The following is a 57,671-nucleotide window of genomic DNA, read 5'->3' as shown; positions in this document are numbered from 1 at the left end:
TCACTTTGCTTTTCAGAAATCTCTTGTTTGATTTCTCTAAGCTCGTCTTCATTCTCACGCTGCACCTGACGGTAAGCAAGTTTTGATGCAAATAATTCATTATCTGTATCCACAACTTCCCTTTGCAATTCTTCCAAGCGCTCAGTTTCTTTGGCAACTTTGTATTCCATAACCGACAAATCATGATTCCGTCCCTGCTTTTTCTCAGCAAGTTCTTCCTTCACATTGAACCTGAAACACGAACCTGCTTCTTCCCTTAATTTATCCTGTAATATTACAGATAAACTTTCTGGCGTGAAGACATTACGCTTGGAGACCTTCTTTGACAGGCCCTTTTTTGCACCTTCCCATACCGGAACTCCTACCACATGCATATGAGGACTTGCTTCGTCAAAGTGTATTACTGCATTTGCTACTTTGAAATTCGGAAGAAGTCTTTCCATTGTGGATAACAGATAAGCATACACATTGTACATCTTTTCCTTTTTATCCATATGTTCTTCCCAGAATTTCTTATCTCCGCATTGAAAAATAATCTCAACTGCCATATCCTGTTCCAGATTGGCTACATGTTCAAAATAATCCTCTATCCGTCTGTCAGCTCGCTTATGCTTTTGATTATATTGTTGTACCACTTCATCAAATTCCTGATGATAGACATTCTTCACATCCTGATACAAATCTTCCGTTCCTCTCAAAAGCAAAATATTATCGGAACTGTATTCCGGCGATTTATATTTCCGCAAATTGTGTTTTGCTACTCCAAGCAATTTACTCTTACTTGTTATGGCACTCTTTCCATTGCTAATGTGTGCCGAGTAAGAAACATTACCCATAGGCACCTCTCCTTCCTTCTTAAATCAGATTTCCCGCTCGCTTATCATCTCGGCTCTGCCGAAGATGATAACCCCCTAGCAGATTTGTCACATCCAATGTGCCATTGTCTGCGCCAAATCTGCGGGGGCTCTCCGAGGGTTACACCGACAAGAAGTAAACTTCGTCGGTGTATATTAGCTACCTTCCATACTGATATATCTATCCATCGCGACCACATCCTTTCCTAACCTAATCTATACCACTTCCGATACATCTCTGAAGTAACCTGTCTCTTCCCAAACCTTCTTATCCGGACAATAGTAGCTGAACTCATTTGAGTTACCTACTTTAATTGCAGATCCGAATTTGAGAATCCCCTGTTGAAGTCCAACCCTTACATACTGTGCATCCTTCCCCATTGCCTGTGCAATTTCTTTGATTGGTACATTCCGTCCTGTAAAAGCTGGTAAATCAACCTTGTATTGTACCTCTGGCATCTCTACCACCTCCTGTCTATAGAGCATTTCTTGCTCTGTTTGTGTTTTGTATTATACAGACCTTTATTTGCTCTGTCAATAGCGTTAATAATAATGTTGACAATTCATTTTTGATATGTTAGATTGACTATACAGGAGGTTGGTAAGATGAATACAGGTAAAAAGATTAAGCTAATCCGTACATTTCGAGGATTAACGCAAAAAGAACTTGGAGAAGCGTGTGGCATCCACGAAGTTGCCATCCGCAAGTATGAATTAGGCAAGAATATTCCAAAACCTGAACAACTTAGGAAAATTGCCGAAGCACTTAATGTCAATGTAAACTCATTAGTTGAGTTCGACATTCAGGCTGATGGTGATGTACTCCCTCTCCTCTTTGCCATTGATGAAGCATTCAATGTATCAATTAAAGAGGTAGATGGTGAACCGGGAATATTTTTTGACAACAAGAGTCTTGTACAATTTTTAAAAGACTGGCAGGCAATGAAAGAATTACTTTCATCCGGCAGTCAGACGGAAGATAATTATGAGATTTGGAAAACCATACGCCCAAGTGTAACAAAAACAATCCACGAGGATTAGCAACTACTCTGTTTCGCTTATCAGCTTGCTGAATTTAAAGCGAAAGGAATGGTGCTTATGAAGTTACCCAACGGATACGGAAGCGTTGTAAAACTTTCCGGAAAAAGAAGAAAGCCTTATCAGGTCAGAAAGACAACAGGCTGGCACTACGATAAGGAAAAGGACAGACAGGTTCAGGATATGATTACAGTTGGATACGCTGCTACAAGAGCTGAAGGCTTACAGATGCTTGCAGAGTACAACAATAATCCATTCGATACCAAAGCTGCCAAGATGACCTTCTCTGATGTATATGAAGAATGGTCCAAGCGTAAGTATCCTACTGTATCCGAATCCAATGTCAAAGGATATACCGCATCCTATAAAGCCTGCGGTACCCTCTACAACAGAGTTTTTAAGGATATTCGATTAGTGGATTTGCAAAATGTCATTGATACCTGTGGTAAGAATTATCCTACTCTCAGGAAAATCAAAGTGCTTTTCAATCAACTTTACGATTATGCATTGAAAAACGATATTTGCAACAAAGATTATTCAAGTTTTGTGGATGTAGCACAGTACAAAGACCGCAACCCGAATAAGTATGACAGAAACAAATTTGAAAAGGATGAAATTGAGAGAATCTGGGAACAGAAAGATGATAAGTATTATCAGATTGTTCTGATGCTTCTCTACAACGGAGTCAGAATTTCAGAATTGCTTGATTTGAAAAAGGAACATGTTCACCTCGATGAACAGTACTTTGATGTAATCAGCAGTAAAACAGAAAACGGCATCCGAAAAGTACCCATTGCAGATAAGGTTCTTCCATTCTACAAAAGTTGGTACGAATCCAACCACGACTGTGCATACTTGCTGCATACGGAAGACGGTAAGCATTTTACCTACAGAAACTATTATGACAGCTACTTCCACCCATTAATGGAACAGTTAAAGATTAATCGCACACCTCACTGTTGCAGACACACATGCGTGTCCATGTTGGCAGAAGCTGGTGTAGATCAGACGATTATTAAGAAGATCGTGGGGCACTCCGGAGCTATGACACTTACAGAAAAGGTATATACCCACTTTGATATTAAGGAGTTAGTAGATGCGATTAATAAGATTTAACAGAAAAGGACATTCCCAGATTGCTCTGAAAATGTCCTATACATATCATTGATATATTTGTTGCATACCTGCTGCATATGTGTTGCATACGATGTAATTTCCAACCCATCTGACAACATTCCACAACTTCTGTAACCCTTGTAAATCGGGCTTTTCTTGATATTCTCGTTTCGAGAAAATTATCTCTTTGAAAACTGTGGTGCACGACGAGCTGCTTTCAAGCCGTACTTCTTTCTTTCCTTCATACGAGGATCTCTTGTAAGGTATCCTGCCTTCTTGAGTGCTGGTCTGTACTCAGCGTCTGCCTCGAGGAGTGCTCTGGAGATACCATGTCTGATAGCACCAGCCTGACCTGTAAATCCGCCACCCTTAACATTTACAAGTACATCGAACTTTCCTTCTGTACCTGTTGCTGCAAATGGCTGCTTAACGATGAGCTTCAATGTATCAAGACCGAAATACTCATCCATGTCTTTCTTATTAATAGTTACCTTACCAGTTCCTGGTACAAGGTAAACTCTTGCGATACTGCTTTTTCTTCTACCTGTTCCGTAAAATCTATTACTATTCTTAGCCACGAACGTTTCCTCCCTTATTAATACTTAATCTCTAATACTTCTGGCTTCTGAGCCTGCTGCTTGTGCTCTGGTCCAGCGTAAACATAAAGCTTCTTGATCATCTGTCTTCCGAGAGGTCCCTTTGGAAGCATGCCCTTAACTGCAAGGTAGATAACATCCTCTGGCTTCTTAGCCATCTTCTCTTTGAGAGTCTGCTCTTTCATACCGCCAACGTAATCAGAATGGTGATAGTAAACCTTCTGATCCATCTTCTTACCTGTTACTTTGATCTTATCAGCATTTACAACTACGATATAGTCACCTGTATCGATGTGTGGTGTAAATGTCGGCTTGTTCTTTCCTCTTAAAATGCTTGCGATCTCTGATGATAAACGACCTAATGTATGTCCTGTAGCATCTACTACATACCACTTTCTTTCAATGTTTGATGGGCTTGCCATAAAGCTCTTCATTGTGGTGTTCCTCCTTAAAATTATTCGAATTGTCCTGCATCATACCCATGCCTTCAAGCCGAAATGTCCGAAACAGCCTGTCCGCACAGTGCCGAATGCGTACTGTACATTGCTTCAAAAGAGTATTCCATGAATCCCGGGGCTATTGGGACGCACTTCACCTGTCTTTTGTCACATTTAGGTATTATATTATACGTGTCCGCGTGTGTCAACGTTTTTTTCAAGAAATGCGTAAATTTTCTACAAATATTCAATTCCAACCAACTGCAGTCCACACGCTTCCGCTTTCGGACCTGCTGCCGCGCGGTCCTTCGCATCGAGAATCTCCTTCACATGCTCCGGCGGATACATGTTCATCCCGCATTTAAGCAATGTACCCATGATGATCCGCACCATATTATATAGGAAACCGGTTCCGCGGATCGTCATGATGATCATCTTGCCCTCTGTGCGGAAGGAGATCTCTGTGACCATGCGCACCGTGGATTCCACCTGTGTCCGCGGCGTGCAGAATGATTTGAAATCATGTTCGCCAACCAGATATGCCGCTGCCTGCTCCATCTTCGCTACATCGACATGGAAATAACAAAACTTCGAGTAAAGCCGCACAAGCGGATTCGGGAACTTGTCATTCCAGATGCGATACTCATACGTCTTAATCGTATCGCAGAACCGCGGATGAAAATCATCCGCCACCTGGCACGATTCCTGAATCCGGATATCGTCCGGCAGCCGCTGGTTCAACGCGAAGCTGATCTTCTCCGGCGGAATCCGTGTCTGCGTATCAAAGACTGCCACATTTCCAAGCGCATGCACTCCGGAATCTGTCCGGCTTGCGCCAATGATCTTGATATCCTCCTGCAACAGCTTCGACAGTTCCCGGTTCAGGACTTCCTCGATTGTAATTCCATTGTCCTGAATCTGCCAGCCACAATAATTTGTCCCGTCATACGCAACGGTTAATTTGATTCGTTTCATGGAGCGAATCTCCTTTCTCTTATATTGTGAAATACACTATTCTATCTCACCACTATATATCATTCAGTAACTATCATCTACTTATCTATCCTACGTTTTAGAACTTCACAATCAACACCACCGACGCAATAACCATCGCCAGCATGCACACATACGCGACCATATCGCGTCTCTCATACACGAGTGGATGCAGCTTCGTCCGTCCTTTGCCGCCCGTATAGCAGCGGCTGTCCATCGCATCGCCCAGATGTCCGGCACGCGAGATTGCATTCTGGAACAGCGGCAAGATCACTGTCCGAAGCTTCTTTAAACGCACGACCGGATTTCCCTTCTTGAAGTCCGCGCCACGCGCCATCTGCGCCTTCATGATCCGTTCTAACTCTCCAAATAATATCGGTACAAATCGTAGCGCGATCGTGATTCCCATTGCCACACCGCCGCTTAAATGCATGCACTTCTCCATACCGTCCGTCAGTCTCGTCGGTGTCGTCGTATACATCAACAGGCTTGACATCAGAATCAACAACAACATCCGCCAGAACACGAATCCGGCTTTGATCAGTCCCTCCTTCGTGATCGTGAGCACGCCAAGCTTTACCAACGTCGTTCCATGCATGGTAAATGCATTTAATATACTGCAAATTAAGATGAAAATGAACACGCCCTTCGTTCCGCGTATCATCTTGCGCATCGGCACCCGGCTGCACGCCCACACACCGGCAAATACTGTCGTAAGAAACAAAAACAACGGCAGATTCCGATCCAGCAACAGCAGGATAATATATATAATTGTAAATCGAATTTTGACACGGGGATCTATCCGGTGGATCATCGAATCCACGCTATGGTACTGTCCCCATGTGATATCCTTCATCATGTTCCTACCTCTTTTAGACATTCTTATACTACAATATCTATATACGAAATCATCTTCCAACCGCATCCACGATTGCCTGCACCGTCTCCGCAAGCTGCGTATGCTTACATGATACCGGAAGTCCCATGATGCGCAGGCGGATCAACAACTGCATGCAGCCCGGAAGCTCGCAGATTGCTTCTGCCAGCGTATCTTCGGATAAACGTCCAGTGCTTCTGTCTCTCATCTGTTCGCCATTCATTTTCGAATGCTTATCCCTCGTCATATGCTCCATCTCGCGCAGCCACATCCGGTAAAATACATCCGACGGTGCTCCCTGCTCCAAGATTTTCCCATCCCTCAGATACAATACCTGCTCCGCGTCCTCCACAACTGCGTCTGCATCGTGACTGACTACAACCACTGTAATTCCCGCATCCCGGTGTAACGCACGCAGGATCTGCAGCATCTTTTTCTTTCCAACCGGATCAAGCCCTGCCAACGGTTCATCTAAGATCAGGTAATCCGGTTGCATTGCAATCACGCCCGCCAATGCAACACGCCGCTTCTGCCCACCCGACAGCTTATCCATCGGCAGATCATAGACATCCTGCGGCAACCCGACAAACTGAATCGCCTCATACGCACGTTTCTCCGCTTCAACCTCGCTGATGCCGACATTCCGCGGTCCAAATACTACATCCTCATAAACATTTTTCGCAAACAACTGCTGCTCTGGATATTGGAAGATGAATCCGATTTTCTTACGCAATGTTGCAATATCCGCAGAAGTATCCGTCACTTCCATTCCATCCACATAAATGCTTCCATCCGTCGGTGAAATGAGCGCCGGAATCATCTGCAAAAGCGTCGATTTTCCAGCCCCCGAAGGTCCAATGATTGCCGTATAGCTGCCTTTCTCGATAGAACAACATACATCATTCAAAATCGATTTCTTTCCATATGATAGGTTCACATGTTGAAATACAATCGCCTGCGACAACACTTTCGTTTTCTTATCCACGGATGCAGGCTCCATTGTCTTTTCCTTCAGAAATGCATACGGATGTTCCTTGTATATGCGTTCCGCAATCGCTTCCACGGAAAATAAATCCTTCGTCCGCACGCACCCACGCTCCGCAAGAGCATGTGCAAGCAGCACGGTCATCGGCAGCTCCAATCCAAACTCACGCAGCCTCTCCGGTTGCGCGAAAAGCGCTTCCCGGCTGCCCTTCATAGCAAGCCTTCCCTGATGCATCACGTAAATCCAATCTGCCAGCAGAAGTTCCTCCATCAGATGTGTAATGAGAATAATCGTGATTCCCTGCTTCTGCAGCTCTTTCATCAGCTGCAGCACATCCCGTCTGGATTTTGGATCCAGCATACTGGTTGCCTCATCAAGCACGATACACCGTGGCTTCATTGCAAGCACGCCTGCAATCGCAACCTTCTGTTTTCCACCTCCGGATAGCTCTTCGATGCGCATGGACGCCGAAAGTCCGACCTGGGCAAGCGCATCCTCCACACGTTTCACCAGTTCTTTATGTGGCACGCCGATATTCTCCGCGCCAAAGGCAACATCCTCTTCCACTACACTACCAATCAGCTGATCATCAGGATTCTGGAACACCATGCCAACCATCTTCCGGATCGGAATGATATTTTCCTCCTGCATTGCATCGAGTCCGCCGATGAGAACCGTACCTTCAATCGGAAGCAACAGGCGGTTTAAGATCTTTGCAAATGTGCTTTTTCCGCTTCCATTCACCCCTGCCACAACGATAAATTCACCTTCTCCTGCATCAAAATTGATTCCGCGGATGGCGTTTACCATCTCCGTCAGATTTCCTTCGTCATCCCGGTCAAAATATTCAAATGTGAGATCTCTGATTTTTATCATGATATCCTATATTCCTGATTGTTTTTCATATTCGCAATAACTATCTTATAACATATCCATTACTATACCATTTTTTCTATGTATGTCGCAATTTTTTCTCAAAAGAATAAAGAAATTTTCACATATTAACACGGAAACATCCATACAATATTTTTTCGTTAAATAAAAATGATTTTTCAGCTTTTCTATGTTATAATTTGTATGAATCTGCTATTATTGTACGAAATGTATGGAATATAGCATTTTCAAACTATTTGTCAGTTATATCTGACATTTATTTTACACACATTGGGAGGGTACATATGGATTTTACAAATTTTACAAACATCAACGCACGGATCACTGCCTGGGGCGGTATCAAGCAAACAGCATTTAATAAGAAAAAATACGCAGCCGCAGAGGCCTCATGGAATCTGCTTTCTCCACAGGAGATTGCAATGCTTGACCAGCAGATTCCATACGGTGTGGAAGCGTTCTCATTCGTAGCAACACCGACAGCAATTCTCGTCTATGAGGCGAAGACGGTGCGCGTAATTCCGATTCGCGATATCATGTGGATCTATGGAAATGTAGTTAAACAGACGATGAATTTTATTCCGACAAGCAAATTTCATACCTTATATCTGCTCGCACGAGATGGTGGAACTTATTCACTTGGCCAGATCACAACCGGTGGTTTCTCCAAGAAAGCGCCGCTTGATGAAGCAGTCGCCCAACTGCAGAACCTGTTATTCCCTTACAGAAAGGGAATTGTATATGGATATTCCGATGAAATCGCGAACTATTTCCAGGGGAACTTCGCCGGAGCTGTCCAGATGGTTGACGCGAAATCTATGGAGCCTTAGACCCACGTCAGGTATTCCATATGCCGGTCTGATTGACAGTCAATGCAATCTCACACAACAGATAAAAAAGGATTAGCTGTATCTATACAGTCAATCCTTTTTCTTTTATATTCATATATTCTCATCAATTATTGCATCGTCTGTATCGGCAGATTCGAGCAAATCACACTAATGAATCGTCGTACTTCCGACGAATTCCGTCGTATCATCCAGATAGGTATAGCCTTCGCCCGCCTCATACTGAATCAGGCAACCAGAGTTATAATACTGCGCAAACAGCACCTTTCCTTCCCCACCATACACAACAATCACGCCCGGACAACCAAATTGTCCGTAGAACGAATCACAATTCATTCCAAGCGGCTCATCCTCGTCGCCCGTAAAATTCAGGAAACGATAGTCGCTTCCATTCTCCGCATTCAATTCTTCCAACACCTTTTGTGCAAAATAATACTCCAACGCATTTGCATCGGTAATGCCATTTGCACTTTTATTCTGTGCTCGGCTAATCATATAATTCGTGAGCACGCCACATCGCTGTGCATTCCCTTCGTCATCCGTATATGTCTTATCTAGATTCATCTCATGATCTTCCGCATAACTGGAAACCATGCCTGTCTCAACCGCCGAGACAATCGTCCGAAGTTCCTCCATCGCATTTGATGCTCTGGCTTTCCTAATGTAACGAATAACCGCCAGACCGATTGCACCCGCGAGCACCGCCATGATTGCAATTGCAATAATCAATTCTACCAGTGTGAAACCTGCATTGTCTGAATTATTTCTCCAATTTTTCATACCCTTACCCCGCATATATCAAACTTTTCATAACTAAAGCCATCATATCATCATATGCACGGCAAGGCAAACGTATTTCCATAAAATGCTTGACGAAAAATTACAATTCTCCGCCTATTACAATCCCTTTGGCATCTGTCCCATGTCCGATCTGCTTCGTGACCGCAATCGGCATTGTTTTTCTCACATACTTCTTCACAAGTTGCACAATATCCGGCATGCACTGCTTTGCTTCCATCTCCGTAAATGTTCCAAGCAGGATACCCGCGATCTGCTCAAATGCACCAATCTGCTGCAACTGGCTCAGATAGGTTTCCATTCGTGCTACTGTTCCGGACCGACTCTCAAGAAGAAGAATCTTCCCATTCAGATCTGGCATATACGCCGTCCCAGACAGCTTTAAGAAACAACGGATATTTCCTCCGACAATGATTCCATGCATCTCCGTCCCCTGTACATAATGATAATCGATCCGGTACAACGCATCACCACCCTCACACAGGACATCTCGCACATCCGTCATCTGCTGCTTGCGCTCCTTGTAGAGCACATTTCGTATCTGATACAACACACCTGTCCGTCCAGCCTTCGCGTAAATTGCATTTAATACCGTCGTCAGGTCACTGTATCCCCAGAACTGCTTATCCATCTTTGCAATCACGCTATAATCCAGATACGGCAGGATTCCATTCGCGATATCTCCACCGGATATGTCACAGATTGCGTCAATCGTATCATCCAAGTAAAAATCCATTACTGCCTTCGCACGTTCTTCTGCCGTTCCACCCGCCACACCATCACGCGCATACAGGAACGGGCTGAGCACACTCTCAATCCCCATGTCTGCCAGTATCCGATGCAATTCCTCAATCTCACCTTCGTATGCCCGATTGAATCCATCTGAACAGCACACAATTCCGATTTTTCTCGTCATAATTATTCTCCATGAAAAAATAAACGGGCTGCCTTTCGACAACCCGTCTGGTTTTATATAGATTAAACTAACTCAAGAATAACCTTCATAGCACCGTCACCACGACGCTCGCCAATCTTAACGATACGTGTGTAACCACCCTTGCGGCTAGCATACTTTGCAGCATACTCGTCGAAGAGCTTAGCTGTAAGGTCTACCTTCTTTGTAGCAGCTTTCTTTCCTGCAGCATCTGTAGGAACTTCAACTACCGGGTAGAGAACCTTAAGCATCTGACGTCTAGCGTGCAGTCTGGAAGGCTGATCCTTCTTAACTGTCTTCTCAACTTCGTCGTACTGTGTAACCTTCTTACCATCTACAACTTCCTTGATACGCTTGCCATCTTTGTCCTTCTTAGCAACCTTAGCAGTTACCTTGATCTCGTCGAAGTTATCCTTCTCCTTAACAGCAAGTGTGATAAGGTGCTCAGCGATCTTACGAACTTCCTTCGCTCTAGCCTCTGTTGTCTCAATCTTTCCATGATAGAGAAGCTGTGTTACCTGATTACGAAGTAATGCGATTCTCTGATCAGACTTTTTACCAAGTTTTCTATACATTGCCATTTTAATTTTCCTCCTTACCCTTTCGGGTCTTCACTTTGCTTACTAATCCTTCGGCTTAAGTGGATATTATTCATCACCAGTACGAAGCGACAAACCAAGTTCTTTTAATTTAGCATAAACTTCATCGAGAGACTTACGACCAAGGTTACGAACCTTCATCATATCGTCCGGAGTCTTATTTGTCAATTCTTCAACTGTATTAATGCCTGCTCTCTTCAAGCAGTTATAAGAACGAACGGAAAGCTCCAGTTCGTCGATACTCATCTCAAGTACCTTTTCCTTCTGATCGTCTTCCTTCTCTACCATAACGTCAACAGACTTAGCATTCTCTGAAAGATCGATGAAGAGATTCAAATGCTCACTGAGCACCTTTGCTGCAAGGCTGACTGCCTCATCTGGTGCCAATGTACCATTTGTAAATACATCAAGTGTAAGCTTGTCATAATCTGTAACCTGTCCGACACGTGTGTTCTGAACTGTCAGATTTACACGCTCCACAGGTGTATAGATAGAATCAACAGCGATTGCATCAATAGATGAATCAAGACCTTTGTTCTTGTCAGATCCAACGTAACCTCTGCCGTTTGTGATCAGAAGCTCCATCTCCAACTTTGCCTCCGGACCGCTCAAATTTGCGATTACCAAATCCGGATTCAAAATCTCAAGATCTGCATCTACCTGAATATCACCAGCCGTCACAACCTTATCACCTGAAGCATCAATATATGCAACCTTAGGCTCATTTGTTGTAGAATTGTTCTTGATGCAGAGATCCTTGATATTCATCACGATCTCTGTCACATCTTCCTTTACACCTGGAAGAGATGAGAACTCATGCAGAACGCCCTTAATCTTAACCTGACTAACTGCAGTTCCCGGAAGAGATGATAACATAATTCTACGAAGAGAATTACCAAGTGTAATACCATAGCCTCTTTCCAATGGCTCTACTACAAACTTACCATATTTGTTATCGTCTGAAATCTCTGCGATTTCAATTCTAGGTTTTTCAAATTCAAACACTACTGACCCTCCTTCTGGATAACTGGTGTTACTTAGCTACAAACCCTTTACTTACGCGAATTACTTAGAGTACAACTCGACGATAAGTGTATCGTTTACAGGTACGTCAATCTGCTCTCTGAGTGGAAGCTCCTTAACAGTTCCTGTCAATGTCTCAACGTCTGACTCCATCCAAGCTGGAGTAACAACGCCTGCGTTTGCCTCTACGATATTCTTAAATCCCTGAAGAGACTTGCTCTTCTCTTTGATTTCAATCTTATCACCAGCACTGATTCTGTATGAAGGAATATTTACGCACTTGCCATTAACCAATACATGCTTGTGATCAACGATCTGTCTGGCCTCACGTCTTGTTCTTGCAAATCCCATACGGAAAACTACGTTATCCAGTCTGGACTCAAGAAGGATCATAAGGTTTGGTCCTGTAAGACCTGGCATACGCTCTGCCTTTACATACAAGTTACGGAAAGGCTTCTCAAGCATACCATAAATAAACTTAGCCTTCTGCTTCTCACGAAGCTGTAATCCGTACTCACTTACTTTTCTGTTTGCTCTAGTCAATTTTCTTCTTGACTTCTTATTTACACCGAGAACGACTGGATCCATATCTAAGGATCTACATCTCTTGAGAATAGGTGTTCTATCTACTGCCATTATCATGTACCTCCTTATTATTAGACTCTTCTTCTCTTTGGTGGACGACATCCGTTATGTGGAACTGGAGTTACGTCTCTGATACTTAATACTTCCAAACCGCAGGCTGCGAGTGCACGGATAGCTGCCTCTCTACCTGAACCTGGTCCCTTAACCATAACATCTACTGACTTCAATCCATAAGGAAGAGCTGCCTTTGTAGCTGTCTCTGCTGCCATCTGTGCAGCATATGGTGTAGACTTTCTGGAACCTCTGAATCCAAGTCCACCTGCACTTGCCCAAGATAATGCATTACCTTCGGCATCTGTCAATGTAACGATTGTATTGTTAAAAGATGACTGAATATGAGCCTGTCCACGATCAACATTCTTTCTAACACGCTTCTTAGCCACTTTCTTAGTAGTAACTTTCTTAGCCATTAACCTGAACCTCCATTACTTCTTCTTATTTGCTACTGTTTTCTTAGGACCCTTACGAGTTCTTGCATTTGTCTTTGTCTTCTGTCCACGAACAGGTAATCCTCTTCTGTGACGGATACCACGGTAGCAACCGATTTCCTGTAAACGCTTAATGTTAAGAGCTACTTCTCTACGCAGATCACCTTCTACGACCTGAGTTTCGTTGATAACTTCGCTGAGTCTCTTAACCTCATCGTCAGTCAGATCACGAACTCTAGTGTCCGGATTTACGTTTGCTTCTTTCAGAATTCTTGTAGCTGATGTTCTTCCTATACCATAGATATAGGTAAGTCCGATTTCGATTCGCTTTTCTCTTGGTAAATCAACACCTGAAATACGAGCCATTCTTGTTATACCTCCGTAAAATAACTTAATGAAACAATTTTTGACACATGCTATGTGTCCAGCCGCTTTTATCAACTCCAGCCAAGAGCTGATGTCCGTTGTCGTCCACCCGAATACCGGCGTGGCGTCAATCGAAGTTGGTATGTAATGTGGAATACCATTACACGCACAAATACAAGGCATAGTTATAGATGGGCTATCATCCTACATACCTTGTTCCAACTGTCCTGTCAGATTGTAAGACCTAATGTCTAACAATGACCCATGTTCTATCATAAATGGCATTTATGACATACGCGAACATGAATTAACCCTGACGCTGTTTGTGCTTTGGATTTTCGCAGATTATACGAATACTGCCTTTTCTTTTAATGACTTTGCACTTATCGCAAATTGGTTTAACTGATGCTCTAACCTTCATTAAAATACTCTCCTTTCCAAAAAGTCCGCTACGAAAACCTATGATACCATTTTCCATAGCGAAATGCAAGTGAAAATGTAAATTTATTTTGCTCTCCAGGTGATTCTTCCTTTTGTAAGATCATATGGAGATAAAACCACGGTTACTTTGTCGCCCGGAAGGATTTTAATGTAATTCATTCTGAGCTTTCCACTGATATGGGCAAGTACCTTCAACCCATTCTCTAATTCTACCTGAAACATTGCGTTTGGAAGCTTCTCCAATACGGTTCCTTCCATTTCGATTTCGTCTGCCTTTGGCATATCATATCCTCCTTAATTTATTGATCTATATTATAATTCCAATCCCTCTGCACGTGATAAGATCTCTGGATCTCCCTCAGTTATCAGTACTGTATTTTCATAATGTGCGGAACGTGAGCCATCCATGGTAACGACTGTCCAGTCATCATTCAGCCAGCCAACCTGATAGCTTCCAATGTTGATCATCGGTTCAATCGCTATGACCATCCCCGGTTTTAACTTCGGGCCTTTGAACAGCTTCGGGTAATTCGGCACATTTGGTTCCTCATGGAGATGTGCGCCGACACCGTGTCCAACCAGATCACGGACAGCAGAATACCCTCTTTTCGTAACATACCCAAAAACCGCTTTGGATATATCATTTATATGATTGCCCGCCCGGCACTGTGCAAGCCCTTCAAAAAAGCTTTGCTTCGTTACCTCGATCAATTGCACCGATTCGGAATCGATCGTTCCGACACCATACGTTCTTGCAGCATCCGAGTGATATCCTTTGTATATAACTCCGGCATCGAGGCTTACGATATCGCCTTCCTGCAAAATCCGTTCTTTAGACGGTATGCCGTGTACAACCTCATCATTGACTGAGACACAGATGGACGCCGGATAGCCCTGATAATTCAGGAACGATGGTTCGCATCCGCAGCTTCGGATAAAATCCTCACCGCACTTGTCTATCTCATATGTGGATATGCCCGGTTTTATAATTTTCTTCAATTCCTCATGCGTTTTGGCGAGAATCTCTCCCGCCTTACGCATAAGCTCTATCTCATGTTCTGTTTTGATTATGATCGCCATTTTGAACTCCGATACAGATATTAACCTAAAATAGCTACAATCGCATCAAATACGTCCTTCATATCCTTTGTTCCGTCTACCTCTGCGATGACGCCCTTCTTTGTATAGAAGTCGATCAGTGGCTGTGTCTGCTCATGGTAAACCTTCAAACGGTTCAGGACTGTCTCCGGCTTGTCGTCGTCACGAAGGATCAGGTCTGCACCACAAGTATCGCACTTACCCTCAACCTTAGTTGGGTTGTATACGATATGATAGGTTGCACCACATCCTACACATGCGCGTCTGCCGGACATTCTATTTACAATGTTTTCATCTGGGACTTCCACGTTGACTGCATAGTCGATCTTCTCGCCATTTGCAGCAAGAGCAGCGTCAAGTGCCTCTGCCTGCGGAATGGTTCTTGGGAATCCGTCAAGGATGTAACCGTTCTTGCAGTCATCTGCCTTGAAACGATCCATGATCAGGTCTACAACCAGCTCATCTGGAACAAGTAATCCCTTGTCCATGTATTCCTTTGCCTTTGCGCCAAGCTCTGTACCGTTCTTGATATTGGCACGGAAGATATCTCCAGTCGAAATGTGTGGAATTCCGTACTTCTCAGCTAACATCTTTGCCTGCGTTCCCTTACCTGCACCAGGTGCGCCTAACATAATAATCTTCAAATTATTGTCCCTCCATACTTTTCTTTTCTATGCTTTTTGTTTCCGCAAAATTTATTTCCCTATAACTAGGAATAGGAATGTACCCATAGGATACACTCCTGCTTCCTTTTATTGACATTAATCATTCAAGAATCCTGAATAATTTCGTACAATCATCTTAGACTCGATCTGATCAATCGTCTCAAGAACTACACCTACGATAATGATGAGTGAGGTTCCGCCGAACGATACGTCCGCACCAAACATTCCGTTGAAGAAGATTGGGATGACCGCAACGATCAACAGACCAACCGCACCGATAAATACGATGTAATTCAGTATTTTATTTAAGTAATCCTGTGTCGGCTTACCAGGACGGATACCTGGAATAAATCCACCGCTCTTCTTTAAGTTGTTCGCTACTTCCATCGGGTTAAATGTTACCGATGTATAGAAATATGCGAAGAATACAACCAACAGGATGTATATAATCAGACCTACACTTGCCCATGGATATGCAGGGTTAAACCAGTAATTCGAATTCATACCTCTTAAAATCTTTGCCCATACACCGCTGGTGTTGATATTAAACAAATTCACAACAACCATTGGTACGGAAAGAATGGAAGAAGCGAAGATAACCGGGATAACGCTTGATGTGTTGACCTTCAGAGGAATATGACTCTGCTGTCCGCCCATCATTCTTCTTCCCTGTACCTTCTGTGCATGCTGTACCGGAATCTTTCTGACTCCGCCCTGTAACAAAACAACCAAAATTGTTGTTACAAGTATAACCGCCAGAATAATCGCACCTGCGATTACCTGATCTACAATATCCTGACCCTTCATGAACTTTGTATATAAGTCCGAAAAATCACTTGGCATTCTGGATACGATGTTTATCAACAGGATAATAGAAATACCGTTGCCAACACCTTTTTCCGTCACACGCTCACCAAGCCACATAACAAAGGCACTACCTGTTGTCAATGTAATGATAACAAGCAGATATCCAAGTGGTCCGGTTACTGTCATATAATGTCCACGGTCGAAACCAATGACAAGTCCGAGACTCTCGATTACTGCTAAAAAGATTGTTACATATCTTGTGATAGCTGTAATCTTCTTTCTTCCGTCCTCACCATCCTTCTGCATCTCCTCCAATGCTGGAATCGCAATAGTAAGAAGCTGGATGATAATGGAAGAAGTAATATATGGTGTTACATTCAATGCAAAAATAGACATCTGTGTGAAGGAACCACCGGTGAACGAGCTCAGGAAGCTGTTTGCATCACCGAGCGCGCTCTCCAAATATTCCTTGATTGCGACTGTATTCAGTCCCGGTACCGGGATCAACGAACCAAAACGGATGACTATCAGGACAAAGAATGTAAAGAGTAATCCCATACGGATCTCTTTGACCTTAAAAGCGTCACGTAAGGTTTTGAACATACTAAATCACCTCTGCTTTTCCACCAAGAGCTTCGATCTTCTCTGCAGCGGCCTTACTGAATGCATTCGCCTTAACAGTAAGCTTTTTAGTCAACTCTCCATTTCCTAAAATCTTAACACCATCTCTAGGGTTCTTTACAACACCTGCCTCGATCAATGAAGCTACAGATACTTCTGCGCCATCTTCAAATCTCTCGAGAACTGAAAGGTTGATTGCAACGATTTCCTTATGATTTCTGCTTGTGAATCCTCTCTTAGGGATTCTTCTGTAAAGTGGCATCTGTCCACCTTCAAAGCCTGGTCTTGGAGCTCCAGAACGAGCCTTCTGACCCTTGTGGCCCTTACCGGCAGTCTTACCATTTCCTGAACCATGTCCACGGCCTCTTCTGAAGCTATCGCTTGATACAGCGCCTTCAGCTGGCTTTAAACTTGATAAATTCATGACTGTTCCTCCTTCTAACAAAATTAAGCTTCTTCTACTTTTACTAAGTGACGAACCTGCTGTACCATTCCCATTGTAGCATCATTGTTTGGAAGTTCAACAGTCTTATGCATCTTTGTAAGACCAAGTGCTTTCACAGTTGCTCTATGCTTAGGAATTGCACCAATTGGTGACTTTACTAATGTTACTTTTACCTTATCTGCCATCTCAAATTACCTCCTTAGTTAAGAATCTCGTCTAAAGACTTACCACGGAGTTTTGCAATCTCTTCTGGGGACTTAATTGCCTTAAGACCCTCGATTGTAGCAAGAACAACATTCTGCTTGTTGTTAGAGCCGAGAGACTTTGTACGGATGTTCTTGTATCCTGCAAGCTCCAATACCTTACGAGCAGGACCACCAGCGATGATACCAGTACCTTCTGGTGAAGACTTCAGCAGAACGCTTGCGCTGCCGAACTTACCTGTATAATCATATGGAATACTTCCATTCTCATTGATATCAACTTTTACAAGTTTCTTGATTGCATCCTCTTTTGCCTTGCGGATTGCCTCAGGGACCTCAGCTGCCTTACCTAAGCCGGCACCTACGTGTCCGTTCTTATCTCCGACAACTACAAGAGCAGCAAATCTCATGTTACGTCCACCTTTTACAACCTTGGTGACACGCTTAATGTTTACTACGCTATCTTCCAATTCTAAATTAGAAGCATCGATAATTTCACGTTTCATGTGTTGTTCTCCTCCCTATTAGAATTCAAGACCAGCTTCTCTAGCAGCATCTGCTAAAGCCTGAATCTTACCCTGATATATAAAACCGCCTCTGTCAAAGACTACTTCCTTGATGCCTGCGTCAAGTGCCTTCTGTGCAATTACCTTGCCAAGATAAGCAGCTGCTGCTACATCATTTGTCTTCTCTAACTGATCCTTTACGTCCTTCTGAACTGTTGAAGCTGACACTAAAGTGTTACCAACTGTATCGTCAATAATCTGAGCGTACATATGATTATTACTTCTGAATACAGCAAGTCTTGGTCTTTCAGCAGTGCCGCTAAAACGGTTACGAACTCTTAAATGCTTCTTAATACGAATAGCACTTCTTGATTCCTTTTTAATCATATCTTTTCACTCCCTTATTATTTCTTACCAGTCTTACCAACTTTACGTCTGATAACTTCATCAACGTACTTGATACCCTTGCCCTTATATGGTTCTGGGGCTCTCTTCTCACGGATTTCGGCAGCATACTGGCCAACCTTTTCCTTGTCGATACCGCTAACAGTGATCTTGTTACCATCAACAGTTGTTGTGATTCCATCTGGATCAACCATCTCAACTGGATGTGAGTAACCAAGTGCAAGGTTCAGCTTGTTACCCTGCTTAGCTGCTCTGTAACCAACACCATTAACTTCCAAAACCTTTGTATAACCCTCAGTTACACCGATTACCATGTTGTGAATGAGAGTTCTTGTAAGACCATGAAGTGAACGCATCTTCTTCAAGTCGTTTGGTCTGTTTACGAGGATCTCTTCGCCTTCCTGCTTGATCTCCATCTCTGCTGGAAGTACTCTCTCAAGAGTTCCCTTTGGTCCCTTTACAGTCACCTTATTATTTTCTGCTATCTCAACAGTTACGCCTGCCGGAATAGCGATAGGCATTCTTCCGATTCGTGACATTTCGCCTTGTCCTCCTTAATTATTCTCTTGTAGAAAATCCCGACTTACCATACGAAAGCCAGTACTTCTCCACCAACATTCTCTTTTCTAGCTTCCTTATCTGTTAATACACCCTTATTTGTAGAGATGATTGCTGTACCGAGGCCACCGAGTACCTTTGGAAGCTCATCCTTTGATGCATATACACGAAGACCAGGCTTAGAGATTCTCTTAAGACCTGTAAGGATCTTCTCGTTCTTGTTTGCACCATACTTAAGTGTAATCTTGATTGTCTTGAAGTTTCCTTCCTCAACAACGTCAACTGCCTTGACATAACCTTCCTTGAGGAGAATGTCTGCAATCGCCAGCTTCATCTTAGAAGCAGGTATATCTACTGTATCATGTTTTGCAGTATTTGCGTTACGGATTCTTGTAAGCATATCTGCAATTGGATCGCTCATTGACATAGCTTTGTTTCCTCCTTATTCTTCTTCACTCTTACCAGCTTGACTTCTTAACGCCTGGTATCTGTCCCTTGTATGCTAACTCACGGAAACATACTCTACAAATTCCATATTTTCTCAAAACTGAATGTGGACGACCACAAATCTTGCAACGAGTGTACTCTCTGGTAGAAAACTTCTGAGGACGCTGCTGCTTAACCTTCATAGATGTTTTAGCCATAGTTCATTTCCTCCTACTTCTTAAATGGCATACCGAACAAAGTCAATAACTCACGAGCTTCCTCATCTGTCTCAGCCGTGGTAACGAAGATGATATCCATACCTCTTACCTTATCAACCTTATCGTACTCGATTTCAGGGAAAATAAGCTGCTCCTTGATACCTAATGCGTAGTTACCTCTACCATCAAAAGCATCCGGATTTACACCTCTAAAGTCACGTACTCGTGGAAGTGCAAGGTTTACAAGTCTGTCTGTAAACTCATACATCTTCTCGCCACGAAGTGTTACCTTACATCCGATTGGCATACCTTCTCTTAACTTGAAGTTCGCTACGGACTTCTTAGCACGTGTTACAACTGCCTTCTGACCTGTGATTGTCTCAAGATCCTTGATTGCAGTATCTAAAACCTTTGCGTTTTCCTTTGCTTCTCCAACGCCCATGTTGATAACGATCTTATCAAGCTTTGGAATCTGCATTACATTCTTATATCCAAACTTCTTAACCATAGCATCTTTAATTTCGTTGCTATATAAATCTTTAAGTCTGCTCAAAATCTTCTGCCTCCTTCCCTATATTAATCGATAACTTCTGTCTTGCCATCGATCTTGGCTACTCTGACCTTATCCTTCTTCTCACCCTGGAAGCCAACGCGAACTGGCTTACCCTTGTAGAGATACATAACGTTTGAAAGGTCGATAGGAGCTTCCTTATCAATGATTCCGCCCTGCTGGTTCTGCATGCTTGGCTTGCTGTGCTTGTGAACGATGTTTACGCCCTCAACAAGAACCTTGTTGTTCTTAGCATCAACAGATAATACCTTACCTTCTTTGCCCTTATCCTTACCGGCAATGACCTGAACCATATCGTCTTTTTTAATCTTCATAGTTGCCATCGTCGCTACCTCCTATAATACTTCTGGTGCAAGAGACACGATCTTCATGAACTTCTTGTCTCTCAATTCTCTAGCGACAGGTCCAAAAATACGTGTTCCTCTTGGATTACCGTCATCCTTAATAATAACTGCTGCGTTCTCATCAAACTTGATGTAGGAACCGTCCTTACGACGAGCACCCTTCTTAGAACGTACAACTACGGCTTTCACAACATCACCTTTTTTTACAACTCCGCCTGGTGTTGCGTCTTTAACTGAGGCAACGATGACATCACCGATATTTGCATATCTTCTTGTAGAACCGCCTAATACACGAATGCAGAGGATTTCCTTAGCACCTGTGTTATCAGCAACTCTAAGTCTTGTTTCCTGCTGTACCATTTTGTCTGCGCCTCCTTACTTAGCCTTCTCGATAATCTCGACAAGTCTCCATCTCTTATCCTTTGACAAAGGTCTTGTCTCCATTACTCTTACTCTATCGCCAACTTTACACTCATTATTCTCATCATGTGCCTTGAGCTTGTAAGTTCTCTTTACAATCTTACCGTAAAGAGGATGCTTTACATTATCAACGATTGACACAACGATTGTCTTGTCCATCTTATCACTTGTAACTAAACCTACACGTGTTTTTCTCAGATTTCTGTCCACAATATGTTCCTCCTTTTACGATAATTATGCGTTCGCCTTCTGAGCGATCACTGTCTGAATTCTGGCAATGTTCTTACGAACAACCTTAATTCTGCTTGTATTCTCAAGCTGGTTAGTGGCGTTCTGGAATCTCAAGTTGAATAATTCCTTCTTAGCAGCTACTAACTCGCTCTGCAACTCTTCCAGAGACTTTGCGTTTAATTCGTTCTTATAATCCTTAAGCTTCACCGCCATTAACCTCCTTGTCTAAATCTGCTTTTGATACGATCTTACACTTTACAGGCAGCTTGTGTGTAGCGAGACGAAGGGCTTCCTTTGCTGTCTCTTCTGGCACACCAGCGATCTCAAACATAACTCTGCCTGGCTTAACAACTGCTACCCAGTACTCCAGAGCACCCTTACCAGAACCCATACGAGTTTCAGCAGGCTTTGCTGTTACCGGCTTATCTGGGAAAATCTTGATCCAGACTTTACCATTACGCTTTACATATCTTGTCATAGCGATACGGGCAGCCTCGATCTGGTTGGATTTGATCCAAGCAGGCTCAAGAGCTACGATACCATATTCACCGTTTGTAATCTTATTTCCACGAAGCGCCTTACCAGCCATAGTGCCTCTGAACTGCTTACGACGCTTTACTCTCTTAGGCATTAACATTATTTATCGCTCCCTTCCTTGTTTCCTTTAGTAGGAAGTACTTCACCGTGGTAAACCCATACCTTAACACCAACTTTACCATAAGTTGTGTTTGCCTCAGCAAAACCATAATCGATGTTAGCACGAAGAGTCTGAAGAGGAATCTTACCCTCTGTATAGAACTCTGTTCTAGCCATATCTGCACCGCCAAGACGTCCTGAACAGCAAGCCTTGATACCAAGTGCGCCCATCTTCATTGTTCTGCTCATGCAAGACTTCATAGCACGTCTGAATGAGATACGGTTCTCAAGCTGCTGTGCAATGTTCTCTGCTACTAACTGTGCATCAAGATCCGGCTTCTTAATCTCCTTGATGTCGATGAAAAGCTTCTTAGAAGTAAGCTTCTGAAGCTTAGCCTTGATCTCGTTGATTCCAGCGCCGCCCTTTCCGATTACTACACCAGGCTTAGCTGTATATAAGTTTACTCTTACCTTATCAGCTGTTCTCTCGATCTCGATCTTAGAGATGTTTGCTGAATAAAGCTCTTTCTTTAAAAACTCACGAATCTTATAGTCCTCAACAAGGTTATCTGAGAATTCTCCGTCCTTGGTATCAGCATACCACTTTGAATCCCAATCCTTGATGATTCCGACTCTTAAACCATGTGGATTAACTTTCTGTCCCATTGCTTACCTCCTATCTTGCATCCAGCACAACAGTGATGTGGCTTGTTCTCTTCTCGATTCTGTAAGCTCTACCCTGTGCTCTCGGCTGAATTCTCTTCATTGTTGGTCCTTTGTTTGCATAACACTCAGCGATGTAAAGGTCTTCTACCTTCATACCGTTGTTGTTCTCTGCATTCGCAATAGCGGACTTCAATAACTTCTCAATTACCTTTGATGCATAACGATTGTTGTAAGCAAGAATACCAAGTGCTGAAGTTACATCCTTGCCTCTGATCGCATCTAATACGAAACATGCCTTTGTTACTGATACTCTAGCGTATGAAACAGTAGCCTTAGGTCTTGTATCCTTATTCTCATTTCTGAGTCTCTTAATCTGGGATCTATGTCCTTTTGCCATGAATGTGTCCTCCTTTCGACTTATCTCTTCTTACCCTTCTTCTCATCCTTGCCATGTCCTCTGTATGTTCTTGTTGCAACGAACTCACCGAGCTTATGGCCAACCATATCCTCAGTTACATATACAGGCACATGCTTTCTTCCATCATATACAGCGATTGTATGACCAACGAATGATGGGAAGATTGTTGAACGACGTGACCATGTCTTAATGACGTCCTTCTTGTTGTCAGCGTTCATAGCATCTATCTTCTTTAACAAATAACCATCTGCAAATGGTCCTTTCTTTAATGAACGAGCCATAACTTACCTCCTTACTTAACGTTCTTACCGTCTCTTGTTCTTACAATGTACTTGTTAGACTGCTTGTTCTTCTTTCTGGTCTTAAGTCCCAGTGCCGGCTTACCCCAAGGAGTAGATGGGCCAGAACGACCGATCGGTGCTCTACCTTCACCACCACCATGTGGGTGATCGTTCGGGTTCATAACAGAACCACGTACTGTTGGGCGGACACCCATGTGACGCTTACGTCCTGCTTTACCGATGTTAACAAGTCCGTGCTCGATATTACCAACCTGACCGATTGTTGCACGGCAAACGATAGGAACCATTCTCATTTCGCCGGATGGAAGTCTGAGTGTTGCATACTTGCCTTCCTTTGCCATGAGCTGAGCGGAGTTACCTGCGGAACGTACAAACTGTGCGCCCTTTCCAGGATAAAGCTCAATGTTGTGAATCTCAGTACCAACTGGGATGTTCTCAAGTGGTAAGCAGTTACCAATCTTGATTTCTGCATTTGCACCATTCATAAGCTCGTCGCCAACCTTAAGTCCAACTGGAGCAATGATATATGCCTTCTCACCGTCTGCATAGTGAAGCAGTGCGATGTTTGCTGTTCTATTTGGATCGTACTCGATTGCAGCTACCTTAGCAGGGATATCATCTTTTCTTCTCTTGAAGTCGATCATTCTGTACTTCTGTCTGTTTCCGCCGCCGTGATGTCTTACTGTAATCTTACCCTGATTGTTACGTCCTGCAGTCTTATCCTTCTTTGCAAGAAGTGATTTCTCTGGAGTGCTCTTTGTGATCTCCACGAAATCAAGACCTGTCATATTCCTTCTGGAAGGTGTATATGGGTTATATGTCTTAATTCCCATTTTAGTTCTCCTTTCGAATCTCAATTTATTATCGTGCTTTTATTGCACATAGCTTTTAATCTTAAAGACCTTCGAACAATTCGATATCTGCGCTCTCAGCTGTAAGCTGAACGATTGCCTTCTTAGTCTTTGCTGTCTTGCCGTAAGTCATACCACGTCTCTTAGTCTTACCATCCTGATTCAATGTGTTGACCTTAGCAACCTTTGCTCCCTCGAACATCTTCTCTACAGCTTCCTTAACCTGAGCCTTGGTAGCTTCTGGATGAACAAGGAAAGTGTACTTCTTCTCAGCCATAGCGTTCATACTCTTCTCTGTAAGAACCGGCTTAAGGATAACGTCATAATATTTGATATCTGCCATTATGCATACACCTCCTCGATTGCTGCTACTGCATCCTTTGTGATTACGAGTGAATCATACTTAAGAATGTCATATACGTTGATTGAGTTTGTCATAGTTGTCTTAACTGTTGGGATGTTTCTAGCTGAAAGAACAACCTTCTCATCCTTATCCTTTGTTACAACCAAAGCCTTAGGTGCTTTTAAGTTGTCAAGGATCTGAGCAAACTTAGATGTCTTGATCTCATCAAGCTTGAACTCATCAACTACGATAAGCTTAGAATCCTGAACCTTTGATGTGAGTGCAGACTTGATAGCGATCTGCTTCTCTCTCTTGTTCATCTTCATAGAGTAATCTCTTGGCTTTGGTGCAAATACAACACCACCGCCTGTCCACTGTGGAGATCTTGTAGAACCCTGTCTTGCATGACCTGTTCCCTTCTGTCTCCAAGGCTTTCTTCCGCCACCAGATACTTCAGAACGTGTCTTTGCGCTCTGTGTACCCTGACGACCGTTTGCTAACTGGCTTACAACTGCCAGATGTACTAAATGCTCATTTATCTCAACACCGAATACGTTGTCGTTAAGCTCAAGCTTATCTACTTCTTTACCTTCGATGTTATAAACTGCTACTGTTGCCATCTAATGATCCTCCTTCCTGAAAGCCCGGCTTATTTGCCAGTCTTTACTGTTTCCTTAATCATTACTAATGATTTCTTTGGTCCAGGTACGGCACCCTTTACCAAAATTACGTTGTTCTCTACATCTATCTTAACAATCTCAAGGTTCTGTACTGTAACTCTTACATTACCCATATGTCCAGGCATCTTCTTACCCTTGAATACTCTACCTGGTGTAGTTGCAGAACCGTTGGAACCTGCATGACGATGATACTTAGAACCATGAGCGGAAGGACCAGACTTCATACCGAATCTCTTGATACCGCCTGCGTATCCCTTACCCTTTGACTTTGCAGTAACATCAATCTTGTCACCCTCTGCAAAGATATCAGCCTTGATCTCATCACCTGCGTTGTAATCAGCTACGTTCTCAAGTCTGAACTCACGAACGAACTTCTTAGGTGTTGTGCCAGCCTTCTTGAAGTGGCCAACCTCTGCCTTACCAGCGCCATGTGGGTTTCTGATTACTTTCTTTCCAGAAACATCCTTTGTTGTTACTCTTTCTTTCTTTTCGCCGAAACCAACCTGTACTGCATCGTAACCGTCGTTATCAACTGTTTTTACCTGAGTTACAACACATGGTCCAGCCTGTAAAACTGTTACTGGTGTTAAAACACCGTCTTCGTTGAAGATTTGAGTCATTCCGACTTTTGTTGCTAAAATAGCCTTCTTCATGAAATTTTTCCTCCTAATTTTAATTCACAGCGGATTGCCGGAGCAATCATTCTAAATTCGCTTTCGCGTAATTAGGTACTGCAATAAACATTTTGATTGATGAATTACTTCATCTTTACATTAACATATACACCAGCTGAAACATCAAGCTTCTGAAGAGCATCGATTGTCTTCTGTGATGGTGTAAGTACATCAATGAGTCTCTTGTGAGTTCTCTGCTCGAACTGTTCTCTGGAATCCTTATACTTATGAACAGCTCTGAGGATTGTGATCTTCTCAACCTTTGTAGGCATTGGAACAGGACCTGAAACCTTTGCTCCTGTACTCTTGATCGTCTCGATGATCTGCTTTGCAGCCTGATCGATTAACTTGTGATCGTACGCCTTCAATGTGATTCTCATTACTTGACTTGCCATAAAAAAAGCCGCCTCCTTTTCGCACTTTTTGTAGTACGACAAGTGGTGACTGTACAACTTTCCCGTGTGTTTCTTATCTTATCTCACACCAAGGTGTTTCAGATATCTTCACACGTCATCTCTGGCATTGCCAGATGGTTATTGAGTACAGTGACTTGTCGCCAGTTATCGTTAATTGACATTCGCTCCACGAAAAACCTATGTCATGCATAGCAACCTTCGCTTCTACGCTATCAATGTCACAGCAAGGGTTATTATACTCAATACCACCTGTAAATGCAAGAGTTTTTTTTATTTTTTTGTATTTTTTTCGATACGCTGGTATTGTCTGCCAGATTCCGTATCTTTTTGATATTTTTGTGTGTTTCTTCTATAATAATGTCTGTTATGAATACGGATTGTTGTCTGTATTCTGTCCCGGTGTATATGGAACACTTGGTGCACCATCCGGTGTCTGGTTGTAAGTCTGATTTGGTGCCTGTCCATATCCTGCATCCGGTGTCTGGTTATATGCCTGTCCAGTGACTGGATTTACCACACCTGCATCATATGGCTGTCCGGTTACCGGATTCACATACGGATTGCCCGGCTGTCCCATCGCCGGTGTTGCATTTGTATAAGCAAGATTCTTCTCATTCTTAATCTGTTTGTTAATCTTTGCGAATGCAATTATACAGAGCACGCCGATTGCCAGAGCGCCAAGCACGATCATCCAGCCAAAAAATCTTGTCTGTGTAGCATCGACTGCAACCGTATAATAATCGCAGTAATCTGCAATGCCGGATGACGCCAGTGCATCTCTGTAATAGCCTTCGATTTCCGGATCCAGTGTACGGATCTGTCCTTCGATTGCAATTGCATCGCTGAAGTTTGCATTATCATCATTTGCAAGCTCGTCTAACTTCTTAATCGTTTTCTTGTTCTTCACGGTAAGTACGATAATCTTCGCATCCGTAATATCATCCATGTTATCATCACCAAGTACGATCGCGTAATGCTGTTCCTTGCCTGCCGGGATAACGCCATTGATGTAATGCTTTGTCTCTGCGAAGTTACCAAGTACAAGGTAACTGTCTGTTCTTACGTGATCGTCCTTCTGCGGGCGGACATTGGCTGCAATCTCATTCAAATCTTTTGCTTTGCCTCCAAGCAGATAATCCATGTCCCCGATGAAGCACATGATTGCCAGCAGCACGAAAATAATTCCGACGATCAGGCTGACGATTGCACCGCCTTTTTTGTTCTCTTTCTTTGGTTTCATAATTTTTCCTCCTCTTCCCTCTCTTCTACTTTAGTAGATTATATATAGAAGGAACGATGTGCATCTCCTCGCACATGCGTTCAACTTCCTGTAAACTGCGCTCCCGTTTTTCTTTCGGGATTGCAGATTTTACAGCACGTATCAACAGATTCTTCGGTGAATGTGCAAAATCCACAAACTCCAGAATCTGTGTCTTGTACCCACGGTACGTTAGCATATTGGCACGTATCGCATCCGTCGCAAGTGCCGCCATACGTTCTTTGATGATGCCATATTCCATCATCGGTGCCAGCAATTCGCTTTCGATCTGTCCGTTTACTTCATGCTGGCAGCACGGCACAGATAAAATATATTTTGCATTCCACTGTACAGCGTTGAACAACGCATAATCAGTCGCCGTATCGCACGCATACAATGTCACAACCATGTCAACCGGCATTTTCGTCTTATAGCCGTTGATATCTCCAAGTTCAAAATGCAGATGGTCATAGCCGTACTTCTCCGCCGTCTCATTGCAGTGTTTTATCACATCCGCTTTCAGATCCAGTCCGATGATTTCCGCCTTTTTCTTTCGGATTTCTACTATATAATAATAGAGGACAAATGTCAGGTACGATTTGCCACATCCAAAGTCCAGAATGTGGATCTCATCCTTTGTTTCATTTTTCAGCACATCATCAACAAGCTCCACGAAGCGATTGATCTGTTTGTACTTGTCATACATGGAACGGACAACCTTCCCCTCTTTCGTGAATATACCCATATCCACAAGTGGCGGAACTGTCATGCCCTCCTGTAAAATATAATTCTTCTTCCGGTTGTGTTCGCCCCGGCGGCTGTTCATCTTATCTGCCAGATCCGCTACATCGCTGCCGCTTGTCTTCGCCAGTTTTGATGTTCCCGACTGTTTTGCCGGAAGTCTGGTTGCGTTCGTCAGCAGTTTGCCTTTCTTCGTCATCTTAAAACTATATTCTTTTTCTTCTGTGAATATATTCATCTGGCACAGATGCTCCGGGAAATGCACAAGCAGCTTGCCTGCAAGTTCCTCTACATCAACATTTTCCTGAAAGACCTGCTTTTCCGTATACGCCGCAATCTGGCAAAGTTCTTTCCCACGCACCGTCGTCCATGTAACTTCCACTTTTCGATATTGATATGTCTTATCCAGCCGGTTACTCACGATGATCCGCGTCATCTGCGGAAGCAGCCGCTCGATCTGTTCTTTTATTTTCTCCATAGCAAGCCTCTTTTTCCCATATATGGCTTTATTATATCCGACCACTCTACATGTTTCAACTGTATTTTTCTTTAAATACAAAAAAACGCGCCGGCTTGTGCCGACGCGTTTTGCGGGGGAGAAGAATTGGTTGATGAAACCAATGTATATTACTCAGCAGCTATAGCTGCTGTCTTGATAATGAATTTTGTCACACCGGCTGTGTTGTCTGGCTTTCCACCGAAGCTGTCATACTCGGTTGCTGCTTCCATTGCTGCCTGCAGTCTCTCAACAGAATCCTTCACATCGCCGTTGTATGCGCTGATCATCTTCTTGATTGCCTCATTGTTCAAAGTTACAAGACTCTCATTCAAGGTACCTGCGCCATCTGCTACCTGTGATGCGCCATCTGCCAGTGTCACAGCACCATCCTTCAACTGTCCGGCACCACTTGCCAATGCATTTGCGCCACTCACCAACTGGCTGATACCATTCTTCAATGCTGGTATCGAGCCTGCCAGAGTTGATGTTCCCTGTGCCAGTGCATTTGCGCCGCTTACTAAGCTGTAACCATTTGCCTGTGTTGCTTCGATCTGGGAAGCAATCGTTGCCTTTGCTGTCTCAGCGCCCTGTACGGCTGCCTGACCGGCTGCCTGCGAAGCTGCCTGTGTAGCGGCAGACTTACATGCATCTACAACGGACTGACCGATGGCTGCCTTGCCGCCTTCTGCAAGAGATGTGGTTGTTTGCTGTGCCATCTGCTTGAATGCGCCCTGTACACTTGCAGCAACTCCTGCTTGCAGTTCTGCATTCTGAAGCGCACCATTATATGCCTGATTAAACGCCGTCTGATAATCCAGATTATATGCCTGCATCAATTTTGGAGCATTCTCCGTAGCATATTCCATCGCCTTGGATGAAAGTGCTGCATTATAAAATGCTGTATATGCGTCAGAATTAATGTATGCCTGCGCAATCTGATCCGTTGCATTACTCATACTTGTTGTGTAATTGTTTACTGCTGAATTATAAATATAATTGTATGTGTCCGTTCCTGCTGCGAACTGTGCTTCCACACTTGCAGAAACCTGCGAAGCTGCCTGCTTTGCGACAGCAGCCTGCTCTTCTTCTGTCATCTTTGTGTTAACAGCTGTATCCAGTGTATTGACACCTGCTGCGATTGCCTGTGCACTCTGGTTGATTACGCTGACGCCATTTGAAAGATCTCCAGAGGAACTTGACAGGCTTTCCATACCTGCCTTCAGGCTTCCGGCACCGGATGTCAGATCACCCATCTTATCTGCCAATGTACCTGCGCCATCGGATACCTGTGTTGCTCCATCGGAAAGCTCACCAGAGCCATCTGCCAGCTGGTCACCAGCACTGCTCAGGCTGTCTGTCAGCTTATCGAGGTCTGTCAGATCCACGCCGCCAGAGAAATTCATCTCAGAGCCATTGACAAGCAGTGTCACTGTCATATCCAGTGAGAAGTCTGTCACATCTGCACTCACCTCTACATATTCTGGAATCTCTGTATCCAGATCTGCGGCTGCATCCTTTACGCCATCATCCAGTCCAGGAATCGCATAACCGACAACGATATTGCTCTCGCCCTGTGTGAGGTATTTACCATTTGTAACCTGAATATTCTTGAAGTTGTTGCCAAGCACCATGCCGGATACTGCAACGAATGGTACGGAGATATCCTCGTCCTTGCCATTTACTTCCTTCGTTACTGTTTCGTTGCTTGTATAATCCAGACGAATCTTTACCTTACCACTCTTACCTGCCAGGTCTTCTGGAGAAATTTCATTTCCATCCAGATAATAAGTTGCCTTCACAGAGACCGGAAGCTCCTTATCCGTTGTTCCCTGATAGCTGATCTCATTTCCGGCAGCATCCCATGTGATCTTGTTGCCGTTCTGTGTAAATGTCTCGTCGCCCTTGACATTTACGATATCCTTCAGATCGGTTGTATCTTCAATCTTGTCGCTCTTGTCACGGTTCTTCAATGTCTCATTGACTAAGATGTTATCGACATCGCCATTTGCCTTAGCAAATACATAAACGGTCTCGTCCTTGTCGACATCCTTCTCTGTCATATTTACATTTTCAGCGAGCGTATCTGCCAGCTCATCCGTATTCATGACTGTCGTTGCGTCGGTATCGCTTGCCTTATCATCTCCGGCAAGGTATTCCTTGTCATACTTTGTCACATCTGTACTGCCTGTGATTCCGGCTACGCAGGAAGCCACTGCCAGTGAAACAGCTCCGGCAGAACCTGCGATATACTTTGTCGTTTTCTTCCATTCTTTCTTATTTAAACGCTTCATAACGTATTCTCCTTTCGAAATGCTTTCCAACCTGATTACTTTTCGATCTGTTTTTCTTTGTTTCGGAAGCCTGCGCTTGTATGAATGATGACCTTATCGAAGATCATAAACATCGTTGGCAGCAACAGAATAACAACTACCATACTGATTAACGCACCGCGTGCCATCAATGTACACAGAGAGCTGATCATATCAATGTTTGAATAAAGGCCAACACCGAATGTCGCTGCAAAGAAGCTCAACGCACTGACAACGATTGACTGTACAGAACCCTGCATTGCCTCGATCACTGCTTCCTTCTTCTCTGCGCCATGATATCTCGCACGTTTATATTTGTTCGTCATCAGGATCGCATAGTCAACGGTCGCACCAAGCTGTATCGTTCCGATTACGATTGACGCGATAAACGGAAGTGTCGTCTTGGTATACGTTGGAATACCCATGTTGATGAAAATCGCAAACTCAATGACGGATACCAATATAATTGGAAGCGTAATAGACTTGAATACGATTGCGATAATAATGAAGATCACGCCGATGGATACCGCACTAACCATCTTGAAATCCTCATCGGTAATATCAATCAGATCCTTTGTACAAGGTGCTTCACCGATCAGCATACCAGTCTCATCATATTCCTTTACAATCTTCTTTAATGTATCACACTGTGCATTGACCTCATCCGAAGCAACTGCATATTCGGACATGATCAACATCATCTTATAGTCGCCACTCTCAAATACATCTACGATATCACTTGGAAGCATAGACTTTGGAATCGTCGTTCCGATCACGCTGTCCAGACTCAGTACCGCATTGACACCGTCGACCTGTTCCATCTCTTTTGTCATCTTCACAACATCTTTGCTTGAAGTATCCTTATTTAAAAGTACCATGTGAGTTGCACCCATGTGATACTGTTCTTCCAGCTTGTCGTTCGCTGTGATACTCTCCAAGCTCTTCGGCAGTGTACCTGCCAGATCATAATATACGGTATTATGTGTATATCCATAAATGGCTGGGCCAATCAGGATAAAGAACAGGATAATAAATATGTAGAAATGATTTACTACCCATTTCGATATTCTGGAGAGATCCGGCAAAATAACCTTATGCTTTGTCTTCTCGATTGCCTTGTCGAAAATCAAAACCATAGATGGCAATACGGTTACACAACAGATAACTCCAAATACAACACCCTTTGCCATAACCACACCAAGATCCATACCAAGTGTGAAGCTCATGAAGCAAAGTGCGATAAATCCGGCTACGGTTGTGATGGAACTACCAACAACAGATGAAATCGTGTTGGAAATTGCATGTGCCATCGCACGGTTCTTATCACCCGGATATACCTGCTGCTTCTCTTCGTAGCTGTGCCACAGGAAGATCGAGTAATCCATCGTAACGCCTAACTGCAAAACCGCCGCCAGTGCCTGTGTCACGTAGGAGATTTCTCCCTTGATCACGTTCGTACCTAAGTTATAAACAATCGCCATACCTATACTCAACAGGAAGAAAACCGGGATGATAGCGGAATCCATCGCAAGCGCCAGAACGATCGTCGAAAGAATAACCGCGATCAATACATAGATCGGTGTTTCTTTGTTGGAGAGGTTCTTCGTATCTGTAACGACTGCAGACATACCTGAGAGGAAGCACTGCTTGTTCATAACCTTACGCAGGCTTTCGATCGCTTCCATTGTCTCATCTGCAGAAATGGAATTCGGATACAAGACAAACATGATTGTCGAATCTGCATCCTTATTTACAAATACATCCTTGATGCTGTCCGGAAGTAAATCGATCGGAACGGACAAGTCCATGAAGGAGTCATACCATAAAACATCCTTGACGCCCTCGACCTTGCACATTTCCTTACGCATAGCAGATATGTCTTTGTCTGACATACCTTCTACCACGCACACGGAAAATGCACCGGTACCAAATTCGTCCACCATGATCTCCTGACCTTTCATCGTCTCGATGTCGTCCGGAAGATAATTTAAAATGTCGTAGTTTACACGAGTGTGAAAATATCCAAATGCTGACGGGATCAAAAGCAGGACTGCTATCACCAGAATCAGTACTTTGTGTTTCACTACCCATTTACCAAAATGAATCACGAGTCATCCACCTTTCTTTCTTCTTTTTATTCTCTCATCTTCATTGCACCCCTATAATAAAAAAAGGATTGAATATATTGAATATTCAATCCAAGTTGTTTGTTTGTGTTTTCTATACATAAGTCTAAATGTGTTTATTTTGCTATACATCCATAAATTTTATGTATAGACTATACTAACTCATTCAAGACATCCATCATCGAAGACTTTGTCAGATACTTGTAAACCTCTGACAGATCCTTCGGCGAGATCATATAATCACGTTTAATCCACGCAATCGCTACATAGCACATCGAGTTCGCGTAGTATTCTGCAATAATCTGACGATCAAGCCATGCGTATTTGTGGCTTTTGCCCTGTTTCTTCTGATCGATAATCTCTAACAGAAGCTTCGACACTTCGCTACGCGCAATACTCTCAAAAGAGTTCTGTCCATCGATACACACCGCCCGCTCATAAAAAGCGCGCTCATTCTGCATGCTTGAAAAAAGCAATGTCAAACCTTCCTGTATCATATCGTTTAACAGGAGCGGCTTGATTGGTTCGAGCAGATCATGCCGTACAATGTATTCAAGCAGTGCATATTTGTCTGCAAAATGATTGTAAAATGTCGGTCGGATCACACCTGCCTTGTCTGTGATATCCTTGATGGTGATCTTCTCCATCGGTGCCTTGCACAGAAGCTCCTTGAAACTTGCTGCAAGCAGATCGTCGGTATTTCCTTTTTTTCCTCTTTGCTGCATAACGTTCCTTCTTTCTTCACAGCTACATCAACGGGGCTACTAACCGGAGCAGGCTCTGTCCGAACAATTTCAGGCGGCTCGTCTCCCGGATCTTCTCCTTTGTCACTTCATCACACTTCGCCAGTGTGTCCATATAATCTTCCTTGATCTCATAGATTGAGCTGCAATTAAACATCCATACACCACACTCAAAATGCAAATACAGACTCCGGTAATCGAAGTTGATCGTACCGACCGTTGCCACCTTATCGTCCACAACGACAGTCTTCGCATGGATAAAGCCCGGCGTATACTGGAAGATCCGCACTCCTGCTTCGATCAACTGGTAGTAATATGACTGGGTTACCAGATACACCAGCTTCTTATCCGGGATACCCGGCGTAATGATGCGCACATCAATTCCGCTTTTTGCCGCAAGTGTCAACGCTGTCACCATCTCATTATCAATAATCAGATACGGTGTTGTGATATAGACATAATGCTTTGCCTTGTTGATCATGTTCAGATAGATATTCTCTCCGACAATCTCATTATCCACCGGCGTGTCGCCATACGGCTGAATGTATCCATCCGAGAAGAATGCCATATCCTGATATTTCTCTGGTGAATACGACGAATAATCATCTTTCTCGCCGGTCAGCATCAACCATGTCTGCAAGAACATCAGCGTCAGGTTCCAGACAGCCTCGCCCTTCAGCATGATACCGGTATCCTTCCAATGTCCAAACCGTGATTTCTTGTTGATATATTCATCCGCCAGATTGATACCACCGGTAAATCCGACATAACCATCAATGACCGTAATCTTCCGGTGGTCACGGTTGTTCTGTCTCAAGTTAAAGACTGGACCAATCGGGTTAAACGCTGCAACCTTGATTCCCTTCTCCTTCATATCCTTGATGAATCGGGAAGGAATCCACATAGAGCATCCAAAATCATCATAGATCAGACGCACATCCACGCCCTCTTTTGCTTTCCGCTCCATGATTTCCAAGATCGTATCCCACATCTCGCCCTGCTTGATGATAAAATACTCCATAAATATAAAATGATTTGCATTGTTTAATTCTTCCACAAGCTTCGCAAAATTATCCTCGCCAAGCGGGAAATAACGCACAACGGTATTCTTATACACCGGATAACCTGCAGTCTTGGAAATATACGTCGACTGCACACTCGCACTCTGACTCAGCTTCCGGATCTCCCGCTGCCGGCTCTTATCACTCGGCATATACTGAAATGTATCGAGATGATTCTTCTGCGCATCCCGGATAAACTTCATACGGGTTCGGTTACCAGCAATCGCGATATACAGCACACCGCCTAAGATCGGCGTTACCATCATAAGCAGAATCCACGTCAGCTTATACGCGGGGTTTTCTGGCTTATTGACGATATATAGCACAACCGTCGCCGAAATCAAAATCGCCAGCGTTTTCCAGTAAAACATGTAGTTCTTGGCAATTCCATATAGAAATACCCAGAAAAGGATCTGCAGGATCAGGGTAAATACAACAATCGCAATCTTCGTGATATAAATGGATTTAGATTTGTTCTGTCGTCCATATCGCGGTTTGTCATGTTCATGTTCATGTCCGCTACACGTCGTTTCCTGAACCGTTTCCTGTTCTGTTTTCTCTTCCATTGTCTTCTCTGTCTCCTGCAATCTGTCTTTTCCTTCTTTCTCTCTATGTTGACAGTACATGTCAACGAATCGTTACAATGGTTGTTTACATCACATTCTAACTACTCTGCACTCCAGCGTCCTGACGCGCCACAAGGAAGGATCAGTCCTGTCTCTTTCACCGGAAGTCCAATCTCCTGCGACTCCACATGTCCGCCGAATTTCTTTCCTACCTCGGTAGAAATCATATAAGTAAGCACCGCCGGAGCCAGTCCGGTTGTATATGAATTCACTAAAAAGAATAACGGATTATCCGACAAAAGCTGACTTGCCAGTGCGATAAATGGATGGATTTTCTCCTCCAGCTTCCAGATCTCACCCTTTGGTCCTCTGCCATAAGATGGCGGGTCCATGATGATGCCGTCATAATGATTGCCACGGCGGATCTCCCGCTCCACGAACTTCACACAATCATCAACCAGCCAGCGGATTGGTGCATCTTCAAGTCCGGATGCCACCGCATTTTCCTTGCCCCATGTCACCATACCCTTTGATGCATCGACATGTGTGACCTTAGCGCCCGCCTTCGCTGCTGCCAGTGTCGCACCGCCGGTATAGGCAAACAGATTCAGCACCTTGATCTCACGGTTTGCATTTCGTATCTTCTCACTAAACCAGTCCCAGTTCACCGCCTGCTCTGGGAAAAGTCCAGTATGTTTGAAGGTAAATGGTTTCAAATGAAAGGTCAGATCTTTGTAATTGATGCTCCACTGCTTCGGCAGATCGAAGAATTCCCATTCTCCACCGCCCTTGTTACTGCGGTGATAATGTCCATTCAGCTTTTTCCATGCCGGGTTCTTTCTTGGAAGATCCCACAACACCTGCGGGTCCGGGCGAAGCAAAATATAATCGCCCCATCGTTCCAGTTTTTCTCCCTTTGAACAATCTATAATCTCATATTCTTTCCACTGATCGGCTACCCACATATACTTTTAGTCCCTTTCGTCTATTTTCTTATACATTGCGTCCTAATTTTATACAAGCAATACTAACACACCCAACTTTCCAACGCAAGAATGAAAGTCCCGTTTTTGTCATGAAATACAGATAAAAAAAGACAGTTTGCACATTTTGTACATGCAAACTGTCGTAATTTTCTTACCAATCACGCTTCTCGATTGGAATATATTCTTTGTGATGACCAACGAATTTGTACGCTGGACGGATAATCTTGCCCTTATTTACCAACTCCTCGATCCGGTGTGCAGACCAGCCGGAGATACGGGAGATTGCAAAAATCGGTGTAAAGATCTCGATTGGCAGCTTCAACATTGTATACACAAATCCGCTGTAGAAATCGACATTCGCGCAAACCGTCTTGAATGTACGGCGATGCTCACTGATCAGCTTCGCTGCGATACGCTCAACTCTGTCATACAGTGCAAACTCATCCTGCAAGCCTTTCTCCTCGGAAAGCTTCTTCGCATACTTCTTCAGGATTACCGCTCTTGGATCGGACTCACTATAAACCGCGTGTCCCATACCATAGATCAGTCCAGAATGGTCGAAGCCCTTCTTGTCAAGGAGTCCCTGCAGATACTCGGAAATCTCATCCTCGTTCTCCCAATCCTTGACATGCATCTTCATATCATCGAACATCTGCTGTACCTTGATGTTTGCGCCACCATGCTTCGGTCCCTTCAGAGAGCCAAGGGAAGCAGCGACGGTCGAATACGTATCCGTTCCTGTCGATGTCAATACATGTGTCGTAAAGGTTGAGTTGTTACCACCACCATGCTCCGCATGGATAACCAGACAGACATCCAGAACCTTTGCTTCCAGTGCGGTGTATTTACCATCGGTACGAAGCAGACGCAGGATGTTCTCTGCGGTTGAAAGTTCTTTCTTCGGTCTGTGGATAACTAAGCTCTTATCAAGATAATAGTGTCTGTATGCCTGATAACCGTACGCCGCCATAACCGGAAACTGTGCGATCAGCTGCAGACACTGCATCAGTACATTTTTGATATCCAGATTGTTCGGATCTGGATCGTAAGTATATAAGGTCAGAACACACTTCTGCAGGACATTCATCATGTCACGGCTCGGTGCCTTCATGATAACGTCACGGTTGAAGCTCTCTGGCAGCTGGCGAAGCTCACCAAGCACCTCCTTGAAACAGTCAAGCTGTTCCTGACTTGGCAGATCACCAAACAAAAGCAGATATGTCGTCTCTTCAAAACCATACTGGCTGTTGCGGAAGCCCTGTACGAGCTGCTGTACTTCATATCCTTGGAAATAAAGCTCTCCAGGAATTGGCACACGGTGTCCATCCACAACGCTAAATCCCATAACGTCGGACACTTCTGTAAGTCCGGTCAGTACGCCTCGTCCGTTGGAGTCTCGAAGTCCCCGCTTTACGTTGTACTCTTCGTAGAGATTTAAGTCAATCTTTCCGGAGTCATTACAAAAACGTACATATTCATCTAGTATCTGGTCAAATTTCAAATCTGACATAACCTCAACTCCTATCTTATTCGATCTCTTTGCTCATAGTAAAAGTGTAGTCTGTTATCTTTCCTGTATCCGGATCCGCATAAGCACTTATGCTGATATAATGATCGCCCTCATAGTAATATACATAGTAGGAAATGAAATATGTATATTCGTCCTTAGAGAAATCATCGCCCAGATCGCCATACACCGACTCAATCTTACTTCCATCATCGCCCATCGAAATACCGCCTGGGAACGTGATGTTACTTGTATAATAATTCGCTTCTACTCCGATTTCAGAGATATATCCATACTTTGGCAGAATGGCATTGCCGGTGAAGTTCTCCAGCTTGATGCTGAGCTTCTCGCCGTTTTTCTCCATGTAAGTGCTCTCGTAGTTCTTACCACCGATATAGTCGGAAACGGAAGTATCCAGTGTCCATCCGTCTTTCTCCAGTTCCGTAAATGGAACCGGAAGTACATAATTTTTGTCTCCAATTGTAATAATACCATCAAATCGGTCAGCACTTGCACCCCCCGGTGCCACATACTGATCGTTGATTGCCGGTGCATCCATACTCAGATCTGCAACCGAAGTTGCGCCCTCTGGCATTTTGGAATTGATCAACCGGATGGAGATCAGATTTTTCTCCGGTGTCACATCAAAATCCATACCATCTTTCTCGTCATCTCCTGCATAATCAATGGATACATAAGTTCCGCTTCCATCAGAATACTCATTTTCACTCCGGTATTCCGGTGCACCATATGCAGTCTTGATATCACTCTCTGTCGATTCAAACAGCTTGATTCCATTTGCTAACTCGATTGTAAAGTCATCTTTATATTTTCCGGATTTGGAGCTAAATGAGAATCCAACAACATAACAGTCATTGATCTCCGCCTCATTGACACCCGGATTGGCTACGATCACCGTCAGCTGTGCACGATCCGTATAACTTGTGATATAATCCCAGTCACCCGATGCCACCTTCACAGTCGCGCTGTCTGTCTGCCAGCCCTTTGATTTCCACTCTGAATATGGAAGTGGAAACTGGTAGATCGTACCATCGATGTTCGCAGTATAATCTCTCCATGAATCAGACAGTTCCGTCGGCCATACATAGTCGCCTACACCACTTACATCTGTCTCCGTCGTCGCTTCCGTTGTGTTCTCTGTCGTCGCATCTGTCGCACTGGCTGCTTCTGTTGTCTCAGCCGGCTGTTCTGTCGTCGTTGCATCGTTATCTTTTTTCTTTCCTCCGCCTAGGATCAGAACCAACCCTACAATCAGTGCCACAACTGCTGCCGCAATCCCTGCGATCAACCCAATCTTCTTTTTATTTTTTCCAGATGCGGTATCGTTCTGTCCCGGTGCCAGATGCATCGACTGCATCGATGCAGACATCGAACTATTTCCGTTTCCAGATGCGGTATATGGATTTGCCTGCGGCATTGCATTGCCCGCTGTAACCGGTCCACTTCCATACAGATCTGTGAGCAACTGTCCAATATCCTGATAACGTTCCGGTGCCTTTACCGCAAGTCCTTTTCGAAGCACTGTCTCTGTCCGCTCGGATACGGAGATGCCTTTCTTCGAAGGATCTACATAAGTGTCCTCCTCCATACGTTCCACGCCGTTTGGTGGAACCTCACCGGTGAGCATCTTATACATCGTCGCACAGAGACTGTAGATATCCGTCCAAGGTCCCTGTTTTCCCTTCGCATAATACTGCTCTGGTGGTGCGTAACCATGCTTTAAAATCACAGTATAGGTCTTGTCAGTCTCTGCGGACTGTCCGCGTACCGAACCAAAATCAATCAGCTTGATCTTGCCTTCGTTATCAACCATGATATTATCCGGGCTGATATCCCGGTGTACCAATCCATTTTTATGTACTTCATACAGAGATTCAAATACCGGTTTCATCAAAGCAAGTACGGTCGCTTCATCCAGCTTTCCGCCCATGCCCTTAAGATAATGCTTCAGATCCACACCATTGATATATTCCATAACGATATATCCGGTGCCATTTTCATAGAAGAAATCCTTCACGGATACGATACCCTGTAACTGATAGAACTTCGAGAGATTCCGTGCCTCTTCTACATATCGTTTTAAACCCTTGTCATATATTTCTTTCTTACTATCCAGTGTTGATACGATCGTTGTCGTCATCGCATCTCTCTGTGCAAAGCTTTCCGGATAATACTCCTTGATCGCGATATACGTCTGCAGATTCAAATCCCAGCCAATGTATGTAATCCCAAAACCGCCCATGCCAATCACACGGCCGATCATATATTTCCCCTGTAAAACTGTAAACGGACGCAAGCAGTTTGGCTTTTCTTCATAGCCACTCACATCGAACCCGCAATATGGACAGACATCTTCTCCCTGTCCAAGGGCTTGCATACAATTCGGGCACTTATCATATCTATTCTGCATCGTATCCCTCTCCCTAATCTCTGTTAATCTGTGTCATTTTTTACACATATGTTAGAATTATACCAAAAATACTACTTTCCTACAAGTTTTTTCAGATTTCTATGATGTATTTTTCAAACGCATTGACAACTTTTGTATTCTTATATTCTGAAATCCGTTTGAAATCTCTTCCATAATTGATATGCACGTGTCCATGTGCAAACAACAGTGGCTCATACTCATCCAAAATCTGATAAAACGCCTGAAAGCCAGTGTGTGGCAGATCCGTGCTGTCATTCAGTTCAAATGCCGGTGAATGCGTGATCAGAATATCCAGACCACCAGCCTTCTTGATCTTCCTTCGCAACTTGCGCACACGTTTCTTCATTTCATCCTCGGTGAACTGATACATCCCGAAATTATAGCACATACTTCCACCAAGTCCCGCGATCCGAACACCCTCATGCACATATACATCATCATCGATACAGATGCAGCCATCCGGTGGCGTCTCGTCATAGCAGGCATCATGATTGCCATGCACATACAGAATTGGCACCTTCGCAAATGTCGCCATGAAAGACAGGAACTGCGGAGCCAGATCGCCACAGGAAATAATCAGATCGATCCCCTCTAATTTACTTTTCTCAAAATAATCCCAATAATACTTGGACTCTTCGTCTGCAAGTAACAAAATCTTCATTTATCTTAGTCCTCGTCCTTTACCTCTTTTTGTTCGGCATCTGCTTTCGCCTCATCCTTGACACCCTTCTGCTCGACAATGGATTTCGCCTCATCCTTCATATCCTCGACATCTGGAATCTCGCCCTCTACGTTATCCACCAGCCAGTTCATCAACATGATCTCCTCCGGTGTCATGATCTCCTCGTCCTCGTTCTTGATCGTATGATCCTGCGCCCGGAGCACACCATAGAACGGATGGAAGCTGTTCTCACGGATCAGTTTGCCGATAATTCCGACTAACTGTTTCGTGCCTTCAGGCACCTTGTTCGAACAAATGATATCAACGACCTCTGCAGAAAGGCCCCACCAATAATTGATTGCCTTTGTCTTCACAGCATCATCCTGCTTGATTGCACCATTTACCACACTCTCAATCAGTTTCGCATAAAATTCGCCCCACTGATATAGCGGGAATGCGAGGTTGATTGTTTCATCCCCTTCGATATGATATAAGCCATACCGGCGGTTATGTGAATTCGGCTTGATCATAACCTGATCGGAAATGTATTCGATTCCATTTTCCTCGAATTCACGAAGTACATTCTCCCGCGTATTTCCCTTCACGGTCGTCCATTCGAGATAGACCTTCGCATATGGATTCACCATGCGCGCACCAAGCGCAAATGCATTGATGTTCGCAGTCATACCGACGATCGGATAGTCCGCCACATAGCCGATCTTTCCATTCTTTGACAATGCACCCGCGATCATGCCCGCGAGGAATTTCACTTCATAAAGTCTCGCGTAATAGGTGCTGATAACCTTATGAGACGTGTTCAGTGAGCAGTTCATAATCGTGGCTTCCGGATGATTGACCGCCACCTTCACGCTCGCACTGATGAGCTGTGGTGTCGTTGTGAAAATGATTGACACGCCCATCGCGATCAGGTCCTCCATCGCCGATATCGCCTCTTCCTCGGATGCGATATTGTGCACCTTCAGTGTTTTGATCGTATCCGGATAATGCTCATCCAAATATAATCGTCCAAGCTCGTGTCCATACAGCCATTCGGATTCCTGTGGATCCTTGTTGAAAACGAACGCTACCATCACCTTCTTCGGTGTCGAGCTTCGGAAATAATCCATCAGCTTCTTACGTCCGAGCTTCGTCGGCTCCATATGCAGTTCCACTTCCCTGCCTTTGGACTCAATCAGGAACTCATCCCACAGGAGCTTAATCTTCTCCTTCATCTCCGCTTCGGTCATATTCTTTACAGCTTCGTATCCGTAGATGTCAATAAAGATCAGCAATGTGTCGCTGTTGGTCAGCGGCAGCTTATCGCCGCCAAGTGCCTTGAATGACACACAGAACCGATGGTTCGCAGAGCCAAAATCAAGCTTCTGCTCATCTGTCCATTCCGCATCAGGATCTGGACTCGTCAGCTCCAACAGACGGCGGAAACATCCTTCCTGTGAAAACCAGATATAGTTGATCTCTGTCAGCTTGTAAAAATCCATGAATTCATAATAGATCTTCACCTGCAGATCATCCGTTTTCTTCGGAATCTTCCGTGTCACCTGTGCCGGGATTGTAACCGCATCAAAATATTTCATCACGGATACACGCTTATTTCCCTCTACGACATAGAATTTATTCATATATTCGTAAACCTTGATCGGATCACGAATTCCCTCTTCGATCTGGCTGTCACACAGTGCCGACCATTTGGCACCAAATTCTGTCTTATAATCAAGCAGTGGCATGAAGTTGTTCGCAAATGCGTATGTTCTTCCGACATTGCTCGTTCCAACGATACGGTCAAGTGGAATCTGAACGATACCCAGTGACATCTCGCCCACGATATCCACGCCCTCTAATATTTCATCCAAAACCGGAAGGTATTCATTCTCGCCCTTGGAAACCGCATTTTTAAATGCTTTCAGTCCTAATTTCTGTGCTTTTTCGTATTCTACATATGACATAATCGATTCACCTCGTCTCTCATATTACAACGTAATTGTTTTCGTCTCTTAAGTCTTTGTTTGCATACTTGGTTATTATTATATGCGGTTTCTGCATATTATACAAGAGATTTTCCCCTGACAGCGGGGATATTCGACACGGACGCTTTCTGTGGGGTGATGGTTCTGTTCCGGGACCGCTTCCGCTTAGTTGCTCCGAGTAGCGGTACTAAATTCGCGCACGCGCTCATTAAGTACCGACTGTCGCAAATGTCCCTGCACAGAATCCATCATCCCACACAGAAAGCTGTGCATGATCCGCGAAAAGCCCCGCTGTCCTCGCCACGCCCGAAGCCAATTGGGGCTTTGTGGCTGATTTCCCAGCTTTTCGCCCAATTCACTTGCTTCTCTATAGCAAAAACGCCCGGTTACAAACCGGGCGTTTCCAAACATATATTAGTAATTATAGCAATTCAACTCTTTCACTTCTTGTTTACCCGTGTCCGTATAGTTCAGCTCCAGAGCTGCCTGTGCATCATCACAGCTTACACCATTCATGATCTGGAGTATTAACAAAGCGGCTATATCCTGTGACAACAGTACCCTCTCTTGTAAATCCTTCTCCTGCCCCGACACAACCAGTCTTGTAAAATCCTTGCTATACGCCACAGACAGATCCGCGGTTCCCATAAGATTGACAGAGGGATTCATGTTTAAAACATCAACCATACTTTTCTTTGCATTTTCCAACTGTGCATCCGCATATTAAACTTCAATCCTGCTCTCCGAATTGATTCTTGCACTTTCGCACTTGCCATTTTCTTCCCACATGCACCTACCATAAGAGCAGTTCAACCATAAGAATCAGAAACACCATCTTTCTCTTTTTCATTGTATTATAGAATTTCTTCAATTTGCACCCCTCTTATAATCGCTCATTTAAACTTATTTCAATCCCATTCTATTGTTCTGATTCCATTCTAATTTAACACCAGCGATTCCATATCACTTACAAACCCATCCATGTCTCCGGTACTATTTTCTGACCTGTAAGAAATTCCATAGCACGTATCATCTGACATTTTTATAATAATCGAACAGCCTGCTTGTATTCCCGTGATATCTGAGTCCTCATCTACGTTCTCTGCTTCCCAACTACAGATATTTCGATTATTCATGCTATTGATGATTGCGTCCTTCGTCGCGTCGTCCGCAGCTCCCACAATATCGTCGGCAGATAGGTTTTCGATGTTTCCATTTGTAGTGAATACTTTACCAAGCTTCAAATCAATCACGGTTGTCTGGCATGTTTCTCCTTCTACATGTTCCACAATGACCGTCTCTACCTGATCCTGATATTCTGGCAGGAATTTGTTCGTCGTAATCTTCAGTGCAGCATAATCGGGAATTTCTGTTCTATCTTGTAACTCCTTATAATCATTAAGCAGAAATCTCGGATCTCCCTCGCCGATATTCTCGTAGGTCAATCCGTAATAGCTGACAAATGCGTCGAAATCAACGCCATCAAATTCCGATTCGTCGATGTTGAATTCCTCACATACATATTCCAGTGTTAGCTTCTCATCCTTCGCCTGCGCTTGTCCATGTTCTGTCGTAACATTATCCTGATCTTTCTGACCGGCTTCTGTTGTAATATTTTCCTGTTCCTTCTGATTATCCCGCTTGTCTGACCCACACCCTGCGAGGGCAAGCATCAAAGCTACCATGATTGCAAAATAATATTTTCTTCTCATCCCTTGCTCCTATCTGAGATCCCGCTTTATTCTCAATTCTAAGCAACCCCATACGTTCTACCATTCCTTGCACCCTTAGAATGACTGTTTCTAGTTTAATTTAAAATATCTTCGTAATATCCTGATGCCGATTCATCACCCGGTAAATCTCTACATACTCATCTCTAATCCTATACAACACTACATAATTCCCGCAAATCACATACTTATAATCCGTCCGGAAGCTGACTCTCTTGGCAAGATCCGCCCCCATATATGGAAATTGCTGTATATTCTCAAATCGGGCATATATCTCCTGAATGGTTTTTACTGCCATTTCTTCATTGTCTTCGGCAATATACTCTTTAATATTCTTTAAGTCCTCTGCCACAATAGGGTTAATCCGTAATTTCATCATAAGCTATACCCCTACAGATTTCTTAAGTTCATCCAAGCTCATCCAGGCACTTTCATCCTTAACTCTTTCTTCTGCCTCCTGCAACTTCATAAGCAGTTTCTTTTCCGCCTTTTCACGTTCATAATCTTCCATATCCATAACCACAAACCTGCCTCTGCCGTTTTTGGTCAAAAACACAGGTTCTCCAACTTGGCAATTTTTTAACACTTCATTATAATTTCTTAAATCTGACACAGGTAATATATTCGGCATAAAATCAACTTCCTTTCTTAAATATAGTTTCTTTATTTATATATTATACAAAACCGAGCTGTAAAATTCAACGTAGAATTTTACAGCTCAAATAGTGCAAATTTTCTTATATTCATGAATATTCTAACAATTCACATGTTTTATACATACACAAAGAAAAGTCCCGTAAACACTAGGTTTACAGGACTTATCAATATCTTTATTCTCTTAGAAATTCGCGATTAGCAAACACCCTGTGCAAGCATAGCGTTTACAACCTTCTCGAAACCAGCGATGTTAGCACCGGCTACATAGTCAGCGTTTCCGCCAACTGTTGCATTGTATCTCTTAGCAGCATCAGAAATGTTAGCGTAGATTGTCTCCATGATTCCCTTAAGCTTTCCATCAACTTCCTCAAATGTCCAAGAAAGTCTCTCAGAGTTCTGGCTCATCTCAAGTGCAGAAGTAGCAACACCACCTGCATTTGCAGCCTTACCACCTACGAAGAGAACACCATTCTCCTGAAGGTACTTTGTAGCTTCCAATGTTGTAGGCATGTTAGCACCCTCTGTTACAGAGATAACGCCGTTTGCTACAAGCATCTTAGCATCGTCAAGGTTCAACTCGTTCTGAGTTGCACATGGAAGAGCAAGGTCGCACTTAACAGACCATACACCATGATCATCTGCGTTCTTCTTCTCATGATACTGAGCAGATGGACGAGCTGCAGCGTACTCTGTAAGACGTGCTCTCTTAACTTCCTTAACCTCCTTAAGAAGGTCAACGTCGATTCCTTCTGGATCGTAGATCCAACCTGTAGAATCAGAACATGTTACACACTTAGCGCCAAGCTGATGTGCCTTCTGGATTGCGTAGATTGCTACGTTACCAGCACCAGATACTGCACAAGTCTTACCAGCGATATCGATATCGTGATCCTTCAGAAGTGCATTTGTAAGGTATAACAAACCATATCCTGTAGCTTCTGTACGAGCAAGTGAACCACCATATGTAAGTCCCTTACCTGTAAGAACGCCTTCGAACATTCCACGGATTCTCTTGTACTGACCGAACATGAAGCCGATCTCTCTTGCGCCTGTTCCGATGTCACCAGCAGGTACATCTACGTCTGCGCCGATATATTTGCAAAGCTCTGTCATAAAGCTCTGGCAGAATGCCATGATCTCACGGTCTGACTTGCCCTTTGGATCAAAGTCAGAACCACCCTTACCACCACCGATTGGAAGTGTTGTAAGTGAGTTCTTTAATACCTGCTCAAAACCTAAGAACTTGATGATACCAAGGTTTACGGATGGGTGAAGTCTAATACCACCCTTGTAAGGTCCGATTGCATTGTTGAACTGTACACGGAAACCTCTATTTACCTGAACCTGACCATTGTCATCTACCCATGGAACACGGAACATGAGCTGTCTGTCTGGCTCTGTAATTCTCTCAAGAATTGCATTCTTCTTGTATAATTCCTCGTTCGCATCGATACATGGTCTAAGAGACTCAAGTACTTCTGTTACTGCCTGTAAAAATTCTGGCTGATCTGCATTTTTCTTTCGTACTACCTCGAGTACCTCGTCAACATATGACATAGTAAATTTCCCCCTAGGAATTAAATATTTCGGCTTTTTTCAACCGATAGGCACATTATAATACTAAAGCAAAGGATTGTAAAGAAAAAACTTTAGATTCTTTCGTGAAATTTTTTTTCACTTAAAAATCCTTTGTCTATTTGCCTATTTATCGGTTTTCTCAGATTCCGGATTTTCTGATGCCTTGGCATGAGACTCGAAATCTCTGCCATCCACCTTCCAGTACCGGCATCTGTGCTTCACGCATGTTGAGAATACAATCTGTGTCTTTGTCTTACCAAACTTCTGCAACTCGCCTACGAAATGATCCAGCTCGGTTGTTGTTGGGAAACGGACCTCGATCAGCATAGAGAAATCGCCTGTCACGCAGTTACATTCTACGACATTCAATACGCCGTCAATGTACTCGTTGAACTCTTCACGCTGCTCCGGCTGTACCTCCAGATTGATAAATGCTTTGATATAATGTCCCATGGCTTCTGGGTTCAGTCTCGTTGTAAATCCTTCCAGCACGCCCTCCTGCAACATACGGTCAATACGTGCGCCAACGGCTGTCGGAGACAGAAATACCTGCTCTGCAATTTCCTTCAAAGATGCTCTTGCATTTCCCTGCAGGATATCTAAGATCTTACCGTCAATCTTATCCAGTCGATAATATACCAACTCTCTTTTTTCCATTTTTGTAATCCTCCTAATTCAGGCACGCAGAATTTCCTCTGACCGCCATATGCTGTACATTATACCACTTATTTCGCAACTTGAGAATCCTTTGTGAAATATTATTTTTGATTTTAATTGTCAAGTGTTACACTTTTTTCGTGTAGGCGAGACAAATCCATCCAGCACCACTTTTCAGTTTTCCCCATTTCTGCCCGGATACTGTCTTTTCAGCCACGATCGTGTACACGCCCTTGTCACGGATTACCCCGGTTACTGTATGTGCGACTCCCGCATCCTTGCGGATATTCAAGCCGTTCGCCGTTACCTTCACCTTATAGCCGCTTGTGTTTCCAGTAGTCGGTGCAGGTGTCTTCGTTCCAGATGCACCATTTGGTTTGCTTGTTGTGTCTGTCTTCCCAGCCGTATCCGCAATTCCGAGTGTTGCAAGGATTCCACGGGCATACGCCTCACCAAATGCGCGGCATTCTGCATCGGTATCTGCCTGCGCCGCATCCGCTTTGTTATCTACAAATACACCCTCGCAGATGACCGCCGGACATATCGTACTCCGGATAAATCCGAAATAGTCGCGTCCATAAGAATTCTTCTTCGTCTTCAAGCCCCGACTGTTCTGCCCGATCTTCACAACTTCTTTCTCAATGTTCTGTGCAAGTTCCTTTCCTTTGCCGCCGACTACACTGTAGAAGATCTCGAAGCCATCCCCACCACCAGCGTTATTGTGGATATCCAGCGCGAAATCCGGTGCAAATGCATTACAGCGGTCGATCTTCGACACCAGCCGGTCGGTCGCATCCCCTGTTCGTGAAATCTGTGTGTCAACACCCCTTGCCTGCAGGTAATCGTAGCAGGCTCTCGCCATCTTCAAATTCACGTCCTTTTCAACGAGATAGCCACCAGCGCCGGGGTCGGTACCGACATGTCCTACGCCAATAAATACGCGTGCCATATTGTTCCCTCCAAATATTTTTTTGAAACCTCGAATTTTATCGCAACTTCCGTTGGATATATGTATTTTCATCGCAGACATGCTCCAATGGTCTGCTTATGAATAATACATATACCCAACTCACATTGCGAAATATCTGGTCGAAGTTTCTAATATACTATATGCAAATACGGGAACATTGGCACGCAAAAAGACTGCAACGCAGATACGTTGCAGTCTTTGAATTACTCTTCTTGATTTTGTCGCAGATCGCGTGGTTCTTACAGTTCCTCGCCGTTTGTCTCGATCACATGCTTATACCAGTCGAAGGAGTCCTTCTTGTAGCGGTTGAGTGTTCCGCTGTTTTCGTCCTCCTCGCGGTCAACATAGACAAATCCGTACCGCTTCTGGTAACCATTCAGCCAGCTCAGCAGGTCGGTATAAGACCATGTACAGTAAGCAAGTACGCGGCAGCCGTCATCGCAAGCTTTTTTAAGCTCTTCGATATGACGCTTCAAATAATCGATACGATATGGATCATGAATCTTTCCGTCCTCGAACTTGTCGAACGCGCCCAGACCATTTTCTGAGATAACGATCGGCAGATCGTAACGAGATGTGATCTCACGGCAGCACATACGGATGCCCATTGGATCGATCGTCCAATCCCAGTCCGTCGTTGGCAGGAATTCATTAGATGGATTCTTGTAAAGTCCCGGTACACCCTGTACCTTCGCGGTACCCTTCTTACCGGTTGTGTTCATCTCATGCGAAGTTCCTACACCATCGATCGGGTTATACTCTACGACAGTTGTCTGGTAATAGTTTACACCCATGAAGTCAACCTTTGCGGCTGCTTCTTTTAAGATTTCCGCATCGCCCGGCTCCATCTGTGGTGCGATTCCCTGACTCTCCAGATATGCGATTGCTGCACGCGGATATCTGCCATATGCATACATGTCCATCCAGTAATAATTCTTCAGATCATCATAATCGGCTTTCGCCATCGCATTTTCCGGATGACGATCATATGCGTAGGATGGTGAATATGCGAAGGATGAGCCTACCAGCGCATCCGGATACAGCTTCTTTAACGCAAGCACGCTCTTCGCATGTGCCAGAAATACATGATGATTAACCTGATAGAACGTCTTATCATCGTCAACCTTTCCTGGCGGATGCATGCCTGCCTGCCAGCCAAGTCCGGTAAATACATTCTGCTCATTCATGATGATCCAATGCTTGACACGATCTCCAAAATGTTCAAATAATGTCGTTGCATAACGAACGAAATCATCCACGATCTGCCGATTCTCCCAGCCATGATACTGCTCTTCAAGTGCTTGCGGCATATCCCAGTGGTACACCGTCACCATCGGCACAATGTTATTCGCGATCAGCTCATTGATCAGGTCATCATAGAACTTCAACCCTTTCTCGTTGATCGCGCCATTTCCATCCGGAATGACTCTTGGCCAGGAAATTGAAAAACGATAGGTCTTGAGTCCCATCTGGGCCATCAGCTTTACATCTTCCTTATATCTGTGGTAATGGTCAACTGCCTTATCTCCGGTTGTACCCTGGAAAGTCTTACCCGGAATACGTACAAACTTGTCCCAGTTTGACATTCCCTTTCCATCTTCATTCCAGGCACCCTCTACCTGATATGCAGCAGATGCACTGCCCCATAAGAAATCAGCAGGGAAGCCTTTTGATTTTTCAAAATACATTGCGTTCCTCCTTGTCGATTTATAATTTGAATATATTCATACCGTCATCCAGTTCCTGCGCTGCCTGACGCATCGCTGTTGATTTGCCGGAAATATCTTCCATGATTGCACCAACCTCTGTTGCGGATGCAGATGTCTGCTCGGTTCCGGCTGCATTTGCCTCTGCAATGGATGTCAGGTTCTGCACGATTCCTACAACCTTTTCTCTTGCATCATTCAGTCGGGTTGTATGCTCCGAAATGCGGTTGATTCCTTCGATTGACTGTTCAACCCCTGACTGTACCTGTTCAAATGCGCTCTCCGTCTGTTCCACATGGTCACTCTGTGTATGCATGATTTCCTTCACGCCATACATCGTCTCCACTGCCTTTTCTGCATCACGCAGCAGTTCCTGTACGATTTCTTCGATATGCGTCGCTGACTCATTTGTCTGCTCCGCAAGCTTCTGGATTTCACTTGCAACAACACCAAAGCCCTTGCCCTGCTCACCGGCTCTCGCCGCCTCAATACTGGCATTTAATGCAAGCAGATTCGTCTCCTCCGCAATGGATGTGATCAGATGTGTTGCCTCACTAATCTTCATGGCTGCTTCATTCGTTGTATTCGTCTGTTCCGCAATTATGTCAATATGCTCCTCAGCACGTGCATTGACCTTCTCTAATGCCTGCAAAATGTCGGAAGCCTGCGAAGTACATTCCTGCATCTCCTGTGCAAATGCAAGCAGCTTCTCCACCTCGTCGCTCGTCTCCTGCACCATGTTGCCCATCTCCACAACATGCTCTTCTGCGCGCTGTGTCTCACCTGCCTGTGTCGTTGCACCTTCCGCAATATCATTGACCGCCTGTTCCACCTGTTCCATCGTCGTCGATGTCTCCGTGGCATCTGAGTCCAGTACATTAGCAGCGTCCATGACCTGCGCGCTCTTCTCCTTGATATTCTCTACCACACCCTTCAAAGACTGTGTCAGATAGTCAAGGCTTCGTCCCATGCGTCCGATCTCATCCCTACGGTTTGCCAGTCTGGTCTGAATCTCATTCTTCGTCAGATCCATATCTCCGACCTTCACCGTCAGTTCAGAAACCTCATTCATAGGCTTGACAATAATATGCGCAAATACAGATCCGATCGTTGCAACAATCAACAGCTCAAGTAATACGATAATTCCGATTTTTCCTTCTACCTTCCGGATACTGCTGAATACATCGTCATAATCGGCAGTTACTACCATGATAAAATCCTGTGTATCATTCACATAGATACCGGCATACTTGTCTGCACCCTTAAATTCATATTTAACAACTTCATTTTCAACCTTCTCACCTTTGGCAATCTTGGCAACCGCATCACTGACCGCCTTGTTCTCCACAGGCTTGCCGATCTTATCTGCAGTTGGATGATACAACATCGTACCATCGCCGCTGACTACATATATGTAGCTGCTTTCGACTCCTTCCACCTGAACGCCTGCAAGTATCGAAGCCAGATGCTCGCCGGAAAGCGCGTCATCACCATCCGTGTCCAGCTCATTGTCCAGCATAACGCCATAAGCTCTGGAAAGATCACGCATATATCCACGTGTGACTGAACCGATTTCCTCTTTCGTAGAAGAAATAAACAGTGCGCAAGCAAATCCTCCCGTTACGAAAGCAAAAAATGCCATCGCCAATAACATCTTCAGACGCACAGAATGTAAAAAATTAACCTTTTTGTGTTCCATATACCGAAACCTCCTGTAACAAAAATACTATTTATATTTTACCACTTTTTGCGTCAGGATTCAATCATAAGAACACGAAAGACCGCTCATTCGATCCGCGGTCTTTCTGTCTTTTTATATTCATTTATTCTTTCATTGGAAGTCGCTCGTTTCCAATCACAACCAGCTCCACCTGTGAGATATCAATCGGCATAGTAAACTCTATTACAAAGTCGATCTGTTGCCGTTCCTGATCGTAATCCTGCGATCCTCCTGCCTCAAAATCAAATCCTCCAATATACGTTCCATCTTTCATCTTGATTTTGATGTACTCATGCAGAGAGAAATCTCCAACACTTGTAAATTTCAGCATCCGTTCACTTAACGTTGCTTCCACAATCTTCGCAGAATTGCTGCAATCCAGCGTGCCCGGTTCAAATTTGCTTTCCTGCAATGCGAATTCCAGTGTCCAGTCTGCTTCCTCAATCAAAACAGTATCGGAATACAGTGCCTCCAGATCCGCCTCATTCCGGTCTGCGTATTTTGGATCGTTTTTATCAATGTGCGTCGTCTCACCATTTAAACCATCAAATTTCATTGTAAGCACATCCCCCTCCTCGAGCTCCATGCCATCCGGAATCAGGTAAATGCTGTCGTACATCCGCTGATTTTCTTTCAGATCACTTTCTTCTCCGAGAATCAGAGACGATGTCTCTTCCAGTTTCTGATCTCCGTAATAGAGGTCGCCCCCTCGCATCCGGAAATCCACATCATACATTTCTGCGTCATAATCCGGGTAGGTCACAGTCCAGATCACATCCACCATATCGCCGGTTGTGATCGCCTTCTCAATCTCAAATGTCAATTTCGTCTCTGCATTTGTAATAACCTTCAATCCATTCGGATAATCCTCTTCAATATATTCCCGTTCCACGTACTGTTCTGGCACTTCTTCCGTCTGCTCATTATGGAAGAATTTATCTAGCAAGCCTTCTGAGTTTGCGTAAGCAATTCCCCCGGATAATACCACTCCTCCAATCAGAGCCGCCGCAATTGTCCGCCATACATGTTTTTTTCGATTGTCATGAAGCTTCGTCCGTACCCTCCGGATACATGCAGCTGTTTCCATCTCTGGAAATTCCATATATTCTTCCTCTGAATGAACCTGATTTAAAACCTCGTATATCTCCATCATACATGTTCCTCCAATCTTCCATGATTTTTTCGCACTTTCTTCTTTGCTCTGGAAACTTTGCTGTAAATCGTAGAGCTGGACACACCATATTCCTTCGCCAATACATCCACATCATCTTCCTCTGCATAATAGCGTAACAATATCTGACGCTCTTCTTCCTTCAGTCCTTCCAGAAGCTTTTCTGTCTCCGTGGATATTTCCTGTTCCAGCGTATCAATTCGGTCGTTTCTCGCTAACTTGCTCTCGTAATTCGATACATCCTCTTCCATACATGTCCGGCTGTATCTGCGCAGATAATCAATCGAACGGAACCGCGCAATGGAAATAATCCAGTTTCTGAAACTTCCCTTTGCCGCATCAAACCGCTCAATATGCTCCCACACATCCAGAAAGACATCGTCCATGCACTCTTCCATTTCCTCTGGAAGTCCCGCAAGGTTATGATTCACCGCAGCTTTCACATAGCCGCCATATTCACGGATGACATACTCCAGAGCCTTTTCATTTTGTCTTTTTAATTTCTCTACAAAATTCTTTTGCGTAATAATTTATTTCACCCCCCGTATCAGTCTGAAGATATCTTCACTTTATTATCCGATCGTTTCTCCTGTTTTCTTGCAAAGAATAAGTAATTTCTGCACACCTTTTGCACACCTAGACGATTTTCGAGCAACAAAAAACGGTGGAACCCTTGATTCTACAAGGTTTCCACCGTTTAAGTTATATGCCGGCAACCGGAATCGAACCGGTACGGGAGATTAGTCCCGCAGGATTTTAAGTCCTGTGCGTCTGCCAGTTCCGCCATGCCGGCAAATTTGAACAACGCTTATGCAGTTGTAAGCGACCCGGATGGGGTTCGAACCCACGACCTCCGCCGTGACAGGGCGGCGCTCTAACCAGCTGAGCCACCAGGCCAAAAGTGGACGTTCAGGGACTCGAACCCGGGACCGATCGGTTATGAGCCGATTGCTCTAACCAGCTGAGCTAAACGTCCGTATTGTCGATATACCTGTATACCCACAACATACATCAATATGAAACTTTATAGCTTCGTATCTAATGTACAAAGCCGATGATCGGACTCGAACCGATAACCTGCTGATTACAAATCAGCTGCTCTGCCAATTGAGCCACATCGGCGTATATATTTATCAGCTGATTTGTAATCAGCTGCTCTGCATGCGACCAACTCACTTCGTTCGTTGATCTTAGTGAATTGAGCCACATCGGCGTATATTATATATACCTATCTGATTATTCAGATAAAAGGACCCTCTTTTGAGAATCCTTTTCAGTGACCCCAACGGGAATCGAACCCGTGTTACCGCCGTGAAAGGGCGATGTCTTAACCGCTTGACCATGGGGCCTTAAAAAAACTCCCCGAGTAGGGCTCGAACCTACAACAACTCGGTTAACAGCCGAGTGCTCTACCATTGAGCTATCGAGGATTATATAAGATACAATATAGCATGTACCTTCAGAACTTCATACAAAGATCTTATATCTAACCCTTAACAAATCATCTTTCCGTTCTCAAAACCTCTAAGGATAAGCCCTCGACCTATTAGTACTTGTCAGCTGAACGTGTTGCCACGATTACACTCCAAGCCTATCAACCTTGTAGTCTTCAAGGGGTCTTACTCTTATGATGGGATATCTTATCTTGAGGGGGGCTTCACGCTTAGATGCCTTCAGCGTTTATCCCTGCCGGACTTGGCTACTCTGCCATGCTGTTGGTACAACAACAGATACACCAGCGGTCCGTCCATCCCGGTCCTCTCGTACTAAGGACAGCTCCTCTCAAATATCCTACGCCCACGCCGGATAGGGACCGAACTGTCTCACGACGTTCTGAACCCAGCTCGCGTACCGCTTTAATGGGCGAACAGCCCAACCCTTGGAACCTGCTACAGCTCCAGGATGCGATGAGCCGACATCGAGGTGCCAAACCACTCCGTCGATGTGAACTCTTGGGAGTGATAAGCCTGTTATCCCCAGGGTAGCTTTTATCCGTTGAGCGATGGCAATCCCACTTTATACCACCGGATCACTAAGTCCTACTTTCGTACCTGCTCCACCCGTCGGTGTCGCAGTCAAGCTCCCTTCTGCCTTTGCACTCTTCGAATGGTTTCCAACCATTCTGAGGGAACCTTTGAGCGCCTCCGATACCCTTTCGGAGGCGACCGCCCCAGTCAAACTCCCCGCCAGACATTGTCCCCCAGCCGGTTCACGGCTGTAGGTTAGGAATCCAGTACTACAAGGGTGGTATCCCAACAGCGGCTCACACGAAACTGGCGTCCCGTGATCGAAGCCTCCCACCTATCCTGTACAGGTAGTACCGAATCCCAGTATCAAGCTGGAGTAAAGCTCCATGGGGTCTTTCCGTCCTGGCGCAGGTAACCAGCATCTTCACTGGTATTTCAATTTCACCGGGTGTGTTGTTGAGACAGTGCCCAAATCATTACGCCTTTCGTGCGGGTCGGAACTTACCCGACAAGGAATTTCGCTACCTTAGGACCGTTATAGTTACGGCCGCCGTTTACTGGGGCTTAAATTCAAACCTTCGCTTGCGCTAAGCTCTCCTCTTAACCTTCCAGCACCGGGCAGGCGTCAGCCCATATACCTCACCTTTCGGTTTTGCATAGACCTATGTTTTTGCTAAACAGTTGCTTGGGCCATTTCTCTGCGGCCTCTTCCGAGGCACCCCTTCTCCCGAAGTTACGGGGTCATTTTGCCGAGTTCCTTAACAACACTTCTCCCGCCGGCCTTAGGATTCTCTCCTCATCCACCTGTGTCGGTTTACGGTACGGGCGCATATATCACAATAGCGGCTTTTCTCGACAGCTGGCTCATACACTTCCCTACTCTTGTTCGGTACGCGTCACGTCTTCAGATTGAATGGTGGATTTGCCTGCCATTCTCCTACCTCGCTTGCCCCGGTCTATCCATTCCCGGGCTGTACTCTCCATCTGTGTCCCCACATTTCTGAATATATGCGGTACAGGAATTTCAACCTGTTATCCATCGACTACGACTTTCGTCCTCGCCTTAGGCCCCGACTTACCCAGGGAAGATCAGCTTTACCCTGGAAACCTTAGATATTCGGCCTTTAAGATTCTCACTTAAATCTCGCTACTCATTCCGGCATTCTCTCTTCAATACAGTCCACAGCTCCTTCCGGTACTGCTTCGTTCCGTATTCAATGCTCCTCTACCAATCTTTCGATTCCTAAGCTTCGGTGTCGTGTTTCAGCCCCGGACATTTTCGGCGCAGGACCTCTCGACTAGTGAGCTATTACGCACTCTTTGAATGTATGGCTGCTTCTGAGCCAACATCCTAGTTGTCTTCGAAATCCCACATCCTTTTCCACTTAACACGTACTTTGGGACCTTAGCTGTAGGTCTGGGCTCTTTCCCTTTTGACTACCCAACTTATCTCGTGCAGTCTGACTCCCATACATCATCTTTACGGCATTCGGAGTTTGATAATCTTCGGTAAGCTTTGACGCCCCCTAGGATATTCAGTGCTCTACCTCCGCAAGACTAATATGAGGCTAGCCCTAAAGCTATTTCGAGGAGAACCAGCTATCTCCGGGTTCGATTGGAATTTCTCCCCTACCCACACCTCATCGCCACCCTTTTCAACGGATGTGCGTTCGGTCCTCCATTGCCTTTTACGGCAACTTCAACCTGGACATGGGTAGATCACCCGGTTTCGGGTCTGCCCGGTCTGACTTTACGTGCTGTTAACACTTGCTTTCACTTCGGCTCCGTACCTTAAGTACTTAACCTTGCCAGACATGGCAACTCGCCGGACCGTTCTACAAAAAGTACGCGGTTGATCATGTAAAGATCTTCCACAGCTTGTAGACACAGGGTTTCAGGTTCTCTTTCACTCCCCTCCCGGGGTCCTTTTCACCTTTCCTTCACAGTACTATGCGCTATCGGTCACTGAGTAGTATTTAGCCTTAGGGAGTGGTCTCCCTGCCTTCCCACAAGGTTTCTCGTGTCTCGTGGTACTCTGGATCCTGCTAGCTGCAACTCGGATTTCACATACGGGACTTTCACCCTCTCTGGTCTGACTTCCCAGACTGTTCTGTTATCCTATTGCTCACATGTCGCAGTCCGAACCCCGGAACGCACGCGCTCCGGTTTAGGCTCTTCCGTTTTCGCTCGCCGCTACTCACAGAATCGATGTTTCTTTCTCTTCCTCCGCCTACTTAGATGTTTCAGT

Annotated in this window: 65 protein-coding genes, 6 tRNA genes and 1 rRNA gene (2 of these 72 cut by a window edge); 3 read left to right on the top strand and 69 right to left on the bottom strand. The window is 44.4% G+C overall.

Annotated features, from left to right (window positions below):
- A protein-coding gene (locus H9Q76_RS02150) for a plasmid recombination protein (protein ID WP_118546154.1) crosses the window boundary here: on the bottom strand, positions 1-836 show its 5' portion. 538 nt of this gene lie to the left of the window's left edge; 836 of the gene's 1,374 nt are visible here — the first part of the coding sequence; its start codon is at positions 834-836; the stop codon falls past the left edge of the window.
- A gap of 234 nt (positions 837-1,070) precedes the next feature.
- The gene (locus H9Q76_RS02145) at positions 1,071-1,313 is read right to left on the bottom strand and encodes a hypothetical protein (RefSeq protein WP_117781423.1); all 243 of its coding nucleotides are present in this window, start codon (positions 1,311-1,313) and stop codon (positions 1,071-1,073) included.
- A 147-nt stretch (positions 1,314-1,460) separates the two neighbouring features.
- Here H9Q76_RS02145 and H9Q76_RS02140 point away from each other — a divergent pair, with 147 nt between their 5' ends.
- Together H9Q76_RS02140 and H9Q76_RS02135 are read left to right on the top strand one after the other, a co-directional pair.
- A complete protein-coding gene (locus H9Q76_RS02140; protein WP_117781422.1) occupies positions 1,461-1,895 on the top strand; it encodes a helix-turn-helix domain-containing protein in 435 nt (144 codons plus the stop codon).
- A 57-nt stretch (positions 1,896-1,952) separates the two neighbouring features.
- Positions 1,953-3,008, top strand: coding sequence for a tyrosine-type recombinase/integrase (locus tag H9Q76_RS02135; protein ID WP_249321457.1), 1,056 nt, complete (start codon positions 1,953-1,955; stop codon positions 3,006-3,008).
- A gap of 179 nt (positions 3,009-3,187) precedes the next feature.
- Here the strand turns inward: H9Q76_RS02135 and rpsI are convergent, their stop codons facing one another.
- From rpsI to H9Q76_RS02110, 5 genes are all read right to left on the bottom strand, one after another.
- Positions 3,188-3,586, bottom strand: a complete 399-nt coding sequence (gene rpsI, locus H9Q76_RS02130) for a 30S ribosomal protein S9 (RefSeq protein ID WP_021984664.1) — start codon at positions 3,584-3,586, stop codon at positions 3,188-3,190.
- Positions 3,587-3,603: 17 nt separating this feature from the next.
- Positions 3,604-4,038: a 50S ribosomal protein L13 gene (gene rplM / locus H9Q76_RS02125; protein ID WP_021984665.1), complete on the bottom strand. Its 435-nt coding sequence runs from the start codon at positions 4,036-4,038 to the stop codon at positions 3,604-3,606.
- Between the two features lie 240 nt (positions 4,039-4,278).
- Positions 4,279-5,016, bottom strand: a complete 738-nt coding sequence (gene truA / locus H9Q76_RS02120; RefSeq protein WP_118374267.1) for a tRNA pseudouridine(38-40) synthase TruA — start codon at positions 5,014-5,016, stop codon at positions 4,279-4,281.
- 97 nt (positions 5,017-5,113) lie between these two features.
- Positions 5,114-5,893 carry an energy-coupling factor transporter transmembrane component T family protein gene (locus tag H9Q76_RS02115; RefSeq protein ID WP_182428852.1) on the bottom strand — a complete coding sequence of 260 codons (780 nt, stop codon included), beginning with the start codon at positions 5,891-5,893 and terminating at the stop codon, positions 5,114-5,116.
- 49 nt (positions 5,894-5,942) lie between these two features.
- Positions 5,943-7,772 carry an ABC transporter ATP-binding protein gene (locus H9Q76_RS02110; RefSeq protein ID WP_118546160.1) on the bottom strand — a complete coding sequence of 610 codons (1,830 nt, stop codon included), beginning with the start codon at positions 7,770-7,772 and terminating at the stop codon, positions 5,943-5,945.
- Positions 7,773-8,074: 302 nt separating this feature from the next.
- On the opposite strand from H9Q76_RS02110, the gene H9Q76_RS02105 reads away from it, so the two are divergent.
- Entirely contained in the window at positions 8,075-8,617 is a 543-nt protein-coding gene (locus H9Q76_RS02105) for a hypothetical protein (protein ID WP_118374263.1), read from the top strand.
- Between the two features lie 168 nt (positions 8,618-8,785).
- Here the strand turns inward: H9Q76_RS02105 and H9Q76_RS02100 are convergent, their stop codons facing one another.
- From H9Q76_RS02100 to H9Q76_RS01795, 62 genes are all read right to left on the bottom strand, one after another.
- Positions 8,786-9,415 (bottom strand): type II secretion system protein, encoded by a 630-nt coding sequence (locus H9Q76_RS02100; RefSeq protein WP_182428851.1) that lies wholly within the window; start codon positions 9,413-9,415, stop codon positions 8,786-8,788.
- A gap of 100 nt (positions 9,416-9,515) precedes the next feature.
- Positions 9,516-10,349: an LD-carboxypeptidase gene (locus H9Q76_RS02095; protein ID WP_118374261.1), complete on the bottom strand. Its 834-nt coding sequence runs from the start codon at positions 10,347-10,349 to the stop codon at positions 9,516-9,518.
- 62 nt (positions 10,350-10,411) lie between these two features.
- Entirely contained in the window at positions 10,412-10,948 is a 537-nt protein-coding gene (locus H9Q76_RS02090) for a bL17 family ribosomal protein (protein WP_021984672.1), read from the bottom strand.
- Between the two features lie 66 nt (positions 10,949-11,014).
- Entirely contained in the window at positions 11,015-11,971 is a 957-nt protein-coding gene (locus H9Q76_RS02085; RefSeq protein ID WP_021984673.1) for a DNA-directed RNA polymerase subunit alpha, read from the bottom strand.
- Between the two features lie 60 nt (positions 11,972-12,031).
- Positions 12,032-12,625, bottom strand: coding sequence for a 30S ribosomal protein S4 (gene rpsD / locus H9Q76_RS02080; protein WP_021984674.1), 594 nt, complete (start codon positions 12,623-12,625; stop codon positions 12,032-12,034).
- Positions 12,626-12,645: 20 nt separating this feature from the next.
- A complete protein-coding gene (rpsK, locus tag H9Q76_RS02075; RefSeq protein ID WP_021984675.1) occupies positions 12,646-13,044 on the bottom strand; it encodes a 30S ribosomal protein S11 in 399 nt (132 codons plus the stop codon).
- 15 nt (positions 13,045-13,059) lie between these two features.
- Positions 13,060-13,428: a 30S ribosomal protein S13 gene (rpsM, locus tag H9Q76_RS02070; RefSeq protein WP_021984676.1), complete on the bottom strand. Its 369-nt coding sequence runs from the start codon at positions 13,426-13,428 to the stop codon at positions 13,060-13,062.
- A 307-nt stretch (positions 13,429-13,735) separates the two neighbouring features.
- Positions 13,736-13,849, bottom strand: coding sequence for a 50S ribosomal protein L36 (gene rpmJ / locus H9Q76_RS02065; RefSeq protein ID WP_117781418.1), 114 nt, complete (start codon positions 13,847-13,849; stop codon positions 13,736-13,738).
- Positions 13,850-13,932: 83 nt separating this feature from the next.
- Positions 13,933-14,151, bottom strand: coding sequence for a translation initiation factor IF-1 (gene infA / locus H9Q76_RS02060; RefSeq protein WP_021984677.1), 219 nt, complete (start codon positions 14,149-14,151; stop codon positions 13,933-13,935).
- Between the two features lie 30 nt (positions 14,152-14,181).
- Positions 14,182-14,949, bottom strand: coding sequence for a type I methionyl aminopeptidase (map, locus tag H9Q76_RS02055; protein WP_021984678.1), 768 nt, complete (start codon positions 14,947-14,949; stop codon positions 14,182-14,184).
- Positions 14,950-14,969: 20 nt separating this feature from the next.
- Positions 14,970-15,611 carry an adenylate kinase gene (locus H9Q76_RS02050; RefSeq protein WP_021984679.1) on the bottom strand — a complete coding sequence of 214 codons (642 nt, stop codon included), beginning with the start codon at positions 15,609-15,611 and terminating at the stop codon, positions 14,970-14,972.
- 117 nt (positions 15,612-15,728) lie between these two features.
- Positions 15,729-17,042, bottom strand: a complete 1,314-nt coding sequence (gene secY / locus H9Q76_RS02045) for a preprotein translocase subunit SecY (RefSeq protein WP_021984680.1) — start codon at positions 17,040-17,042, stop codon at positions 15,729-15,731.
- A 1-nt stretch (position 17,043) separates the two neighbouring features.
- Positions 17,044-17,484 (bottom strand): 50S ribosomal protein L15, encoded by a 441-nt coding sequence (rplO, locus tag H9Q76_RS02040; protein WP_021984681.1) that lies wholly within the window; start codon positions 17,482-17,484, stop codon positions 17,044-17,046.
- Between the two features lie 23 nt (positions 17,485-17,507).
- A complete protein-coding gene (gene rpmD / locus H9Q76_RS02035) occupies positions 17,508-17,690 on the bottom strand; it encodes a 50S ribosomal protein L30 (protein ID WP_021984682.1) in 183 nt (60 codons plus the stop codon).
- A gap of 14 nt (positions 17,691-17,704) precedes the next feature.
- Positions 17,705-18,214 carry a 30S ribosomal protein S5 gene (gene rpsE / locus H9Q76_RS02030; RefSeq protein ID WP_021984683.1) on the bottom strand — a complete coding sequence of 170 codons (510 nt, stop codon included), beginning with the start codon at positions 18,212-18,214 and terminating at the stop codon, positions 17,705-17,707.
- A gap of 18 nt (positions 18,215-18,232) precedes the next feature.
- Complete coding sequence (rplR, locus tag H9Q76_RS02025) at positions 18,233-18,601, bottom strand: 50S ribosomal protein L18 (protein ID WP_021984684.1); 369 nt, start codon at positions 18,599-18,601, stop codon at positions 18,233-18,235.
- Positions 18,602-18,618: 17 nt separating this feature from the next.
- The gene (gene rplF / locus H9Q76_RS02020; RefSeq protein ID WP_021984685.1) at positions 18,619-19,158 is read right to left on the bottom strand and encodes a 50S ribosomal protein L6; all 540 of its coding nucleotides are present in this window, start codon (positions 19,156-19,158) and stop codon (positions 18,619-18,621) included.
- A 44-nt stretch (positions 19,159-19,202) separates the two neighbouring features.
- The gene (rpsH, locus tag H9Q76_RS02015; RefSeq protein WP_021984686.1) at positions 19,203-19,604 is read right to left on the bottom strand and encodes a 30S ribosomal protein S8; all 402 of its coding nucleotides are present in this window, start codon (positions 19,602-19,604) and stop codon (positions 19,203-19,205) included.
- A 31-nt stretch (positions 19,605-19,635) separates the two neighbouring features.
- Positions 19,636-19,821 (bottom strand): type Z 30S ribosomal protein S14, encoded by a 186-nt coding sequence (locus tag H9Q76_RS02010; RefSeq protein WP_021984687.1) that lies wholly within the window; start codon positions 19,819-19,821, stop codon positions 19,636-19,638.
- A gap of 13 nt (positions 19,822-19,834) precedes the next feature.
- Positions 19,835-20,374: a 50S ribosomal protein L5 gene (gene rplE, locus H9Q76_RS02005; protein ID WP_021984688.1), complete on the bottom strand. Its 540-nt coding sequence runs from the start codon at positions 20,372-20,374 to the stop codon at positions 19,835-19,837.
- Positions 20,375-20,397: 23 nt separating this feature from the next.
- Positions 20,398-20,715: a 50S ribosomal protein L24 gene (rplX, locus tag H9Q76_RS02000; protein ID WP_021984689.1), complete on the bottom strand. Its 318-nt coding sequence runs from the start codon at positions 20,713-20,715 to the stop codon at positions 20,398-20,400.
- Between the two features lie 12 nt (positions 20,716-20,727).
- On the bottom strand, positions 20,728-21,096 hold the full coding sequence (gene rplN, locus H9Q76_RS01995; protein ID WP_021984690.1) for a 50S ribosomal protein L14: 369 nt from the start codon (positions 21,094-21,096) through the stop codon (positions 20,728-20,730).
- A 15-nt stretch (positions 21,097-21,111) separates the two neighbouring features.
- A complete protein-coding gene (gene rpsQ, locus H9Q76_RS01990; protein WP_177982119.1) occupies positions 21,112-21,369 on the bottom strand; it encodes a 30S ribosomal protein S17 in 258 nt (85 codons plus the stop codon).
- A 21-nt stretch (positions 21,370-21,390) separates the two neighbouring features.
- Positions 21,391-21,600 carry a 50S ribosomal protein L29 gene (gene rpmC, locus H9Q76_RS01985; RefSeq protein ID WP_021984692.1) on the bottom strand — a complete coding sequence of 70 codons (210 nt, stop codon included), beginning with the start codon at positions 21,598-21,600 and terminating at the stop codon, positions 21,391-21,393.
- Positions 21,584-22,024, bottom strand: a complete 441-nt coding sequence (gene rplP / locus H9Q76_RS01980; protein ID WP_021984693.1) for a 50S ribosomal protein L16 — start codon at positions 22,022-22,024, stop codon at positions 21,584-21,586. The genes rpmC and rplP overlap by 17 nt, the downstream gene beginning before the upstream one ends.
- A complete protein-coding gene (rpsC, locus tag H9Q76_RS01975) occupies positions 22,024-22,689 on the bottom strand; it encodes a 30S ribosomal protein S3 (protein WP_021984694.1) in 666 nt (221 codons plus the stop codon). The genes rplP and rpsC overlap by 1 nt, the downstream gene beginning before the upstream one ends.
- 10 nt (positions 22,690-22,699) lie before the next feature.
- On the bottom strand, positions 22,700-23,086 hold the full coding sequence (gene rplV / locus H9Q76_RS01970) for a 50S ribosomal protein L22 (RefSeq protein ID WP_021984695.1): 387 nt from the start codon (positions 23,084-23,086) through the stop codon (positions 22,700-22,702).
- 20 nt (positions 23,087-23,106) lie between these two features.
- On the bottom strand, positions 23,107-23,388 hold the full coding sequence (rpsS, locus tag H9Q76_RS01965; protein WP_021984696.1) for a 30S ribosomal protein S19: 282 nt from the start codon (positions 23,386-23,388) through the stop codon (positions 23,107-23,109).
- 11 nt (positions 23,389-23,399) lie between these two features.
- Positions 23,400-24,242, bottom strand: a complete 843-nt coding sequence (gene rplB, locus H9Q76_RS01960; RefSeq protein ID WP_021984697.1) for a 50S ribosomal protein L2 — start codon at positions 24,240-24,242, stop codon at positions 23,400-23,402.
- Positions 24,243-24,303: 61 nt separating this feature from the next.
- Positions 24,304-24,603 (bottom strand): 50S ribosomal protein L23, encoded by a 300-nt coding sequence (gene rplW / locus H9Q76_RS01955; RefSeq protein ID WP_021984698.1) that lies wholly within the window; start codon positions 24,601-24,603, stop codon positions 24,304-24,306.
- The gene (gene rplD / locus H9Q76_RS01950; protein ID WP_021984699.1) at positions 24,603-25,223 is read right to left on the bottom strand and encodes a 50S ribosomal protein L4; all 621 of its coding nucleotides are present in this window, start codon (positions 25,221-25,223) and stop codon (positions 24,603-24,605) included. Before rplD ends, rplW begins: the two co-directional genes overlap by 1 nt.
- 29 nt (positions 25,224-25,252) lie before the next feature.
- Positions 25,253-25,936 (bottom strand): 50S ribosomal protein L3, encoded by a 684-nt coding sequence (gene rplC / locus H9Q76_RS01945; protein ID WP_021984700.1) that lies wholly within the window; start codon positions 25,934-25,936, stop codon positions 25,253-25,255.
- Between the two features lie 104 nt (positions 25,937-26,040).
- Complete coding sequence (gene rpsJ, locus H9Q76_RS01940; protein ID WP_021984701.1) at positions 26,041-26,352, bottom strand: 30S ribosomal protein S10; 312 nt, start codon at positions 26,350-26,352, stop codon at positions 26,041-26,043.
- 385 nt (positions 26,353-26,737) lie between these two features.
- On the bottom strand, positions 26,738-27,613 hold the full coding sequence (locus H9Q76_RS01935; RefSeq protein ID WP_118374260.1) for a DUF6709 family protein: 876 nt from the start codon (positions 27,611-27,613) through the stop codon (positions 26,738-26,740).
- A 25-nt stretch (positions 27,614-27,638) separates the two neighbouring features.
- On the bottom strand, positions 27,639-28,850 hold the full coding sequence (locus H9Q76_RS01930) for a class I SAM-dependent methyltransferase (RefSeq protein ID WP_249321454.1): 1,212 nt from the start codon (positions 28,848-28,850) through the stop codon (positions 27,639-27,641).
- Between the two features lie 149 nt (positions 28,851-28,999).
- Positions 29,000-31,162, bottom strand: coding sequence for a hypothetical protein (locus tag H9Q76_RS01925; RefSeq protein WP_118374258.1), 2,163 nt, complete (start codon positions 31,160-31,162; stop codon positions 29,000-29,002).
- Between the two features lie 35 nt (positions 31,163-31,197).
- Positions 31,198-33,288: an efflux RND transporter permease subunit gene (locus H9Q76_RS01920; RefSeq protein ID WP_249321451.1), complete on the bottom strand. Its 2,091-nt coding sequence runs from the start codon at positions 33,286-33,288 to the stop codon at positions 31,198-31,200.
- Positions 33,289-33,458: 170 nt separating this feature from the next.
- Positions 33,459-34,031 carry a TetR/AcrR family transcriptional regulator C-terminal domain-containing protein gene (locus tag H9Q76_RS01915; RefSeq protein ID WP_118671391.1) on the bottom strand — a complete coding sequence of 191 codons (573 nt, stop codon included), beginning with the start codon at positions 34,029-34,031 and terminating at the stop codon, positions 33,459-33,461.
- 22 nt (positions 34,032-34,053) lie between these two features.
- Positions 34,054-35,676 (bottom strand): cardiolipin synthase, encoded by a 1,623-nt coding sequence (gene cls, locus H9Q76_RS01910; RefSeq protein ID WP_118546190.1) that lies wholly within the window; start codon positions 35,674-35,676, stop codon positions 34,054-34,056.
- A gap of 101 nt (positions 35,677-35,777) precedes the next feature.
- A complete protein-coding gene (locus tag H9Q76_RS01905; protein WP_021984708.1) occupies positions 35,778-36,641 on the bottom strand; it encodes a class I SAM-dependent methyltransferase in 864 nt (287 codons plus the stop codon).
- Between the two features lie 172 nt (positions 36,642-36,813).
- Positions 36,814-38,172: a citrate/2-methylcitrate synthase gene (locus tag H9Q76_RS01900; RefSeq protein ID WP_021984709.1), complete on the bottom strand. Its 1,359-nt coding sequence runs from the start codon at positions 38,170-38,172 to the stop codon at positions 36,814-36,816.
- A gap of 16 nt (positions 38,173-38,188) precedes the next feature.
- A complete protein-coding gene (locus H9Q76_RS01895; RefSeq protein WP_249321448.1) occupies positions 38,189-40,600 on the bottom strand; it encodes a serine/threonine protein kinase in 2,412 nt (803 codons plus the stop codon).
- Between the two features lie 91 nt (positions 40,601-40,691).
- Entirely contained in the window at positions 40,692-41,282 is a 591-nt protein-coding gene (locus H9Q76_RS01890) for a metallophosphoesterase family protein (RefSeq protein WP_021984711.1), read from the bottom strand.
- Positions 41,283-41,287: 5 nt separating this feature from the next.
- The gene (locus H9Q76_RS01885; RefSeq protein ID WP_021984712.1) at positions 41,288-43,246 is read right to left on the bottom strand and encodes a BMP family ABC transporter substrate-binding protein; all 1,959 of its coding nucleotides are present in this window, start codon (positions 43,244-43,246) and stop codon (positions 41,288-41,290) included.
- Between the two features lie 435 nt (positions 43,247-43,681).
- On the bottom strand, positions 43,682-43,975 hold the full coding sequence (locus H9Q76_RS01880; protein WP_117781409.1) for a hypothetical protein: 294 nt from the start codon (positions 43,973-43,975) through the stop codon (positions 43,682-43,684).
- Between the two features lie 230 nt (positions 43,976-44,205).
- Entirely contained in the window at positions 44,206-44,979 is a 774-nt protein-coding gene (locus H9Q76_RS01875) for a hypothetical protein (RefSeq protein ID WP_249321446.1), read from the bottom strand.
- A gap of 100 nt (positions 44,980-45,079) precedes the next feature.
- On the bottom strand, positions 45,080-45,376 hold the full coding sequence (locus H9Q76_RS01870) for a type II toxin-antitoxin system RelE/ParE family toxin (protein ID WP_118374769.1): 297 nt from the start codon (positions 45,374-45,376) through the stop codon (positions 45,080-45,082).
- A gap of 3 nt (positions 45,377-45,379) precedes the next feature.
- Complete coding sequence (locus tag H9Q76_RS01865) at positions 45,380-45,628, bottom strand: type II toxin-antitoxin system prevent-host-death family antitoxin (protein ID WP_118374770.1); 249 nt, start codon at positions 45,626-45,628, stop codon at positions 45,380-45,382.
- Between the two features lie 221 nt (positions 45,629-45,849).
- Positions 45,850-47,211: an NADP-specific glutamate dehydrogenase gene (gene gdhA / locus H9Q76_RS01860; protein WP_249321443.1), complete on the bottom strand. Its 1,362-nt coding sequence runs from the start codon at positions 47,209-47,211 to the stop codon at positions 45,850-45,852.
- 144 nt (positions 47,212-47,355) lie between these two features.
- Positions 47,356-47,889, bottom strand: a complete 534-nt coding sequence (locus H9Q76_RS01855; protein ID WP_117781405.1) for an Lrp/AsnC family transcriptional regulator — start codon at positions 47,887-47,889, stop codon at positions 47,356-47,358.
- A gap of 127 nt (positions 47,890-48,016) precedes the next feature.
- Positions 48,017-48,838 carry an N-acetylmuramoyl-L-alanine amidase gene (locus tag H9Q76_RS01850; RefSeq protein WP_249321441.1) on the bottom strand — a complete coding sequence of 274 codons (822 nt, stop codon included), beginning with the start codon at positions 48,836-48,838 and terminating at the stop codon, positions 48,017-48,019.
- 260 nt (positions 48,839-49,098) lie between these two features.
- Positions 49,099-50,547 (bottom strand): glycoside hydrolase family 1 protein, encoded by a 1,449-nt coding sequence (locus H9Q76_RS01845; RefSeq protein WP_249321439.1) that lies wholly within the window; start codon positions 50,545-50,547, stop codon positions 49,099-49,101.
- A 19-nt stretch (positions 50,548-50,566) separates the two neighbouring features.
- Complete coding sequence (locus H9Q76_RS01840; protein ID WP_021984727.1) at positions 50,567-52,264, bottom strand: methyl-accepting chemotaxis protein; 1,698 nt, start codon at positions 52,262-52,264, stop codon at positions 50,567-50,569.
- Between the two features lie 124 nt (positions 52,265-52,388).
- The gene (locus H9Q76_RS01835; protein WP_021984728.1) at positions 52,389-53,438 is read right to left on the bottom strand and encodes a hypothetical protein; all 1,050 of its coding nucleotides are present in this window, start codon (positions 53,436-53,438) and stop codon (positions 52,389-52,391) included.
- Positions 53,435-53,899, bottom strand: a complete 465-nt coding sequence (locus tag H9Q76_RS01830; RefSeq protein ID WP_181985603.1) for a sigma-70 family RNA polymerase sigma factor — start codon at positions 53,897-53,899, stop codon at positions 53,435-53,437. The genes H9Q76_RS01835 and H9Q76_RS01830 overlap by 4 nt, the downstream gene beginning before the upstream one ends.
- Positions 53,900-54,163: 264 nt before the next feature.
- Positions 54,164-54,249, bottom strand: a tRNA-Leu gene (locus H9Q76_RS01825).
- Between the two features lie 30 nt (positions 54,250-54,279).
- A tRNA-Asp gene (locus H9Q76_RS01820) sits at positions 54,280-54,353 on the bottom strand.
- 5 nt (positions 54,354-54,358) lie between these two features.
- Positions 54,359-54,432, bottom strand: a tRNA-Ile gene (locus tag H9Q76_RS01815).
- Positions 54,433-54,505: 73 nt separating this feature from the next.
- Positions 54,506-54,578, bottom strand: a tRNA-Thr gene (locus H9Q76_RS01810).
- A 155-nt stretch (positions 54,579-54,733) separates the two neighbouring features.
- Positions 54,734-54,805 (bottom strand) — tRNA-Glu (locus H9Q76_RS01805).
- 9 nt (positions 54,806-54,814) lie between these two features.
- Positions 54,815-54,886: transfer RNA gene (locus H9Q76_RS01800), tRNA-Asn, on the bottom strand.
- Positions 54,887-54,982: 96 nt separating this feature from the next.
- Positions 54,983-57,671 (bottom strand): 23S ribosomal RNA (locus H9Q76_RS01795); it runs 190 nt beyond the window's last position.

Source organism: Wujia chipingensis (assembly GCF_014337155.1).
Taxonomy (GTDB): Bacteria; Bacillota; Clostridia; order Lachnospirales; family Lachnospiraceae; genus Coprococcus_C; species Coprococcus_C hominis.
The sequence above is the reverse complement of the archived record's forward strand: the minus strand, read 5'-3'. Positions and strand labels throughout refer to the sequence as shown.

Bases quoted from the DNA above. Each gene is read 5' to 3' on its own strand.
- H9Q76_RS02110 (WP_118546160.1), bottom strand. From the start codon at position 7,772: ATGATAAAAATCAGAGATCTCACATTTGAATATTTTGACCGGGATGAC.
- rpmC (WP_021984692.1), bottom strand. From the start codon at position 21,600: ATGGCGGTGAAGCTTAAGGATTATAAGAACGAATTAAACGCAAAGTCT.
- secY (WP_021984680.1), bottom strand. From the start codon at position 17,042: ATGTTCAAAACCTTACGTGACGCTTTTAAGGTCAAAGAGATCCGTATG.
- H9Q76_RS01930 (WP_249321454.1), bottom strand. From the start codon at position 28,850: ATGGAGAAAATAAAAGAACAGATCGAGCGGCTGCTTCCGCAGATGACG.
- gdhA (WP_249321443.1), bottom strand. From the start codon at position 47,211: ATGTCATATGTTGACGAGGTACTCGAGGTAGTACGAAAGAAAAATGCA.
- map (WP_021984678.1), bottom strand. From the start codon at position 14,949: ATGGCGATCATAATCAAAACAGAACATGAGATAGAGCTTATGCGTAAG.
- rplP (WP_021984693.1), bottom strand. From the start codon at position 22,024: ATGTTAATGCCTAAGAGAGTAAAGCGTCGTAAGCAGTTCAGAGGCACT.
- H9Q76_RS02145 (WP_117781423.1), bottom strand. From the start codon at position 1,313: ATGCCAGAGGTACAATACAAGGTTGATTTACCAGCTTTTACAGGACGG.
- rplM (WP_021984665.1), bottom strand. From the start codon at position 4,038: ATGAAGAGCTTTATGGCAAGCCCATCAAACATTGAAAGAAAGTGGTAT.
- rpsK (WP_021984675.1), bottom strand. From the start codon at position 13,044: ATGGCTAAGAAAGTTACTACTAAGAAAGTGGCTAAGAAGCGTGTTAGA.
- H9Q76_RS02095 (WP_118374261.1), bottom strand. From the start codon at position 10,349: ATGACGAGAAAAATCGGAATTGTGTGCTGTTCAGATGGATTCAATCGG.
- H9Q76_RS01835 (WP_021984728.1), bottom strand. From the start codon at position 53,438: ATGATGGAGATATACGAGGTTTTAAATCAGGTTCATTCAGAGGAAGAA.
- rpsJ (WP_021984701.1), bottom strand. From the start codon at position 26,352: ATGGCAAGTCAAGTAATGAGAATCACATTGAAGGCGTACGATCACAAG.
- rpsC (WP_021984694.1), bottom strand. From the start codon at position 22,689: ATGGGACAGAAAGTTAATCCACATGGTTTAAGAGTCGGAATCATCAAG.
- H9Q76_RS02010 (WP_021984687.1), bottom strand. From the start codon at position 19,821: ATGGCTAAAACATCTATGAAGGTTAAGCAGCAGCGTCCTCAGAAGTTT.
- H9Q76_RS01890 (WP_021984711.1), bottom strand. From the start codon at position 41,282: ATGAAGATTTTGTTACTTGCAGACGAAGAGTCCAAGTATTATTGGGAT.
- H9Q76_RS01915 (WP_118671391.1), bottom strand. From the start codon at position 34,031: ATGCAGCAAAGAGGAAAAAAAGGAAATACCGACGATCTGCTTGCAGCA.
- H9Q76_RS02135 (WP_249321457.1), top strand. From the start codon at position 1,953: ATGAAGTTACCCAACGGATACGGAAGCGTTGTAAAACTTTCCGGAAAA.
- H9Q76_RS01865 (WP_118374770.1), bottom strand. From the start codon at position 45,628: ATGCCGAATATATTACCTGTGTCAGATTTAAGAAATTATAATGAAGTG.
- H9Q76_RS02090 (WP_021984672.1), bottom strand. From the start codon at position 10,948: ATGGCAATGTATAGAAAACTTGGTAAAAAGTCTGATCAGAGAATCGCA.
- rplF (WP_021984685.1), bottom strand. From the start codon at position 19,158: ATGTCACGAATCGGAAGAATGCCTATCGCTATTCCGGCAGGCGTAACT.
- rpsS (WP_021984696.1), bottom strand. From the start codon at position 23,388: ATGGCTCGTTCATTAAAGAAAGGACCATTTGCAGATGGTTATTTGTTA.
- H9Q76_RS01935 (WP_118374260.1), bottom strand. From the start codon at position 27,613: ATGAAACCAAAGAAAGAGAACAAAAAAGGCGGTGCAATCGTCAGCCTG.
- H9Q76_RS01850 (WP_249321441.1), bottom strand. From the start codon at position 48,838: ATGGCACGCGTATTTATTGGCGTAGGACATGTCGGTACCGACCCCGGC.
- H9Q76_RS01840 (WP_021984727.1), bottom strand. From the start codon at position 52,264: ATGGAACACAAAAAGGTTAATTTTTTACATTCTGTGCGTCTGAAGATG.
- rpsE (WP_021984683.1), bottom strand. From the start codon at position 18,214: ATGAAACGTGAAATTATCGATGCTTCTAATTTAGAATTGGAAGATAGC.
- H9Q76_RS02140 (WP_117781422.1), top strand. From the start codon at position 1,461: ATGAATACAGGTAAAAAGATTAAGCTAATCCGTACATTTCGAGGATTA.
- H9Q76_RS01895 (WP_249321448.1), bottom strand. From the start codon at position 40,600: ATGCAGAATAGATATGATAAGTGCCCGAATTGTATGCAAGCCCTTGGA.
- rplN (WP_021984690.1), bottom strand. From the start codon at position 21,096: ATGGTACAGCAGGAAACAAGACTTAGAGTTGCTGATAACACAGGTGCT.
- rpmJ (WP_117781418.1), bottom strand. From the start codon at position 13,849: ATGAAGGTTAGAGCATCAGTTAAACCAATTTGCGATAAGTGCAAAGTC.
- rplB (WP_021984697.1), bottom strand. From the start codon at position 24,242: ATGGGAATTAAGACATATAACCCATATACACCTTCCAGAAGGAATATG.
- rplV (WP_021984695.1), bottom strand. From the start codon at position 23,086: ATGGCAAAAGGACATAGATCCCAGATTAAGAGACTCAGAAATGAGAAT.
- H9Q76_RS01845 (WP_249321439.1), bottom strand. From the start codon at position 50,547: ATGTATTTTGAAAAATCAAAAGGCTTCCCTGCTGATTTCTTATGGGGC.
- rplX (WP_021984689.1), bottom strand. From the start codon at position 20,715: ATGGCAACTATGAAGATTAAAAAAGACGATATGGTTCAGGTCATTGCC.
- rplD (WP_021984699.1), bottom strand. From the start codon at position 25,223: ATGGCAACAGTAGCAGTTTATAACATCGAAGGTAAAGAAGTAGATAAG.
- rpsD (WP_021984674.1), bottom strand. From the start codon at position 12,625: ATGGCAGTAGATAGAACACCTATTCTCAAGAGATGTAGATCCTTAGAT.
- H9Q76_RS02115 (WP_182428852.1), bottom strand. From the start codon at position 5,893: ATGATGAAGGATATCACATGGGGACAGTACCATAGCGTGGATTCGATG.
- rpsH (WP_021984686.1), bottom strand. From the start codon at position 19,604: ATGTCAATGAGCGATCCAATTGCAGATATGCTTACAAGAATCCGTAAC.
- H9Q76_RS01925 (WP_118374258.1), bottom strand. From the start codon at position 31,162: ATGAAGCGTTTAAATAAGAAAGAATGGAAGAAAACGACAAAGTATATC.
- rpsM (WP_021984676.1), bottom strand. From the start codon at position 13,428: ATGGCTCGTATTTCAGGTGTTGATTTACCAAGAGAAAAGCGAATCGAA.
- cls (WP_118546190.1), bottom strand. From the start codon at position 35,676: ATGGAAGAGAAAACAGAACAGGAAACGGTTCAGGAAACGACGTGTAGC.
- H9Q76_RS01875 (WP_249321446.1), bottom strand. From the start codon at position 44,979: ATGAGAAGAAAATATTATTTTGCAATCATGGTAGCTTTGATGCTTGCC.
- rplW (WP_021984698.1), bottom strand. From the start codon at position 24,603: ATGGCAGATATCAAATATTATGACGTTATCCTTAAGCCGGTTCTTACA.
- H9Q76_RS02105 (WP_118374263.1), top strand. From the start codon at position 8,075: ATGGATTTTACAAATTTTACAAACATCAACGCACGGATCACTGCCTGG.
- H9Q76_RS01900 (WP_021984709.1), bottom strand. From the start codon at position 38,172: ATGTCAGATTTGAAATTTGACCAGATACTAGATGAATATGTACGTTTT.
- H9Q76_RS01885 (WP_021984712.1), bottom strand. From the start codon at position 43,246: ATGTCATATGTAGAATACGAAAAAGCACAGAAATTAGGACTGAAAGCA.
- H9Q76_RS02100 (WP_182428851.1), bottom strand. From the start codon at position 9,415: ATGAAAAATTGGAGAAATAATTCAGACAATGCAGGTTTCACACTGGTA.
- truA (WP_118374267.1), bottom strand. From the start codon at position 5,016: ATGAAACGAATCAAATTAACCGTTGCGTATGACGGGACAAATTATTGT.
- rplC (WP_021984700.1), bottom strand. From the start codon at position 25,936: ATGAAGAAGGCTATTTTAGCAACAAAAGTCGGAATGACTCAAATCTTC.
- H9Q76_RS01855 (WP_117781405.1), bottom strand. From the start codon at position 47,889: ATGGAAAAAAGAGAGTTGGTATATTATCGACTGGATAAGATTGACGGT.
- infA (WP_021984677.1), bottom strand. From the start codon at position 14,151: ATGCCAAAGGCAGACGAAATCGAAATGGAAGGAACCGTATTGGAGAAG.
- rpmD (WP_021984682.1), bottom strand. From the start codon at position 17,690: ATGGCAGATAAGGTAAAAGTAACATTAGTAAAGTCACCAATTGGTGCA.
- rplO (WP_021984681.1), bottom strand. From the start codon at position 17,484: ATGAATTTATCAAGTTTAAAGCCAGCTGAAGGCGCTGTATCAAGCGAT.
- H9Q76_RS01905 (WP_021984708.1), bottom strand. From the start codon at position 36,641: ATGTGGGTAGCCGATCAGTGGAAAGAATATGAGATTATAGATTGTTCA.
- H9Q76_RS01870 (WP_118374769.1), bottom strand. From the start codon at position 45,376: ATGATGAAATTACGGATTAACCCTATTGTGGCAGAGGACTTAAAGAAT.
- rplR (WP_021984684.1), bottom strand. From the start codon at position 18,601: ATGATTAAAAAGGAATCAAGAAGTGCTATTCGTATTAAGAAGCATTTA.